Origin of the sequence: Gracilibacillus marinus (assembly GCF_042651725.1) — a bacterium.
GTDB classification, from domain to species: Bacteria; Bacillota; Bacilli; order Bacillales; family Amphibacillaceae; genus Gracilibacillus; species Gracilibacillus marinus.
The window spans coordinates 115,344-173,014 of sequence record NZ_JBHSDV010000004.1; the positions used below are offsets into that span (position 1 = coordinate 115,344).

Annotated in this window: 49 protein-coding genes (2 of these 49 cut by a window edge); 38 read left to right on the top strand and 11 right to left on the bottom strand. The window is 33.8% G+C overall.

What is annotated here, in order from left to right:
• The 7 genes from ACFOZ1_RS13020 to ACFOZ1_RS13050 all read left to right on the top strand — a co-directional run.
• A protein-coding gene (locus tag ACFOZ1_RS13020) for a sugar phosphate isomerase/epimerase family protein (protein ID WP_390199952.1) crosses the window boundary here: on the top strand, positions 1 to 489 show its 3' portion. The gene continues 480 nt to the left of window position 1, outside the view; 489 of the gene's 969 nt are visible here — the last part of the coding sequence; its start codon lies beyond the left edge, outside the window; it ends in the stop codon at positions 487 to 489.
• Positions 490 to 504: 15 nt separating this feature from the next.
• Positions 505 to 1,548, top strand: coding sequence for a Gfo/Idh/MocA family protein (locus ACFOZ1_RS13025; RefSeq protein WP_390199954.1), 1,044 nt, complete (start codon positions 505 to 507; stop codon positions 1,546 to 1,548).
• A 26-nt stretch (positions 1,549 to 1,574) separates the two neighbouring features.
• On the top strand, positions 1,575 to 2,336 hold the full coding sequence (locus ACFOZ1_RS13030) for a sugar phosphate isomerase/epimerase family protein (RefSeq protein WP_390199956.1): 762 nt from the start codon (positions 1,575 to 1,577) through the stop codon (positions 2,334 to 2,336).
• Between the two features lie 241 nt (positions 2,337 to 2,577).
• Positions 2,578 to 4,233 (top strand): PTS transporter subunit IIBC, encoded by a 1,656-nt coding sequence (locus tag ACFOZ1_RS13035; RefSeq protein ID WP_390199958.1) that lies wholly within the window; start codon positions 2,578 to 2,580, stop codon positions 4,231 to 4,233.
• Position 4,234: 1 nt separating this feature from the next.
• A complete protein-coding gene (locus tag ACFOZ1_RS13040) occupies positions 4,235 to 5,020 on the top strand; it encodes an endonuclease/exonuclease/phosphatase family protein (RefSeq protein ID WP_390199960.1) in 786 nt (261 codons plus the stop codon).
• A gap of 22 nt (positions 5,021 to 5,042) precedes the next feature.
• Positions 5,043 to 5,534, top strand: coding sequence for a PTS sugar transporter subunit IIA (locus tag ACFOZ1_RS13045; RefSeq protein ID WP_390199962.1), 492 nt, complete (start codon positions 5,043 to 5,045; stop codon positions 5,532 to 5,534).
• 145 nt (positions 5,535 to 5,679) lie between these two features.
• Entirely contained in the window at positions 5,680 to 6,198 is a 519-nt protein-coding gene (locus tag ACFOZ1_RS13050; protein ID WP_390199964.1) for an acyl-CoA thioesterase, read from the top strand.
• Between the two features lie 629 nt (positions 6,199 to 6,827).
• Here the strand turns inward: ACFOZ1_RS13050 and ACFOZ1_RS13055 are convergent.
• The gene (locus ACFOZ1_RS13055) at positions 6,828 to 9,056 is read right to left on the bottom strand and encodes an alpha-galactosidase (protein WP_390199965.1); all 2,229 of its coding nucleotides are present in this window, start codon (positions 9,054 to 9,056) and stop codon (positions 6,828 to 6,830) included.
• 231 nt (positions 9,057 to 9,287) lie between these two features.
• Between ACFOZ1_RS13055 and ACFOZ1_RS13060 the strand changes: the two genes are divergently transcribed.
• The 13 genes from ACFOZ1_RS13060 (at position 9,288) to ACFOZ1_RS13120 (ending at position 25,654) form a co-directional block, all read left to right on the top strand.
• Entirely contained in the window at positions 9,288 to 11,078 is a 1,791-nt protein-coding gene (locus ACFOZ1_RS13060; protein WP_390199967.1) for a methyl-accepting chemotaxis protein, read from the top strand.
• Positions 11,079 to 11,248: 170 nt separating this feature from the next.
• Positions 11,249 to 12,424 carry an AGE family epimerase/isomerase gene (locus ACFOZ1_RS13065; RefSeq protein WP_390199969.1) on the top strand — a complete coding sequence of 392 codons (1,176 nt, stop codon included), beginning with the start codon at positions 11,249 to 11,251 and terminating at the stop codon, positions 12,422 to 12,424.
• Complete coding sequence (locus tag ACFOZ1_RS13070; RefSeq protein WP_390199971.1) at positions 12,421 to 13,596, top strand: glycoside hydrolase family 130 protein; 1,176 nt, start codon at positions 12,421 to 12,423, stop codon at positions 13,594 to 13,596. Before ACFOZ1_RS13065 ends, ACFOZ1_RS13070 begins: the two co-directional genes overlap by 4 nt.
• 184 nt (positions 13,597 to 13,780) lie before the next feature.
• Positions 13,781 to 14,791 (top strand): LacI family DNA-binding transcriptional regulator, encoded by a 1,011-nt coding sequence (locus ACFOZ1_RS13075; protein WP_390199972.1) that lies wholly within the window; start codon positions 13,781 to 13,783, stop codon positions 14,789 to 14,791.
• A gap of 47 nt (positions 14,792 to 14,838) precedes the next feature.
• Positions 14,839 to 15,468 carry a YesL family protein gene (locus ACFOZ1_RS13080; protein ID WP_390199973.1) on the top strand — a complete coding sequence of 210 codons (630 nt, stop codon included), beginning with the start codon at positions 14,839 to 14,841 and terminating at the stop codon, positions 15,466 to 15,468.
• Between the two features lie 218 nt (positions 15,469 to 15,686).
• Complete coding sequence (locus tag ACFOZ1_RS13085; RefSeq protein WP_390200123.1) at positions 15,687 to 17,060, top strand: ABC transporter substrate-binding protein; 1,374 nt, start codon at positions 15,687 to 15,689, stop codon at positions 17,058 to 17,060.
• A 147-nt stretch (positions 17,061 to 17,207) separates the two neighbouring features.
• Positions 17,208 to 18,080, top strand: a complete 873-nt coding sequence (locus tag ACFOZ1_RS13090) for a carbohydrate ABC transporter permease (protein WP_390199975.1) — start codon at positions 17,208 to 17,210, stop codon at positions 18,078 to 18,080.
• A gap of 1 nt (position 18,081) precedes the next feature.
• Entirely contained in the window at positions 18,082 to 18,912 is an 831-nt protein-coding gene (locus tag ACFOZ1_RS13095) for a carbohydrate ABC transporter permease (RefSeq protein ID WP_390199976.1), read from the top strand.
• Between the two features lie 11 nt (positions 18,913 to 18,923).
• Positions 18,924 to 19,853, top strand: a complete 930-nt coding sequence (locus ACFOZ1_RS13100) for a glycoside hydrolase family 113 (protein WP_390199978.1) — start codon at positions 18,924 to 18,926, stop codon at positions 19,851 to 19,853.
• A 75-nt stretch (positions 19,854 to 19,928) separates the two neighbouring features.
• Positions 19,929 to 22,364 (top strand): beta-mannosidase, encoded by a 2,436-nt coding sequence (locus ACFOZ1_RS13105; RefSeq protein WP_390199979.1) that lies wholly within the window; start codon positions 19,929 to 19,931, stop codon positions 22,362 to 22,364.
• A 5-nt stretch (positions 22,365 to 22,369) separates the two neighbouring features.
• Positions 22,370 to 23,335, top strand: a complete 966-nt coding sequence (locus tag ACFOZ1_RS13110) for a glycoside hydrolase family 113 (RefSeq protein WP_390199980.1) — start codon at positions 22,370 to 22,372, stop codon at positions 23,333 to 23,335.
• 79 nt (positions 23,336 to 23,414) lie between these two features.
• Positions 23,415 to 24,023, top strand: a complete 609-nt coding sequence (locus tag ACFOZ1_RS13115) for an SGNH/GDSL hydrolase family protein (protein ID WP_390199981.1) — start codon at positions 23,415 to 23,417, stop codon at positions 24,021 to 24,023.
• A gap of 284 nt (positions 24,024 to 24,307) precedes the next feature.
• Complete coding sequence (locus tag ACFOZ1_RS13120) at positions 24,308 to 25,654, top strand: GH1 family beta-glucosidase (RefSeq protein ID WP_390199983.1); 1,347 nt, start codon at positions 24,308 to 24,310, stop codon at positions 25,652 to 25,654.
• Between the two features lie 101 nt (positions 25,655 to 25,755).
• On the opposite strand, the gene ACFOZ1_RS13125 is transcribed toward ACFOZ1_RS13120, so the two are convergent.
• From ACFOZ1_RS13125 to ACFOZ1_RS13140, 4 genes are all read right to left on the bottom strand, one after another.
• On the bottom strand, positions 25,756 to 26,280 hold the full coding sequence (locus ACFOZ1_RS13125) for a nitroreductase family protein (RefSeq protein WP_390199985.1): 525 nt from the start codon (positions 26,278 to 26,280) through the stop codon (positions 25,756 to 25,758).
• Between the two features lie 198 nt (positions 26,281 to 26,478).
• A complete protein-coding gene (locus tag ACFOZ1_RS13130) occupies positions 26,479 to 27,540 on the bottom strand; it encodes an ABC transporter substrate-binding protein (protein WP_390199986.1) in 1,062 nt (353 codons plus the stop codon).
• A gap of 2 nt (positions 27,541 to 27,542) precedes the next feature.
• Positions 27,543 to 28,322 carry an ABC transporter ATP-binding protein gene (locus ACFOZ1_RS13135; protein ID WP_390199988.1) on the bottom strand — a complete coding sequence of 260 codons (780 nt, stop codon included), beginning with the start codon at positions 28,320 to 28,322 and terminating at the stop codon, positions 27,543 to 27,545.
• 20 nt (positions 28,323 to 28,342) lie between these two features.
• On the bottom strand, positions 28,343 to 29,113 hold the full coding sequence (locus ACFOZ1_RS13140; RefSeq protein ID WP_390199990.1) for an ABC transporter permease: 771 nt from the start codon (positions 29,111 to 29,113) through the stop codon (positions 28,343 to 28,345).
• A 272-nt stretch (positions 29,114 to 29,385) separates the two neighbouring features.
• On the opposite strand from ACFOZ1_RS13140, the gene ACFOZ1_RS13145 reads away from it, so the two are divergent.
• A complete protein-coding gene (locus ACFOZ1_RS13145) occupies positions 29,386 to 30,795 on the top strand; it encodes a family 43 glycosylhydrolase (protein ID WP_390199992.1) in 1,410 nt (469 codons plus the stop codon).
• A gap of 86 nt (positions 30,796 to 30,881) precedes the next feature.
• Here ACFOZ1_RS13145 and ACFOZ1_RS13150 read toward each other — a convergent pair whose 3' ends face one another.
• The 3 genes from ACFOZ1_RS13150 to ppc all read right to left on the bottom strand — a co-directional run bounded on the left by ACFOZ1_RS13150 (position 30,882) and on the right by ppc (position 35,469).
• Positions 30,882 to 31,829 (bottom strand): ribose-phosphate diphosphokinase, encoded by a 948-nt coding sequence (locus tag ACFOZ1_RS13150; RefSeq protein ID WP_390199993.1) that lies wholly within the window; start codon positions 31,827 to 31,829, stop codon positions 30,882 to 30,884.
• A 298-nt stretch (positions 31,830 to 32,127) separates the two neighbouring features.
• A complete protein-coding gene (locus ACFOZ1_RS13155) occupies positions 32,128 to 32,415 on the bottom strand; it encodes a spore morphogenesis/germination protein YwcE (protein ID WP_390199994.1) in 288 nt (95 codons plus the stop codon).
• 297 nt (positions 32,416 to 32,712) lie between these two features.
• Positions 32,713 to 35,469, bottom strand: a complete 2,757-nt coding sequence (gene ppc / locus ACFOZ1_RS13160; protein ID WP_390199996.1) for a phosphoenolpyruvate carboxylase — start codon at positions 35,467 to 35,469, stop codon at positions 32,713 to 32,715.
• Between the two features lie 369 nt (positions 35,470 to 35,838).
• On the opposite strand from ppc, the gene ACFOZ1_RS13165 reads away from it, so the two are divergent.
• The 7 genes from ACFOZ1_RS13165 to dhaM all read left to right on the top strand — a co-directional run bounded on the left by ACFOZ1_RS13165 (position 35,839) and on the right by dhaM (position 42,998).
• The gene (locus ACFOZ1_RS13165) at positions 35,839 to 36,381 is read left to right on the top strand and encodes a glycerol-3-phosphate responsive antiterminator (RefSeq protein WP_390199997.1); all 543 of its coding nucleotides are present in this window, start codon (positions 35,839 to 35,841) and stop codon (positions 36,379 to 36,381) included.
• A gap of 263 nt (positions 36,382 to 36,644) precedes the next feature.
• Positions 36,645 to 37,439 (top strand): MIP/aquaporin family protein, encoded by a 795-nt coding sequence (locus ACFOZ1_RS13170; protein ID WP_390199998.1) that lies wholly within the window; start codon positions 36,645 to 36,647, stop codon positions 37,437 to 37,439.
• A 163-nt stretch (positions 37,440 to 37,602) separates the two neighbouring features.
• A complete protein-coding gene (glpK, locus tag ACFOZ1_RS13175; protein WP_390200000.1) occupies positions 37,603 to 39,093 on the top strand; it encodes a glycerol kinase GlpK in 1,491 nt (496 codons plus the stop codon).
• 51 nt (positions 39,094 to 39,144) lie between these two features.
• Entirely contained in the window at positions 39,145 to 40,794 is a 1,650-nt protein-coding gene (locus ACFOZ1_RS13180; protein WP_390200002.1) for a glycerol-3-phosphate dehydrogenase/oxidase, read from the top strand.
• Positions 40,795 to 40,981: 187 nt separating this feature from the next.
• On the top strand, positions 40,982 to 41,974 hold the full coding sequence (dhaK, locus tag ACFOZ1_RS13185) for a dihydroxyacetone kinase subunit DhaK (RefSeq protein WP_390200003.1): 993 nt from the start codon (positions 40,982 to 40,984) through the stop codon (positions 41,972 to 41,974).
• A gap of 11 nt (positions 41,975 to 41,985) precedes the next feature.
• A complete protein-coding gene (gene dhaL, locus ACFOZ1_RS13190) occupies positions 41,986 to 42,606 on the top strand; it encodes a dihydroxyacetone kinase subunit DhaL (protein ID WP_390200005.1) in 621 nt (206 codons plus the stop codon).
• A gap of 2 nt (positions 42,607 to 42,608) precedes the next feature.
• Positions 42,609 to 42,998, top strand: a complete 390-nt coding sequence (dhaM, locus tag ACFOZ1_RS13195) for a dihydroxyacetone kinase phosphoryl donor subunit DhaM (RefSeq protein WP_390200006.1) — start codon at positions 42,609 to 42,611, stop codon at positions 42,996 to 42,998.
• Positions 42,999 to 43,082: 84 nt separating this feature from the next.
• Here dhaM and ACFOZ1_RS13200 read toward each other — a convergent pair whose 3' ends face one another.
• The gene (locus tag ACFOZ1_RS13200; RefSeq protein ID WP_390200008.1) at positions 43,083 to 44,261 is read right to left on the bottom strand and encodes a Gfo/Idh/MocA family protein; all 1,179 of its coding nucleotides are present in this window, start codon (positions 44,259 to 44,261) and stop codon (positions 43,083 to 43,085) included.
• A gap of 114 nt (positions 44,262 to 44,375) precedes the next feature.
• On the bottom strand, positions 44,376 to 45,302 hold the full coding sequence (locus ACFOZ1_RS13205; protein ID WP_390200010.1) for an aldo/keto reductase: 927 nt from the start codon (positions 45,300 to 45,302) through the stop codon (positions 44,376 to 44,378).
• A 264-nt stretch (positions 45,303 to 45,566) separates the two neighbouring features.
• On the opposite strand from ACFOZ1_RS13205, the gene ACFOZ1_RS13210 reads away from it, so the two are divergent.
• The 7 genes from ACFOZ1_RS13210 (at position 45,567) to ACFOZ1_RS13240 (ending at position 52,358) form a co-directional block, all read left to right on the top strand.
• A complete protein-coding gene (locus ACFOZ1_RS13210) occupies positions 45,567 to 46,079 on the top strand; it encodes a DoxX family protein (RefSeq protein WP_390200012.1) in 513 nt (170 codons plus the stop codon).
• 21 nt (positions 46,080 to 46,100) lie between these two features.
• On the top strand, positions 46,101 to 46,613 hold the full coding sequence (locus ACFOZ1_RS13215; RefSeq protein WP_390200014.1) for a DoxX family protein: 513 nt from the start codon (positions 46,101 to 46,103) through the stop codon (positions 46,611 to 46,613).
• A 493-nt stretch (positions 46,614 to 47,106) separates the two neighbouring features.
• Positions 47,107 to 47,598: a hypothetical protein gene (locus ACFOZ1_RS13220; protein WP_390200016.1), complete on the top strand. Its 492-nt coding sequence runs from the start codon at positions 47,107 to 47,109 to the stop codon at positions 47,596 to 47,598.
• Between the two features lie 82 nt (positions 47,599 to 47,680).
• Positions 47,681 to 48,358: a GntR family transcriptional regulator gene (locus ACFOZ1_RS13225; protein WP_390200018.1), complete on the top strand. Its 678-nt coding sequence runs from the start codon at positions 47,681 to 47,683 to the stop codon at positions 48,356 to 48,358.
• An 18-nt stretch (positions 48,359 to 48,376) separates the two neighbouring features.
• Positions 48,377 to 50,413, top strand: a complete 2,037-nt coding sequence (locus tag ACFOZ1_RS13230; RefSeq protein ID WP_390200020.1) for an alpha-glucuronidase family glycosyl hydrolase — start codon at positions 48,377 to 48,379, stop codon at positions 50,411 to 50,413.
• A gap of 24 nt (positions 50,414 to 50,437) precedes the next feature.
• Positions 50,438 to 51,529: a mannonate dehydratase gene (gene uxuA / locus ACFOZ1_RS13235; RefSeq protein ID WP_390200022.1), complete on the top strand. Its 1,092-nt coding sequence runs from the start codon at positions 50,438 to 50,440 to the stop codon at positions 51,527 to 51,529.
• Entirely contained in the window at positions 51,513 to 52,358 is an 846-nt protein-coding gene (locus ACFOZ1_RS13240) for an SDR family oxidoreductase (RefSeq protein WP_390200023.1), read from the top strand. Before uxuA ends, ACFOZ1_RS13240 begins: the two co-directional genes overlap by 17 nt.
• Positions 52,359 to 52,480: 122 nt before the next feature.
• Here the strand turns inward: ACFOZ1_RS13240 and ACFOZ1_RS13245 are convergent, their stop codons facing one another.
• Positions 52,481 to 53,662, bottom strand: coding sequence for an ROK family transcriptional regulator (locus ACFOZ1_RS13245; RefSeq protein WP_390200025.1), 1,182 nt, complete (start codon positions 53,660 to 53,662; stop codon positions 52,481 to 52,483).
• A 162-nt stretch (positions 53,663 to 53,824) separates the two neighbouring features.
• Here ACFOZ1_RS13245 and xylA point away from each other — a divergent pair, with 162 nt between their 5' ends.
• The 3 genes from xylA to ACFOZ1_RS13260 form a co-directional block, all read left to right on the top strand.
• A complete protein-coding gene (xylA, locus tag ACFOZ1_RS13250) occupies positions 53,825 to 55,153 on the top strand; it encodes a xylose isomerase (protein WP_390200026.1) in 1,329 nt (442 codons plus the stop codon).
• 68 nt (positions 55,154 to 55,221) lie between these two features.
• Positions 55,222 to 56,721, top strand: a complete 1,500-nt coding sequence (gene xylB, locus ACFOZ1_RS13255; RefSeq protein WP_390200028.1) for a xylulokinase — start codon at positions 55,222 to 55,224, stop codon at positions 56,719 to 56,721.
• Between the two features lie 299 nt (positions 56,722 to 57,020).
• Positions 57,021 to 57,671, top strand: partial view of a YesL family protein gene (locus tag ACFOZ1_RS13260; RefSeq protein WP_390200030.1) — the 5' portion only. Its footprint extends 21 nt past the window's final position; only the first 651 of its 672 coding nucleotides appear in the window; the start codon lies at positions 57,021 to 57,023; its stop codon lies beyond the right edge, outside the window.

Here is a 57,671-nt window from a genome sequence, read left to right on the forward strand (position 1 = left end):
CATAATGTAAAGATTGGATTAGAATTGCATGCTGGCTTTTTAGTACACACACCATATACGATGTTGAAATTACGTGAACATACAAGTCCCGCGATTGGCGCAAATTTAGATCCAAGTCATTTATGGTGGCAAGGAATTGATCCGGTGGCGGCAATCAAAATTTTGGGTAAAGAGAATGCGATACATCATTTCCATGCAAAAGATACGTATATTGATCAAGATAATGTTAATATGTATGGGCTTACAGACATGCAACCATATGGAAATATTCAAACAAGAGCATGGAATTTCAGATCTGTAGGTTGCGGACATAGTCTTGAAGAGTGGTCCAATATGATTAGTGCACTTAGAACATTCGGATATGATTATGTCATTAGTATCGAGCATGAAGATCCAATTATGTCTGTAGAAGAAGGATTTCAACGTGCAGTAGATAATTTACAATCCGTAATTATAAAACAAAGTCCAACTGACATGTGGTGGGCATAGAAGGAGAGATATGTTTTGTCTAAATTAAAAATTGCATTAATTGGAGCAGGAGGAATTGCTACGTCTGTCCATTTACCAGCATATCAAAAAGCACATGAGCATGTAGAGATTGTTGCAGTTGCAGATGTGTTTGAAGAGAGAGCAAAGAAGGTGGCAGCTGAAGCGAATATACCTCATTATTTTAAAGATTATGAAGAAATGTTAGACAAAGTAGCGATTGATGCTGTGAGTGTATGTGTACCAAATAAATTTCATCGTGAAGCAACAATAAAAGCGTTAGAGGCAGGTTGCCATGTGCTTTGTGAAAAACCGCCAAGTATGAATCAAGTAGAAGCAAAAGAAATGGAAGATGCAGCAGTAAATGCAGGGAAATTATTAATGTATGGTTTCCATTATCGTTTTCAATCAGAAACACAAACAGCTAAACGATTTATTGATGCAGGTGAATTCGGAGAAATATATTCTGGTAGAGTCCATGCGATAAGACGACGCGGAATCCCTGGTTGGGGAGTATTTACGAATAAAGAATTACAAGGTGGAGGTCCTTTAATTGATATCGGCGTCCATATGTTAGATACCGCACTGTATCTAATGGGCTATCCAGATCCTGATGTTGTATTAGGTAAGACACACCAACAAATTGGAAAACAAAAAGGTGTAGGGCTACTTGGTGAATGGGATTATAAGAACTTTACTGTAGAAGATATGGCGATTGGTATGATTACATTCAAAAATGGCGCATCGCTCATATTAGAATCCGCTTTTGCTGCAAATGTGGAAAAAAATGATTTGATGCAAGTGTCATTAATGGGAAATAAAGGTGGCGCGGATATTTTTCCACTAAAGATGTATCAAGAAAAACACGAGACACTGATTGACATTACACCAGCATATGTTCCGCAGATTCATGCACATGAAAAAGAAATATTAACATTTGTGGACCATTGTGTTACTGGCAATATAACTAGTGAATTTGCGAAACAAGGCACAAGTATTCAAAAAATCATTGATGCTTTATATGAATCAGCAGAAACTGGTCTAGCTGTTCATATTAAGTGAGATAGCAATAACAGGAGGAAAAACAAATGGGGAAAATAGCCATTCAATTATATTCAGTTAGAGAACATACACAAAAAGATTTTTTTGGTACGTTGAGAAAGTTAGGAGATATGGGGTATGAAGCAGTGCAATTTGCAGGGTTTTTTGATGCGGATAGCCAAGAACTAAAAGGTGTCTTAGAAGAATCAGGTTTAGTTGCTGCAGGAAGTCATATGCCATTTGAATCACTATTAGGAGATCAATTGGAAGAATCATTAGCATATAATAAAGTGATTGGAAATGACCTCATTATTTGTCCAATCTTACCAGAAGCGTATCGTACTAGTGAAGAGGCATATTATAAAGCTGCGGAAGAATTAAATGAAATTGGACGCAAGTGTCATGACGCTGGTTTTACATTTGCTTATCACAATCATGATATGGAATTTTTTGATTTAGGTAATGGGAAATGTGGATTTGATATTTTATTTGAAGAAACAGATAAAACATATGTGAAGATGGAGTTAGATTGCTACTGGGCGACACATGCAGGAATAGATCCATTGCAGACGATTCAATCACATGAAGATATCATTGTTTCGTTACACATGAAGGATATGACAGTAGAAAACGGTCAGAAAAGAAGTATTGAAATAGGTAAAGGTACGTTAGATATTCACAGTTTGTGGAACCAAGGCGAAAAAAGCGGTGTGAAATGGTATGTAATCGAACAAGAACAATTTGATGGAGATCCATTAGTTAGTGCAAAAGAAAATGTAGTGAAATTAAAACAACTAATTCATAATTAAATAATAGATGACAAAAATATGATTAGAGGCATTTGCTTCTGATCATTTTTTTGTATAATAGTTTAGTGTAGGATAGAAAAGAAGAAAAAAATCAAGGGAAATACCATTATAACAATGCAAACGATTGCCCAAAGACAAATATGTTAAATTTTATAGTTGATTAATATTTTTAAATGTTCTAAAATTGAATTTGCGCAAACGATTGTATAAATAAATGTTAATTATAAAGTGAGGGGTAAATATGAAGAAATTTATGTCTTTTGACTTCTGGCAGAAGTTAGGGAAAGCGCTCTTAGTAGTTGTAGCGGTTATGCCTGCTGCGGGTATTATGATTTCATTAGGTAAACTTGTAGCAATGTCAGGTGATGATATCACTTTATTACTTAGTATCGGTAGAGTGATGGAAGAGCTTGGATGGGCAATTATCGGGAATCTCCATGTATTATTTGCTGTAGCGATAGGTGGTTCTTGGGCAAAAGAACGTGCTGGCGGTGCATTCGCTGCATTGTTAGCGTTTATTTTAATTAACCGTGTCACTGGAGCTATTTTTGGTGTCACTGGAGATATGGTCAGTGATGCAAGTGCAACAACACAATCTTTATTAGGTAGTGAATTAATTGTTGCAGATTATTTTACAATGATATTAGGTGCACCTGCACTTAATATGGGTGTGTTTGTTGGAATCATCTCTGGTTTCGTTGGAGCAAATGTATTTAATAAATATTATAATTATTCAAAGTTACCACAAGCACTCGCATTCTTTAATGGGAAGCGCTTTGTTCCATTTGTTGTTATTCTGTGGTCTGTTATTATTGCTTTGGTGCTATCATTTGTATGGCCTTTCATTCAAGGATTATTAAATGATTTTGGTAAATGGATTGCTACTTCTAAGGATTCTGCGCCATTTATTGCACCATTTGTATTTGGTACTTTAGAACGTTTAATGTTACCTTTCGGATTGCATCATATGTTAACAGTGCCGATTAACTATACAGAATTAGGTGGCACCTATCAAATTTTAACTGGAAGTAATGCTGGTGATATTGTTGCAGGACAAGATCCATTATGGTTAGCGTGGATATCAGATTTAAATAATTTATTAGCTGCAGGAGACATGAATGCGTATAATCAATTATTAAGCGATGTGACACCTGCACGTTTCAAAATGGGACAGATGATTTTAGGGTCAGCAGGTTTAATTGGTGCTGCATTAGCAATGTATCGTAATGTAGACAAAGACAAAAAGACAAAGTATAAATCGATGTTCTTATCTGCAGGATTAGCTGTCTTTTTAACAGGGGTAACAGAACCGATTGAATTTATGTTTATGTTTGCTGCACCATTATTGTATGTTGTTTATGCTATTTTGGCAGGTCTAAGCTTTGCTGTAGCAGATTTAGTCCATTTACGTATTCACTCATTTGGTAACATTGAATTTTTGACTAGATTACCGATGACGATTAATGCAGGGTTGTTACAAGATGTGATTAATTATGTGATTGTCTGTGTCATTTTCTTTGGCTTGAATTATGTTGTCTTTAACTTTATGATAAAGAAAATGAACTTACCAACACCAGGTCGTAAAGGTAATTATACAGATGACGAATCAGTTCATGACGATACTGTGAATGAGGGAACAAAAGAAGCGAAAGATACAAATAGTATAGCTGCAAAAATTGTTGATTTATTAGGTGGAAAAGAAAATATAGAAGATGTTGATGCATGTATGACAAGGTTGCGTGTAACTGTAAATAATATAGAAAAAGTGAAAAGCGAAGCGGAATGGAAGAAAACAGGTGCGCTTGGATTAGTTTTAAAAGATCGAGGTGTACAAGCAATATACGGACCGAAAGCAGATGTCATGAAATCAGAAGTACAAGATTATTTGGAGGATTAATATGCGTCTACTTACGCTTAATTGTCATTCTTGGCAAGAAGAGAATCAGTTAGAAAAAATCGAGTATTTAGCAAAAGTAATTGCAGATCATCAATATGATGTCATTGCATTGCAAGAGGTAAGTCAAACGGAAATGTCACCTATTGTGTATGATAATGTGAAACAAGATAATTATGGACACGTGTTAGTGGAGAGAGTAAATCATTTAAGTAAGGAAAAGTATGTGTTGAAATGGACGCCATCTCATCGTGCATATGATGTGTATGAAGAAGGTGTGGCTATTTTAACAAAGCATCAGATTGAAGATGTAGAGACAACGATTCTGTCTAAATCAGATAACTTTGACTTTTGGAAGACAAGAGCATCTTTAGTTGTTGATATTCTGATAGATAATGAGAGAATAACATTTGTCTCCTGTCATATTGGTTGGTGGAAAGATGAGGAAGAACCGAGTCAATTCCAAATAGATAATCTCTTGCCAATTACCTCAAGAAAGCATCCAGTGTTTTTAATGGGAGATTTCAATAGTGAAGCAAGCGTACGTGAAGAAGGGTATGACTATTTGTTAGCTAATGATATTTATGATACATTTGAGTTAGCTGTGGAAAAAGATAGTGGAATTACTGTGCCAGGAAGTATCGCGGGTTGGGAAGCAAGTAAAAAATCAAAACGAATTGATTATATTTTTACCAATCAACCAATAAAAGTTCAGTCATCTAAAGTTATTTTTAATGAAGAGAACCATATGGTTATATCAGATCATTATGGGGTAGAGATAACTATATGATGAAGTAGAAAGGGGTTATCACATGTTAAAGAATATTTTTAAGAAAAAAGAGATAAATAATGCATTTGTTTCACCAATGTCTGGAAGTGTGGTTCCGTTAGAAGAAGTGCCAGATCAAGTCTTTTCACAGAAGATGATGGGTGATGGTATTGCGATAGAACCAACAGATGAGACTGTCCTATCTCCAATTGATGGAGAAGTAGTAGATGTATTTAAAACAAAGCATGCGATTAATATGCGTGCAGATAATGGAGCAGAGATCCTTATTCATATGGGACTTGAAACGGTTCAATTACAAGGAGAAGGTTTCGATATTCTTGTGTCGAATGGCCAAAAAGTAAAAGCTGGTGAGCCGTTAGCAAAAATGAATATCCACACGATTATTGAAAAAGGATGTCAAACAGTAACCCCAATTATCTTGTTAAATGGTGACGAGTATAAAATAAGTAATCGAACAACTGAAAAACATGTAACGGCAGGAAATGACCAATTGTTTCAAATTAACAAGAAATAACATTCGTTTTATATCAAAAAACTATTCGAGTAACAATCGAATAGTTTTTTTGATTAACGTAATACGAACACTTTGTTTAATTTGTTAGACTAAAAGGTATAATAGAGTGTAGGTACTATTGCATAAATTAGGAGATGTAAAAAAAGTGGAAACAAAACGTATGAAAGAGACACGTGTCGTACAGACAGATTTGGTATTAATTAATGATTTAAATAATTATCATTCTTTATTTGGTGGTGTATTGATGAAGAAGATGGATGCATGTGCAGCTCTAGCGGCAAGAAGACATGCAAGAGTTAGAGAATGTGTGACTGCATCTATTGATTCCGTTCATTTTATTGCACCAATTTTACAAACAGATTCTGTATGCCTAGAAGCATTTGTTACATATACCGGCAAGAGTTCGATGGAGATTTTTTGTAAAGTCATTGCGGAAGATTTAGATACTGGTGAGAGACGGTTTGCGGCAACTGCATTTCTTACATTTGTTGCACTAGGAGATGATAAGAAGCCTGTTCGTGTGCCGAAAGTAATACCAGAAACAGAAGAAGAGAAGTTTTTGTATGAAACTGCTAGTGAGAGAGTGGAAATGCGGAATGCAAAACGAAAGCAAAACAAACATTTAATTCAGAATCTATCGATATCCAAACCATGGGATGAGTGATAAAGGGAATTCCTTATGAAGATGAATAAAAGAGGTTAAGGCATAAATATTTTCTTCACATATGAAATTAGCGATGGAAGTTATTAAGTTTTTCAAAATCTGTTTTTTAGGGACTTAGAGGAAAAACCTACGGAAAGAGAAACGGACATGCCAGAGCGGTTGCCGAGCGCATATCAAATCTCAAGATTACCAAATAGAGTGATATCTCACTTTCCTTATAATACACATAAAACCCAAACGACTCGTTAAATAGCTTGCGAATCGTTTGGATTTTTGTATTAACAGAATTCTCTTGCCGCTACGTTTCTAACCGGGTGTATCCGCTTTTGTTTATCCAGCGATAGCACCCAGAAACTATGCGACTTCGCAAACCACCCTACGATAAGTCATCATCGGTTCGTACCTCGCCGTGATTCCTTTATCTCAGTTGGTTTACTCCAGTCGCTACGTTTCTAACCGGGTGTATCTGCTTTTGTTTATCCAGCGATAGCACCCAGAAACTATTAGACTTCGTAAACCACCCTACGATAAGTCATCATCGGTTCGTACCTCGCCGTGATTCCTTTATCTCAGTTGGTTTACTCCAGTCGCTACGTTTCTAACCGGGTGTATCCGCTTTTGTTTATCAATTATCCTATTGCTTTGATATAGAATAATTTCGCTTGATAATCACCAGGATGTTCTCTACCCCAATATTCATTTGCTCTATCAATATAATTACCTGCAAGGATGATTCCGATATTCATTAACTCACTACCATAATACGTTGTTTGATTATTAATGCTATATAGTTTGTTTGAATCAAGCCCTACTAATTTAATACGCTCGTATGCTTCATTTGGTTTGGCTAACACTTTGTAATATCCAACAAGTGCTTCCTCTTTCTCTTGATCCACAACCATCCATGTTGTTTCATTTTGTTCAAATGGACTAGTTAAGCGGAAAAATGCACCACTTCTTATTAAATGACGATGTTGTTTAAAAAATGCCACTTGTTCTTTTACTTTTTCTTTTTCTTCATCAGATAGTTTTGTAATATCTAATTCATATCCGAATGTGCCGAAGTAAGCGACAGCAGCTCTTGTATCAATTGGCGTCTTTCTACCTACTTGATGATTAGGAATGTCAGAAACATGGCTACCAATAGCGCTTAATGGATATACCATGGAAGTACCATATTGAATCTTCAATCGCTCAACAGCATCTGTATCGTCACTTGTCCAAGTTTGTGGTGCGTAGTATAACATACCAGGATCAAATCTAGCACCGCCTCCAGCGCATGATTCAAATAAAATATTAGGATATTTCTCAATTAAACGTTCATATAATTTATATACTCCTAAAATATATCGGTGGTATACTTCACCTTGTTGATCGCTTGCTAATTTGTTCGAATATGCTTCTGTAATATGACGATTCATATCCCACTTAATATAAGAAATTTTAGACTTAGCAATAATCTTATCCATTAAGTCAAAAATATAATCGACTACATCATCTCTTGAGAAGTCTAAGACAAATTGATTTCTACCATGTGATGCGCTGTAATTTGGTGTAGAAATAATCCAATCAGGATGTTCTTCAAACAATTTTGTATCTTTACAGACCATTTCTGGTTCAAACCATAGACCAAAGCGCATACCTAGTTCTTCAATTTTCTCGCTTAAACCATTGATTCCGTTTGGTAACTTCTCTTCATATTCGAACCAATCACCCAATGAACTTGTGTCATCATCTCTTTTACCGAACCAACCGTCATCGAGTACAAATAATTCAATACCCAATTGTTGAGCGGTTTGAGCGATTTCTACAACCTTTTCTTCATTGAAATCAAAGTATGTTGCTTCCCAATTGTTAATTAAAATAGGTCGAACAGTATCACGCCATACTCCTCGTGCTAAACGATCACGATATAGTGTATGGAATGCTTGACTCATGCCATTAAGGCCTCTATCTGAATAAACCATCACACATTCTGGTGTTTGGAAACTAGAACCTGCTGACAATTTCCATTTAAATTGTAATGGATTTATACCAAGTGAGACACGACTTACATTATATGTGTCCACTTCTACTTGAGCTAAGAAATTTCCGCTATATACAAGGCTAAAACCGTACACGTCACCACTATTTTCATTTGTATCAAAACGTTTCAAAGCAATAAAAGGATTAAACACATGACTACTTGCGCCGCGGTTTGAATAAATAGATTGAATCCCTTTTGACAATCTTTTAGTCTCAACATGTCCTTCTCTAGCCCATGCACCATGTAAGTGAACCATGTCATATTGATCATCTGGAAAATCGATATTCATGCTCATTGCTTTGTCTAAATAATAGGTTTCTGTCCCTGTATTGATGAATGTTGCATGACGAGTTATTACTTTACGGTTATCGAAAATCGTATAGGATAAAATTAGTTTGCATTGTAATACTTCATCAAATAGTTCTACTTCTAATGTTTCTGCTTCTTCCTCTTTTTCTACATAAGTGGCCGGTAAACCATCTAGCGTTCTCTTCCCTTTAAAAATGCGATAATCAGAAAAGACGAAGTTCGTAATATGTGCACCGTTTTCTCGCGTAATTGAGTGTGCAGGATAACGAAAATCAGTTGACCCAAAACTAGGATATTCCTGTTTTATATGTTCAAGAGAAGATGTATGGTCACCCTCAAATAGATTAGTAGATGGTCTAATCTCGCGTTCAATTAAGTGAGCAAACGAATTACGCTGATGTATTCGTTTACCAAAATATAAATGTTCTAGTTGCTTACTTTTCTCTAAGACTCGAAAAACATAACTAATGTGGTCATTGTGTAGATGGAAAGATAACTCCTTTTTATTTACTGTAATTGGCATTTTGTAGCCTCCTTTTGTATGTGTTTAACGATAACTTAAAACTACTATATTGAAAAATATAATATATGTCAAAGGAATATTAAATTATTTAAAAAAAGACTAGACAAATATGTGACAAAAGTATTATTATATTACTTAATCGATTAGGTAAATAGAATGGGTTTTAGTGAAATTTCATGATTAAATTGGAAATTTATTTTTTTAGTTAGTAATGAAAGGGGATTCAAAATGATGAAGAAATGGAAAAAGGGAAAGAGAAAAAAATTAAAGTTGAAGATAACGTGGCGCACATCTTCAATGACTATAGCAAAAAAATACGCATTTTTATTTAGTGTAGTACTTGTAATTTTTGTTTGTTCTACTGTGATGACAATTGTATCTATTCAAAATTTGTTACATGAGTCAAACAATGTAGATAAAAAAAGTGATGCATCTATAGTCATTTCAGAAATGGGTTCTGTTTTTAAGCAAAAATCGATTATTATTTCTGATATTTTGACAGAACAATATCCAACCGCAACGATTGAGGATTATGATTTGGAAAGTGATACTTTTGTATCATACATCAAGCAATTGGAAGATGTATTGCATACAGAAGAGACAAAGAAATTACATGAAAAAATTATTACATACAATGAACAGATGGATGATTTATTCTATGATGAGATTATTCCAGATACAGAGGCGTTTAGAGAAAATGGTGAACGTGTCGATATATATGTCCAAACAGACTTATATAAAAAAGTAACGACAATTAGAAACTATACGATAAATGAATTAAAGAATTTAAATGAGATGATGATGGAAGAAAGGACACTTTTGCAGAAAGAAATAGCGAATCAATCTCGCAGCACGATATTGACGATTATAATAATAAATATTGTCTCGATTATTTTATCATCTGTCGTACTATTTATTGTTAATAAAAGATTATCTAAAAAGTTCAAAAAACTAGTTGATTTCTCTATTAAATTAGGAAGTGGAGATTTAACAGTAAGGCGAGAAGTTTCAAACGGATCTGATGAAATTGCTATTATTCAACAAGCGATGAATCAAATGGCAGATCAACTACAAGACTCAATGAAACAATTGCAAGAAATGACAGAGACTGTTACAAATATGTCTATTACATTAAGGGAAAATGCAGAAGAAACGACAGAAGTAAATGAAGACGTATCAACAACAATGAAGAAAATAGCTGATGGAAGTGAGCAACAAGTTGAATCTGTACAAAGTGCGAATAACGTGATTGTGGAGATGAAACAATCATGGAATGGGGTGCAAGATAACCTGGAAAATATTACAACATTAAGTAATGATGTCAATCAATTAGTAGAAACAGGTTCTGTACGTGTCAATGAAACGATGGAACAAATGCATACTGTAAAAGAAACGGTTCAACAAACATCTTCTGTTGTTCTAAAATTAAGTGAGCATTCTGTAGCAATTAAAAAAATTGTAGAAATGATTCATGATATTTCTTCAAAAACGAATCTGTTAGCATTAAATGCAACAATCGAGGCTGCAAGAGCAGGTGAGCACGGGCTTGGATTTGCTGTTGTTGCAGATGAAGTAAGAAAATTAGCAGAACAAACAGCCGGAGCTACGAAAAATATTCAAGCATTAATATCTACGTCGATTGAAGATACCGAAAAAGCAGTAACTGAAATGGGAATAAGTGCAGATGCTGTACACCTCGCTGCAAATAAAGTGGGGAATGTAGAACAATCATTTCAAACTATCTTTCAATCATTTCAAGCATTAAAAAATTATAATGAGAACATTCGTAAAACGATAAGTAAAACGGATCAGAAAATGAATGCTGTCATCCAAGCGACAGATAATATAGAATCTATTTCGACAATGTCCTCACAGAGTGTAGTGGATGTTGTGACAATGGTCGAAAAACAAAATGCAGCAATGCAACAACTACTTGCAACTTCTGAAGAATTAACATCAATGGCAACAATATTAGACCAAAATTTTGAGAAATTTAAAGTAGTAGAAAATAGTAAAAATTAATTAATCAAAAGGGTTATCGTCTTGTGATGAAAACGATGACCTTTTTTCTAAGGTGAAAAAATACTTTTTGCCAATAAGTAAAAATCCTTTAAATAGATTGACAAATGGAATTAGGTTAATTATTATTTAATTATTAAGTTATCGATAAACATAAAGGGAGCTATATTTTAATGGACAAATTATTCTTAGAAATAAAGCAACATCTAGCGAATAAAATATTGCCATTTTGGATGAAGTTAAAGGATGAAGAAAATGGTGGATTTTATGGTGAAGTGGGCTATGATTTAGAAGTGAATAAAGTTGCTGATAAAGGTGGCATCGCAACTGCTAGATTTCTTTGGACATTCTCATCCGCATATCGTGTGACGAAAGATAAGAAATATTTAGAATGTGCAGAACACTTATATGTATTTATGCGAGATTATTTAATAGATCCAGATTACAAAGGAATGTATTGGTTAGTTGATTACAAAGGACAGCCGAAAGATACGAGAAAACACATTTATGCACAATCATTTGCATTGTATGCATTAAGTGAGTACTACAGAATTACTAAGAATGAAGAGGCATTAACATTAGCATTTGATATTTTTCAATTAATTGAAGAAAAAGGGTATGACGCATCTAATGGTGCATATCGCGAAGAATTTGATCGTAATTGGAATGAACAGTCGAATGAGATGTTAAGTGAAAACGGTGTAATTGCTGAAATTACAATGAATACACATATTCATATCCTTGAAGCATATACCAATTTCTACAAAGCATATCCAACAGATGTACTTAAACAACGCTTAACAGATTTGATTGAGATTCATTACACCAAAATTTATAACGAAGAAACAAAATTTTTAGGCGTATTTTTTGATAAGAATTGGAATGAACTAGTTAATATGAAGTCATTTGGTCATGATATTGAAGCGAGTTGGTTGTTGGATGAAGCAATAAAGACAATCGGTTTGAAAAATGAGAAATACGATGAAATGGTACTTGATATTGCTTACAATATTGCGGATTATGCAATGCAAGAAGATGGTTCTTTAATTAATGAACAAGTTGAAGATGCATATGATTACACAAGAATTTGGTGGGTTCAGGCAGAAGCAATGGTAGGTTACTTGAATGCATGGGAGCATACAAAAGACCCGAAATTTGAAGTGATTATAGAGAAACTTTGGGACTATATTAAAGAAAATATAGTGGATGAACGAGCTAATGGAGAATGGTATTGGTCCATTGAGAAAGACGGCAAACCAACGGAAAAATCAGTTGGTGAACCATGGAAAACTTCTTACCATAATGGAAGATTTTGTTTAGAATTTATCGAGAGGATGACTAGAATATGATACATGAAAAATATTATGAGTTATTAAAAAAACAAGAGGAATTACTTAATATAAAGAATGAAATAGACACGAGTTTTTATAATGGTGTGTATACAAAATATAAGTATCCTGCATTAACAAGACACCATGTACCATTGCATTGGCGTTTTGATTTAGATAAAGAATCGAATCCATTCTTTATGGAGCGTCTTGGAGTGAATGCGACGTTTAATGCCGGAGCAATCTACCACGAAGGAAAATATTATATGGTAGTAAGACTTGAAGGTGTGGATCGTAAATCTATTTTCGCATTAGCGGTTAGTGATAACGGTGTAGATCAATTCCAATTTATAGATACACCATTAGTTTGGGAAGATATAGATAATGATGAGACCAATATTTATGATATGCGTTTAGTAAAGCATGAAGATGGTTGGATTTATGGTATCTATTGTTCTGAAAGTAAAGATCCAGATGCGCCTGAATTTGACACATCTAGTGCAGTAGCGCAAGCAGGACTTGTACGAACAAAAGATTTAAAAGAATGGGAAAGACTACCTAATATTAAGACACCATCACCACAACAAAGAAATGTGGTATTACATCCTGAGTTTGTTGATGGAAAGTATGCATTCTATACAAGACCTCAAGATGGATTTATTTCGACTGGATCTGGTGGAGGAATCGCATTTGGTTTAACTGAAGATATTTTAAATCCAGTAATTACAGAAGAAAAAGTAATTCATGGTAAGAAATATCATACTGTTTATGAGGTGAAAAATGGTCAAGGACCTGCACCAATTAAAACAGACAAAGGTTGGATTCATATTGCGCATGGTGTTAGAAATACAGCTGCTGGCTTACGCTATGTGCTATATACATTTGCGACAAGTTTAGAAGACCCAACTAAGTTAATCGCATTACCAGGAGGACATTTCATAGCGCCATACGAAAATGAGCGAGTGGGAGATGTGTCTAATGTTATCTTCTGTAATGGAGCGATTGTAAATGAAAATAATGAAGTATTTATTTACTATGCATCAAGTGATACAAGAATGCACGTAGCGACAACAACCATTGATCAATTAATTGATTATACATTCCGTACGCCAGAAGATCCTTATCGTTCATTGGATAGTGCAAAGCAACGTAAAGAGCTAGTCGAGAAAAATAATCAGTTATTAAACAAATAAAAATAATTTAGTTCATCCATTTTCGACCTATTGTAAATACATACAATAGGTCGAAAAACTATCTATGTATAGGAGTGAAACAAAATTAGTTTGAAATCAATAAAAATAAAGTAAAAAGTTAAGTAATTTACTCTTTTTAATGGTATAGTAAAGTAGTTGAGGTCTATAGTGTGGGGTGAACTGGATGAAATCGAATGTAACAATGAAAGATATAGCGGAGAAATTAAACGTAAGTAGTGTCACAGTATCTAAAGCGCTTAATGACAAAGAAGGCGTCAGTGACGAGTTAAAAGAGAAGATAAAAGCATTAGCAGATAAGATGGGATATCGATATAATACAATGGCAAAATCGATGAAGGATGGGAAGTCATATAATGTTTGTGTAATTATTCCTGAACGCTTCACTGGAGCGGTTCAATCATTTTATTTAAAAATGTATCAATCGATTGTCAAGATATTAGAGGAACGTGGCTATTACGGCATTATTCATATTTTATCTGTGGAAGATGAAGAAGGGTTAAAATTACCTAGAATTTATCATGAACGAAGAGTAGATGGTTTTATCTTGTTAGGGCAATTATCCAAAGAATATATAGCTGAAATGAAAAAGATTGAAATGCCTATTGTGTTTTTGGACTTTTATGATGAAAATGATGACATTGATGCAGTGATTACAGATAACTTCTATGGTGCATATGACATTACCAATTACTTAATTAGCGTAGGTCATAGAGACATTGCTTATGTAGGGAATTTGTTTGCTACTAGCAGTATACAAGACCGTTTCCTCGGATATTATAAATCATTACTTGAACATAAAATTGAATTAAAGAATGATTATGTGATTAAAGATCGTGATGAATTAGGCACATTTATCACATTTGACTTACCAGAACAAATGCCAACAGCGTTTGTTTGTAATTGTGACCAAGTTGCTAATTTATTAATTGAACACCTACAAAAAAATGGATTTCGTATTCCAGAAGATTGCTCTGTAGTTGGATTTGATAACGATATTTACGCAACTTTAACTACACCTAATCTAACAACAGTTGAAGTAGATGTGGAAGAAATGGCTAGAAATGCAGTGAAATTCATTTGTGACAAAATGGAAGATGATAGCACAAGAAATGGAAGAGTATCTGTAAAGGGAAGTATTATTTATCGAGAATCTGTTGCAAAATTGCCTAAATGAGTGAAGGTGACGAACTTTTCTATAGAGATTTAAAGGAAGGTTCGTTTTTGCTTGCGAAAAAATGTAATGCACCACAATTAAATGAAAGGGGGGCGGTCATTACGTTACAAAAAATATTAACAACTGTATATAATCTAATTATCATTAGTTTTTACTTTTGGCTATATATAATTAGGGGGATGTTTATTTATAGTTTCATACCTGCAATTGTGACGTTGATGGAAGTGTCTCGTTTGATATATCATTTGAAAAGTGATGAAGAAATTAGGCGATTGTATCAAAGTAAGTTCCAATTGTATAAGCAACATAAAGGAAGTTCATTTGTGGTTTCTTTTCTACTTATAATATTGGCGACTTCCCTATACTTTGTAAATGGGATGGTTGGATCACTTCAACTTATTTTATATATTGTTTTGCTGTATATGGTTATTTTGTTATTGTTAGTCACAAGTAATGCATCTCACCAAAGACGATTGGTGTATAGTGATATGAAGCATGCTTTTATAGTTGGTTTTTTAGATATTATTAAAAAACCGCAGCAAACACTGTATTTACTGGCTGTCTTTACAATATGTATAGGGATTGGCATCTGGAATTTAGTTGCTTTTTTAGCATTTGTCCCAGCGTTATATGGTATAAGTTCCATTTATATCTATAATAATACCGTGAGAGAGTAGCAATGCTTATATGCTACTCTTTTTTTTGCGATTGTTCATAAACTTATAACTAAAAAACAAGTATAAAATACTTAATGATGAATATATACAAGTAAAGACAACGATAAAGTAAATTTGAGTAATTTTTTTAAAAAAGCACTTGACTAGAAAACGGTTACAGGTTATTATTTATTTATAAGTTACTTTAACGTTAACTTAACGAAAAAGAGAGGGGTAAAATTATGAACAAGAGACTTATGCTGTTACTTGTAAGTATGTTGTTATTAGTTGGAATTATTGTAGGTTGTTCATCTGATGGTGAGGATACTTCATCAGATAGTAACGGAAATGGTGGGGAAACAACAGGAGATGACAAACCACTGTATGAAGCATGGAAAGATAAAGACCCGTCAGAAATTGAAGGAGATATTACTGTCATCACACACAGAACAGATATCGTGGATACAGTGTATCAAGAGTATAAAGACAAATTCAATGAGAAATATCCGAATGTAAATGTAAGTTTTGAAGCGTTGACAGATTACGGTGGAGAAATTATGCCACGTATGAACACAGAAGATTATGGAGATGTGCAATATCTTCCTGTACAGGTTCCGATCGAAGATATTCCGAATTTCTTTGAGCCATTAGGTACATTGGATGAGATGGAAGAGAAATACTTAGGTGTGGAAGAGCGTGAAGTGGATGGTACAGTGTACGGTATTCCTATTGCTGTAACATATACAGGAATCATCTACAACAAAGCAGTATTTGAAGAAGCGGGTGTAACAGAATTACCGAAAACACAAGCTGAATTTATTGATGCATTACAAAAAGTGAAAGATAACACAGATGCAATTCCATTGTATACAAACTACGCTGCAGGTTGGCCATTAACACAATGGGAAGGTGCTATTTCAACAACGGCAGGAAATGTAGATTATTATAATGTAGATATGTTGGAAGACCCTACACCATTTGATGAAGGTGATCCACATTATGAACATTATAAACTAATGTATGATGTAGCAGAGAAAGGATTAATTGAAGCAGATCCACTTACAACAGATTGGGAAGCTTCTAAAGTACGTATGAACAATGGTGAAATCGCTACAATGGTATTAGGTTCATGGGCGCTTGAGCAAGTTCAGGGTGCTGGTGAGAATGGTGATGATATTGCAATTATGGCATTCCCTACTGACGCAGAGGATACAATTTTCTCATTAGGTGCGGACTTAAATATCTCTATTAACAAAAATAGTGATCAAAAAGAAGCAGCATTTGCTTGGGTAGACTGGTTTATTCACGAATCAGGATATTCAGTTGAACAAGCTGGTGGAATTAGTGCTTCTAAAGATGTACCATTACCTGAAGCGTTAGCTGAAGCAGAAGCTGCAGGTGCACAATTCTCTATGTTAACTCCTGCTCCTGAAGGAAAAGAAGGAAAATTAGACGAAATTGATAAAGAATCTGAAGTAGGTCTATGGTTAGAACCTAATAAGAAGATATTAATTGAAGCAGCTATTGGTAATCGCGATATGTCATTTGATGATGTAATGAACAGTTGGAATGAAGATTGGAAAGCTGCATACGAAAAAGTAATGGGTGAATAATTAATATTGACACTATTCACTAGAAATGGTGAATAGTGTCCTTTATTAAGTTAAAAACAGAGAAAAGTGAAAATTAAATGAAATGTTAGAAGTGTTTGTAACATTTTAAATTTCATTTAGTTTTTACCAGGAGGTGCGACAACTATTATGTTTTCGAAGTTATCATATAAACAACAACGAATCATTATTATTGTAGGGTTTTTAATTGTACCGTTAGGATTGCTTGCGACATTCTCATTTTTGCCTGTAGCAAATATGTTTTGGTACAGTTTTACAGATTGGAATGGATTTAGTGAAAAAGAAATTGTAGGTTTCGAAAATTACGTAACTGTCTTTACAGATCCAGAGTATTTTAGAGTTTTTGCAGTCAGTTTGTACTATTTCTTTGCTACATTTGCACAAATGGGGATTGCGTTATATTTTGCAACAATCCTAAGTTTCAAAGTTCGAATGAAGAATTTCTTTAAAGGAGTTATCTTCTTCCCATACTTATTAAATGGTGTGGCAATTGGTTTTATGTTCTTGTTATTCTTCCAACCAGACGGTGGATTGGATACAGTACTTAAAGCAATTGGATTAGATGCCATTATTACACATTGGTTAGGTAATCCAGATATGATTAATATCTCGCTTGCAGGAACTTCAGTATGGAGATATATGGGCTTTAACTTCATTATTTTCCTTGGTGCTATTTCATCTATACCTAATGATATTTATGAAGCATCAGAGATTGATGGAGCAAATAAGTGGCATCAATTTATCTATATCATCTTACCAAGTATTAAAATTATTGTGTCTCTTAACTTGATTTTGGCAATAAGTGGTGCATTAAGTGCATTTGAAATTCCATATATTATGACTGGTGGTTCAAATGGTAGTGCAACATTCGTTATTCAAACAGTAGACACAGCATTTAAATACGGAAAAATCGGATTAGCTTCTGCAATGGCAGTTATCTTACTATTTATTGTAATCATTGTTACAGCAATTCAGCGAAAATTCTTCGGGGAGGAGAATTAAGATGAAAGCAAAATATCTTACAGGTAGTGTATTAAAATATGCATCATTAATTCTAGGGGCGATTGCTGCAATTTTACCAATCTTAATTGTATTTTTTGCAGCATTCAAAACAGGCACGGAGTATACAACAACAGGACCGTTAACTCCTCCATCCGATTGGACAAATTTTGAAAACTTCAAACGAGCGTTTGTGGAAGGAAATATGTTAACGGGTTTTAAAAATACGATTATCATTTTGTTAATTTCTATTTTTGGAACGACAATTATTGGATCAATGGTAGCATTTGTCTTGAATCGATTTAACTTCAAAGGAAGTAAGATTATTCTTGGTGCTTTTCTATTAGCTACATTAATTCCTGGTGTAACCACACAGGTAGCAACATTTCAAATTGTGAATGGATTAGGTTTATTTAATACAATGTGGGCAGCAATTGTGTTGTATCTTGGTACAGATATCATTGCGATCTATATTTTCTTACAATTTATGAATTCAATCTCGGTATCCCTTGATGAATCAGCAATGCTTGATGGTGCGTCATATTTTACGATTTATCGTAAAATCATACTACCTTTATTAAAGCCAGCAATTGTTACAGTCATAATTGTAAAAGGTATTAACGTATATAACGATTTCTATACACCATTCCTTTATATGCCAAAAAGTGATTTACACGTAATTTCTACTGCACTATTTAAATTTAAAGGGCCATATGGATCAGAATGGGAAGTCATTTGTGCTGGAATTATGTTAGCGATTATTCCAACATTAATTGCTTTTATCGCATTACAAAAATATATATATAATGGCCTTACATCAGGATCAGTCAAATAAGGAGTATATTTATGGAATTTATTAAAGGTTTTACGTATGGTTGGGGAGCAAAAAAAGGTGATTTTCTCAAACCAGAAGCAAAAGAATCATTAAAATTGATGAAAGAAAGAACAGCAAGTGAGTATGTAATATTTGCATTAGCAGCATCACAAGAGACAGCTTTCTCTACAGAAGTTGACTATACAGGTACACATATGGTATCAGACGATGAGTTACTAGAAATGATTGAGTATGCGCGTTCTCTACATTTAAAGGTAATGATTAAACCAACAGTGAATCCTGCAGATGGAATTTGGCGAGCGCATATTAATTTCTTTGATATAGATGTGCCGTGTGAACCGAAATGGAAAGATTGGTTTAAGAGTTATACAGATTACCAACTTCACTATGCCAAAATCGCTGAACAAACAAATGCAGAAATGTTGATTGTTGGGTGTGAAATGGTTCAAACAGAACGCAAAGAAAAAGAATGGCGTCAATTAATCAGAGACGTGCGTAATGAGTATAGTGGACTAATTACGTATAACACGGATAAATATCAAGAAGGAAATGTATCTTGGTGGGATGAGGTCGATGTCATATCATCAAGTGGCTATTATCCAATGGGTGATTGGGAAAACCAATTAAATCGTATTGAAAAAATTATCAAACCATTCAATAAACCATTCTTCTTTGCAGAAGCTGGGTGTCCTAGTCGAACAGGTTCTTCTCAAGTACCGAATGATTGGAATTTAGAAGGTGAATGTAATCAAGAGGAACAAAGAGAGTTTTATAAAGAAATGTTTGAAGTAACAAGTAAGCGTGATTGGGTGAAAGGGTTTGGATTATGGGATTGGAAAGCAATCCTATATCCTGAATCAAAAGCAACAAACGATATGGATTATGCAGTGTTCGGTAAAGAGGCAGAAAAAGTAATTAAAGAATATTATCAAACAAAATAATGACTAGAGATAAGTCGTGTTATCTAAATCAGATAATACGACTTACTTTCTAACTAATAGTTATGAGGTGAAATGATGGAAAAAATACTACTTAATAATGACTGGACCTTAATTGATCCATCTACAAAGAAACAATATCCAACAAATGTACCAAGTTCTGTCTTGCATACATTACTTCTAGCAAACGAAATTGAAGATCCGTTTTATCGTCTGAATGAACCGATTGGTGTTGAACTCGCAAAAAAAGAGTATCTATACAAAAAACAATTTGATTTAACTCAAGCGCAATTGGATGCAGAGCATGTGTATATTAAATTTCATGGGTTAGATACAATCACAACAATCGTACTTAATGGTAATGTAATTGGACATACAAATAATATGCATCGAATATATGAATTTGATGTAAAACAATTTGTTCAAAAAGAAAGTAATCAACTGGAAGTGACTATTCACTCTCCGATAAACGATATACAAGAAAAGCAAATAAATGATCCATTAATTGGAGTAGAACATGCAGTAGAAGGTTATCCACACATAAGAAAGTCACATAGTATGTTTGGATGGGATTGGGGCCCACGCCTACCTGATCAAGGCATTTGGAGAGATGTAGAACTAGTATGTTGGAATACAACAAGGATAGCAGATGTTTATATGGAACAATATCATCAAGAAGATAGTGTGGATCTGAAGGTGCAAGTTAATTATGCTTCTCAACCTCATGTAGAAGGAAAAGTAATTATTACAAGTCCTAATGGGGAAAAGTTAGTTCAATCATTAGACAATCATCAAACAGTGAATTTTACAATTACTAATCCAATATTATGGTGGCCAAATGGATATGGTGAGCAAGCTTTATATAAAGTAGAAGTAGTGTTAACAGAAGATGGCAATACGCTTGATCGGATAGTAAAACAAATTGGGTTACGCACAATTGAAGTAAAGCACGAACGAGATGAATGGGGGAAATCATTCACATTTGTTGTCAATGGTTATCCGATTTTCATGAAAGGTGCAAACTACATTCCAGAAGATAATCTTTTACCAAGAACAACAAAAGATAAAACAGAGAGATTAATTATCGATTCTGTTAAAGCTAATTTCAACATGATTCGTGTATGGGGTGGTGGGCATTACCCTGAAGATTATTTCTATGACTTGTGTGATCAATATGGAATTATCGTGTGGCAAGATTTTATGTATGCATGTAGTGTGTATCGCTTAACAAAAGAATTTGAAGACAATGCAATAAAAGAAGCAATAGACCAAATTACAAGATTAAGACACCATGCATGTATCGGTATGTGGTGTGGAAATAATGAAGTAGAAGAAGCAATGGAATATTGGGGTTGGCCTAAAAAGGCAGATTGGCGTCGTGATTATATCAAGTTATTCGAAATCATTTTGCCAGATTTAGTTGCTAAATATAGTCCACAAACATTCTATTGGTCTAGTTCACCGTCATCAGGTGGTGGCTTTGACCAACCGCGTGATCCTGATGTAGGTGATGTGCATTACTGGGAAGTGTGGCATGGTGAAAAACCATTTACAGAATATCGCAATTATCATTTTCGTTTTTGTTCGGAATTCGGATTTCAATCGTTTCCATCAATGAAAACAATTGATAGTTTTACTTTAGAAGAGGATAAAAATATCTTTTCAAGAGTCATGGAAAATCATCAAAAAAATGATGCGGCAAATGGAAAAATATTATATTACTTATCAGAAAATTTCCTTTATCCTAAAGATTTTGACGCATTAATTTATACATCTCAATTACTTCAAGCTGAAGCAATTAAATATGGTGTAGAACATTGGCGTCGTAATTTAGGTAGATGTATGGGTTCATTATACTGGCAATTAAATGATTGTTGGCCTGTTGCCTCTTGGTCAAGTGTCGATTATTACGGCCGTTGGAAAGCTCTTCACTATTTTGCGAAGAAATTCTATGAGCCAATATTGTTATCTATTGAAGAGAGCGAAACAAATGCATCTATCTATGTAACAAACGATACGTTATCAGAAGTGAGAGGGAAAATTGTTTGGCGTCTGAAAAACAATGACAACACAGTCTTAAAAGAAGGTACAACAGATGTCGTGCTATCTGCATTAACAGCTAAATCTTTTGAAACAATAGACGTAATAGAAGAATTACAAGGAGATAATAAATATCACACATATTTGGAAGCAGAATTATATCTAAATGACCAATTACACAGTGAGACGTCTGTCATTTTTGTAAAGGCTAAACACTTTCAATTCAATAATCCATTTATTCAAACAGAAATAGAGGAATTAGAGGATTCATTTGTTATTCATGTAAAAACGGAAGCATTCACAAAATATATCGAACTTGATTTAGATACGGATGCTGTTTTCAGTGATAATTATTTTGACTTATCAAAAGGAAAAACAAAAGAAATTACTGTTGAGAAAAGTAGTCTGACAAAACAACAATTAGAGGAACAATTAAAGGTACGTAGTATATATCACATTACAAATGAAGGGTGATCTAAATGGATACAGTATTTGTAAAAGGGATGACTTATGGATGGAATACTGTTAGAGGAGTATATCGAACGAATGAAGCAGTAGAATCATTGAAAAAGTTAAGAGAAACAGGAAGTGAATGGATTGCATTATCTTTCTTTGCATTACAAGATACGTATTCAGATACCGACATTCACTTTGACTATGGTCATACAATGACTGACAGAGATATTATATTTGCAGTACATGAAGCGAAAAAGTTAGGGTTAAAGGTATGCTTAAAACCTGTAGTAAATTGTCGTGATGGTATTTGGCGTGCAAGGATTGGCTTTCCCGAAGAAGCAACAGAAAAATGGGATAAATGGTTCCAATCATATAATCATTTTTTACTTCATTATGCAGAGTTAGCGGAGGAATTGGAATGTGAAATGTTCTGTATTGGTTGTGAAATGATTAATACAGAGTCTCAAATAACTAAATGGCGCGAAGTAATTGCAAATGTTAGAAATATTTATAATGGACCGATTATTTATAATGCTAATCACGGTAAAGAAGAAGGGGTAGAGTGGTTTGATGCAGTAGATTATATTGGTACTAGCGCCTATTATCCAGTTGCAAAACAACCAGGTGATTCCGTAGAAAATATGAAGAAAGAATGGGTAAAAGTCAGCGAAAAATTAGAGAAGTTAGCAAATAAGTACAATAAACAAATTATCTTTATGGAAATCGGTTGCCGCAGTGCGAGAGGATGTGCAACAATGCCGTGGGATTTCCTTCATACAGAACTACCATTTGATGAAGAAGAACAAGCAAATTTCTATCAATCTGTTTTTGAAGTGTTCTGGAATAAAGAATGGTTTAGTGGGTTCTTTTGGTGGGACTGGAAGGCAACTCTTTATCCATTAGAAGAAGCAAAACAAGACTTAGACTTTGATATTTATGGTAAAAAGGCTGAACAAATTGTTCGAGAATGGTATGCTAAAGATAAATAATTCTATATGTGAAAAAAGTAAACTAGTGGAACAGATTCACTAGTTTACTATCCATACTTAAAAAATGAAGGTGAAAAAATTGTTTAAAGACAAAAATAAACTTCTATTTATTGGTGACAGCATTACAGAGTGGGGTCGTCATGAAGATCAGGAAGATATCGGTACAGGTTATGTTAGAATTGTACATGATTATTTGAAAGTATCCTATCCAAATAAAGAATGGGATATATATAATCGTGGAGTTGGTGGAGATCGTATTATTGATTTGAAGAAGCGCTGGAATGAAGATGTAGTGGAATTAGATCCAGATATCATATCTGTTTCTATTGGTATTAATGATGTGTGGAGACAACTTGATCATCCTGAATTAGAGCAAGTAGATCCGCAATTGTTTGAACAAATCTATCGTGAACTTCTGGAAACAATAAAAGATAAGCAAATTGTTCTAATGGAACCTACAATCATTGAAGAAGACATGCAAGCAGAAGGTAATGTAAAGTTAAAGAAATATGTAGCTGTCATCCACAAATTAGCTGAAGAATTTGAAGCAACGGTCGTACATACACATGAACAATTTATCGCATATTTACAAAGTACGCATAAACAACCTGTTACAATTGATGGTGTACATATGAATAGTATTGGCAATATGTTAATGGCAAAGACATGGATTACAGCAGTACTATAAAAATTATTGCGAATAATCGTTTGTGAATAGGAAAATAGTGAACAATTTATTTGTAAAAACGTTTGCAATATGCGTGAATATATATGATAATAGTAATGAGAGTAATATTAATAAAAGGTTTTTATGTGATTGGAAAAGTTTGATATACAATAGCAAAACGTTCGTATCTATTTTTAAAATGTCTATGTTCGTTTTGCTTTTACTTCATACTTTTTTTATTTCACATAAAGGAAACCGATTTCCTTGAATTTGGCAAATAAAATAATAATGATGGAGGAAAGCAAATGACAATTATTGAATTTCCAAAAGATATGAAATGGGGAGCGGCTACTGCTTCTTATCAAATTGAAGGTGCAGTAAATGAAGGGGGAAGAGGTGTATCAATATGGGATACATTCTCAAAAACTCCTGGTAATGTAGTAAATGGTGATAATGGAGATGTGGCATGTGACAGCTACCACCGTTATAAGGAAGATGTGCAAATAATGAAAGAATTAGGAATTAAGGTATACCGTTTCTCTGTTGCGTGGCCAAGAATTTTTCCTAATGGCACTGGTGAAGTGAATAAAGAAGGCTTGGAATATTATCACAATCTAATTGATGAATTACTTGCAAATGATATTGAACCGATGTGTACTTTATATCATTGGGATTTACCTCAAATACTACAAGACAAAGGTGGTTGGGGAAACCGAGAGACAATTGATGCTTTTGTTGCCTATGCAGAGGTTATGTTTAAAGAATTTTCAGGAAAAATTAAACAATGGATTACATTAAATGAGCCATGGTGTATCTCATTTTTATCTAATTATATCGGAGTGCATGCACCAGGAAATAAAGATTTACAATTAGCTACTCAGATTTCTCACCATTTACTTGTCGCACATGGTAAAACAGTGCAAAAGTTTCGCGATTTGAATGTAGATGGTGAAATAGGAATTGCACCGAATACAACATGGTTAGAACCATATAGCAATCGTCAACAAGATATTGATGCATGTAATCGTGAAATTGCTTGGTACTTAGAATGGTTTATGGATCCTGTATTTAAAGGTTCTTATCCACAATTTATGCTAGATTGGTTTGCCAATAAAGGTGTACATTTAGAGATTGAAGATGGTGACATGGAAGTTATCCACCAACCAATCGATTTCATAGGAATTAATTATTATACAGGTCATGTAGCGAGATATAAGGAAAATGAAAGTTTACTAGACTGGGAATTAGTTGAATTGAATTATGAACGAACAGATATAGGTTGGCCAATTTTCCCTGAAGGTTTTTATAAAGTGTTATGTAGAATCAAAGATAACTATGGTGATGTTCCTATATATATTACGGAAAATGGATCTTGTTACAACAATGAAGTAGAGAATGGTAGGGTGAAAGATGTTGGTCGCATTAGTTATTTAGAACAACATTTAACTGCATTACATCGTGCAATTTCATCTGGAGTGAATATTAAAGGATATCTAACATGGTCATTAATGGATAACTTTGAATGGGCCGAAGGATATACGATGCGTTTTGGTATCGTACATGTCAATTATCGAACATTAGAAAGAACGAAAAAAGATAGTTATTATTGGTTTAAACAAACAATAGCTAATAATTGGTTTGAAAACAAATAACGGTAATTACTAATTGATTTAGATAAACGAATGGTTGAATGAAGAAAAGAAGACGAGCGATATAACTTGCTCGTCTTCTTTTGTATAATAAAATCTATATGTTATTGAAATTTCTCGTAATGCACCATTTCATCTTTCGGCAATAACTTTTTAGGTGGTTTGACTTCTGCAGGATATCCCATACCAATAATTGCGACAATTCGTCTGTTCTCTGGAATATTTAATGTCTTTCTAACATGCGATTCTCTTTTCTCGGATTCTTGTTGATCTTCTGCATGGTAAACCGCTCCAAATGCTGCACCTAGACCTTGCTCAACTGCTTCTAACCAACAATAACCAGCAGCTATGGAAGCATCTTGTAACCAATATTTACTTATATCTGGTCTACCTGTAATGACAATGGCAGCTTTTGCTTCCTTCATCCATTTCATAAATGGTGTGGTAGCTTCTAAAGTAACAAGTGTTTCCTTCGTTGTAACAGCAATAATATCTTTAGATGGTAAGTTATTTCCTGTAGGAGCATAGTAAGTTGCATCAATCACTTTTTTGAGTACTTCTGTTTCAATCGCTTTGTCTTCGAATTTTGAAATTTCACGTCTTTGTTTAATTGCATCTAATACATTCATTTCTCCTTTAACCCCTTTCCATATATATTCTGGTATGTGTTTTGCCACAATAAAGCATACGTTTTCTAAACAAGTGAGTGACGATACCATTTATATGAAAACAAATGCTTATCTGTATAAGATTAGTATACCAAATATAGGGATTAAATCCAACTGTATTAGTAGGGATATGAATAATTTTTACTTTTTTTATTCATGCTATTCTTCATATGTTCCAATAATTTCAATAGCTTCTTCTACTAAGGACATGTCAATAATTTGATCAAAATCTAATTCTCCTACAATTGCACCGTTGTCTTTATAGAATTGATATTGCTTTTCGACATCCTCTTCAAAAATATGACCATTAGGATTAAGTCCTGTTACTCCAACTTCTTTCCATAGTTCGGTATCTTTTAATGCGGTATGATTTGCCATTATTGAAATCACTTCTCCATCATCATCGATTCCTTTAATAAATACATCATGATAGTCTCGTACACCTTGTAAATAAGCAGCCATAAAGCGTAATGCGACATCTCGTCTCTCTGTTAAAAATTTAGGTGAACCGAGTACCATTGCTATTTGTGCTTCTGGTGCATAATCTGTTGCATCTAAAAAACGTTGATGAATCGATTGATTTTCACCTTGTGTAATTAATGGTTCAATTTGTAATGCAAGATCAATTTGTTTATTGCCCATTGCTGCCATCATATTACCAAAATCACTCATCAATACAAATTCTACCTCATCTGTAGAAATACCGGCATGTTTTAACATTTCATTATAAATATAATGATCAACAGCATTTTCAGTTGAAACTGCAATTTTTTTACCTTTAATATCTTCATAATTAACAATCGTATCTTGTAAATCTTCTCTCACCACAAATGTGAAATAGGAGCTACCAACATTGTTATGGCCTTTATCTGCAATAAATCGCACATCAATTCCTTGTGCAATCGAGTTAAAAAAAGATGCAGAAGAGATTCCACCAGCCACATCTACTTCTCCTGAAGCTACTGCTGGAAGCATTTCATCGCTATTTCCAAAAGTTGCAAATTCCACTTCGATATTATATTTTTCAAAATAACCTTTATCTTTAGCGATATAAAAACCAGCACCTGATGCAGAACCATCTTCTGCAATGACTACTTTGGCTTTTTCGGGTAAAGGAGCAAGTGGGTCTTCACTATTTGTCTCCGTATTTGTAGATTTGTTACAGGCAACTAACAATAGAATGAAACCAATACTTAAGAACAGGATAATTCTTTTTTTCATCATTAATCCTCCAATAATTTCGAATGATTTACTTCACTTTGTAAATGTTCCCATACATCTAAAAATGTTCTTGTCATATTTGGATCTGATCTTACTTTTTCAATAGTTCGAGGCCTAGTTATTTCTATTGGTATATCTTTTGCAATCGTTCCTGGTTGTGAGCTCATTAGAAGAATGCGATCGCTTAGTAATAATGCTTCATCAATACTATGTGTAATAAATAGTACTGTTTTATTTGTTTCTTGCCAGATTTGGAGTAATTCTTCTTGTAAGATAAACTTATTTTGTTCATCTAATGCAGCAAATGGTTCATCCATTAATAATATCTCTGGATCATTGGCAAAAGCGCGTGCAATACTTACACGTTGTTTCATTCCACCAGATAATTCCTTAGGATATAAATACTTAAACTTAGTTAACCCAACTTTATCTAAATAATAAGCTGTTCGTTCTTTTACAATTGCAGATTGAATATTTCTCATTTTTAATCCAAAAGCTACATTTTCTTCCACTGTAAGCCATGGAAAAATACCGTTCTCTTGAAATACCATAGATTGTATCGGCTTGTCACCATTTGTATTTGGTAGGGAAACATGGCCTGATGAAGGTGTGTCTAGATCGGCTAAAATACGTAACAATGTAGTTTTTCCACAACCACTAGGACCTAATAAACAAACAAATTCTCCTTTTTGAATAGTTAAATTGATATCCTTTAATGCTTCAATCGACTTATTTCGCTTTGAAAATTGTTTTGATAGATTTTCTATAACAATTGTTGACAATGTAATCCCTCATTTCTACATTATTTCCAGGGTAATAATTTCTTTTCTAATGAACGCAGTAATAGCGAAAAGAAGTAACCAAAGAACGAAATAAGTATTAATCCAACATACATTTGTGGTAATAAAAATGCTTTATAATTCATCCAAATTAGGTAACCAATTCCTGAAGTAGCACCAATCATTTCTGCTGCAACAATGGTTAATAAAGCAATCGCTTGCCCCATTTGTATCCCTTCTAGCATGACAGGTAGAGCACCAGGTAAGGCGATTTTCATAAAGAAATCTTTGGCGTTTGCTTGATAATTCTTAGCAACATCAATATAAATCTTGTCAATATTAGCAACACCTGCGGCAGTATTAATCACAACAGGAAAAAAGACACTAATTGCAATTGTAACCATTTTAGAGAATTCACCAATGCCGAATAGAATTAAAATAATTGGAAGCATTGCTAATGTAGGAATGGGCATAAAAATCATAATGATTGGCGAGAAAAATTGCCTGAATTGTTTATACATCCCCATGATAAGACCGATACATATTGCAGGAATTACCCCTAGTAAAAACCCAAATAAAATACGCAATAGACTTATGAACACATGTGAGAACAATTCTCCTGTTTCCCCAAGATGGAACATTGTTTGAATAATGAGTGTAGGTGGTGGAAAAAATCTGCTATCAAGAATGCCTGATTGAGAACAAAATTCCCATATTATTAGCAATAATAAAGGAGAAGATATTGTGATGAGATTAGGGAATTTTACCTTTTTAAATAAACTTATTTTATGCATAGTTCTTCTTCCTTTCTTCCATAACATTTTATGATTTCGCCCAAAGATGTGTGCGTTAGAACTTTGATCGATTGGATGAATCAATAGCTTGTAACATATCTTGATTTTTTTAAAGATAAACTTAGAAGATATTATCTTTTTTTGTTCTAAAAAGTATGGTAAATTCTTTAGAAATCTTAGCTAATGTGAAAAATTATTGCGATTATTTAACGATATATTAAAATGTAAGAAATCGCTTACATTATTTTAGTTAGAGAGGAGAAGATTTTTGAATGAGAAATCAAGCGTATAACCCTTATTTACCATCATGGGAATACATTCCTGATGGTGAACCATATGTATTCGGAGATAGAGTCTATGTGTATGGTTCACATGATCGATTTAATGGACATGGGTATTGTTTAAATGATTATGTGTGTTGGTCAGCAAACATTAATGATTTAAGCGAATGGCGATATGAAGGAGTCATTTATAAAAAAGCAGATGATCCCATCAATCCAGATGAAGCGATGTGTTTATATGCTCCAGATGTCACGATTGGTCCTGATGGTAGATATTATTTATATTATGTATTGGATAAAGTACCAATCGTTTCCGTAGCAGTATGTGATACACCTGCAGGGAGATATGAATTTTACGGATATGTAAAAGATATGCATGGAAATCGATTAGGGGAAAGAAAAGGTGATGAGCCTCAATTTGATCCAGGTGTCTTAACAGAAGGAGAGAAAACATACTTATATACAGGATTTTGTGCGAGAGGAGATAAGACAAGAAGTGGTGCGATGGTAACAGTCCTTGGTTCTGATATGTTAACAATTATAGAGGATACAGTCACTGTTTTACCGAGTGAGCCTTATAGTGAAGGTACAGGGTTTGAAGGACATGAATTTTTTGAAGCACCATCCATTAGAAAAGTAGGAGACATGTACTATTTAATCTATTCGTCTATTGTGATGCATGAATTATGTTATGCTACGAGTAAATATCCAACAAAAGGTTTTGAGTATCAAGGTGTGATTGTGAGCAATAATGACTTGCATGTGGATACATACAAACCGAAAAATAAACCGATGTATTATGGTGGAAACAATCATGGAAGCATCGTACAAATCAATCATAAGTATTATATATTCTATCATCGTCATACAAATGGTTCGAATTTTAGTAGACAAGGATGTATAGAGAAAATAAACATAGAGGAGAATGGATTTATTCCACAAGTTGAGATTACATCCTCTGGTGCAAATAATGGACCATTAATTGGTTATGGAGAGTACCCTACATATATTGCATGTCATTTATTTCATCAAGATGAAGCGATGTATACAGGAGATTTATGGATGGATAGTCAATTTCCTAAAATTACGCAAGATGGAAAAGATGGTGATCATGAAGAAGGCTATATCATGAATATGACTAATAGTGCAACTGTTGGATTTAAATACTTTACTTTTAAAGATATTCACCATATATCAATCAAAGTAAGGGGGTATTGTAAAGGCGCTTTTCAAGTAAAGACGAGTTGGGATGGAGAGATACTTGGTGAAATACCTGTCGACTTTTCTACAGTTTGGACAGAATATAGCGAGAACATTATATTGCCAAATGGGGTTCATGCACTTTACTTCACATATGTAGGGAGTGGGAGAGCAAGTTTTCAATCATTTAGCTTAGAATAATAAAGTAGAAGTTTTACTTTATGTGTATAAAAGAAAGACTCGTTCCTAAGAAAATTATTAGGAATAGTCTTTCTTTTTCTGTCAATTTAATATAAAGAGCTGATCGATTGTTGCTCATATAAGCGTACAATGGCATCTGCGACAACTGGTGCAACAGTTAATTGAGTAATGATATCTAGTTGTTTGTTTTCAGATAATGGAATCGTATTTGTCACAATTAATTCTTTTAAGTTTGACTCTTGTATTTTTTCTATCGCATTTCCTGAAAGTACAGGGTGTGTAGTACAAGCATAAATTTCTTTCGCACCATGTAATAATAACACTTCTGCACTTGTAGTGATTCTTCTACCTGTATCAATAATGTCATCAATAATGATAGCTGTTTTGTCATTTACATCACCAACAATATTAATTTGGGAGGCATTATCACGAGGACCTCTTCGATCAATAATAGCGATAGGTGCTTTTAATTGATCTGCAAGTTGTCGTGCTCTAGATACACTACTATGATCAGGTGCAACGACTACAATATTTTCAAATTGTTTATCAAGTAAATAATTTCCGATTAATGGTACTGCGGTAATTGGATCTACTGGAATGTCAAAAAAGCCTTGTGCCTGTGGTGCATGAAGATCGATAGAAATCACACGATCTGCACCAGCTTTTTCTAGTAAATCTGCAATTAACTTCGCAGTGATTGGTTCACGAGCTCTTGATTTACGATCTTGTCTAGCATAGCCATAATACGGAATGACTAAGTTAACAGATTGAGCAGAAGCTCTTTTTAAAGCATCTGTCATAATGAGTAATTCCATTAAATTGTCTTCCACAGAATCACATGTTGATTGGATCACATACACGTCGCAACCTCGAATACTTTCTTCAATATTTATTTGAATCTCACCATCACTAAACCTTCTGACAGTAGTTCTCCCTAATTCAATACCAATATGTTGAACAATTTCCTCAGCTAATGGCAGATTAGAGCTAAGAGAAAAAACCTTAAGTTTCGTATTTTGATATGTATCACTCAAGCAGAAGCCCTCCTAAATTTTTAATGTGTAAATATAGATTTGTACAAATTTTACTCATAAAAAAATAATTTTAAATGTTACCGTAATCCATTTTCTCCTCTATATTATCGCAAAAATAATAGGAGGAGACAAGCTTTGACAAAATATTATGTGCGGTTTTGCTTTGTAGAGAATTTTGTACAAATTTGTAGAGAATTTTGTACAAATAGAAAACGAACTATTTCCATGTAACAGAGAAATAGTTCGTTATATTATAGTGATTTCGTTTTCTAACATTAGCTTTAGAGAAAATTGATGTTTAAGCTTCTGAAAGTGTACGTACATATCCTTGATTATATTTAACAGATTTTCTTAATTCCAATAAGATAATTGTAAATGCTATATGCCCATATACTAAATTAGCAATGAATAGTAACCATAAATAATTCTCTGATGGGGAGATACCAACCATCATATGCTTAGTAAATACAAACCATGCGCCAATAACGAAAGGAATTTGAATTAACGCAGTTTTCTTCCATTTATCACCCCAAAGAATGAATGGAGTAAAACTAAATATAAGTAAAAAGATCAATAAAATACTCATTAAAATCACCTCATAAGTTTGGTTGTTTGTAAGTGGTTACATTTAGTATAACATATTGTTCATAAATTTGTAACAATTTGTTCAAAAAAAAGACACAAAAAAATGAAGCGAGATTGAGATTGTTTTGCGTTTGTAAGGAAACAGACAAAAGTGCATAGTAAAAACCCATTACAATTGATGTAATGGGTTTTTGTAGTATAAATGAATAAAACTTAGTACGTTAAAATCATCTATCAACATAGAAGACTTGCCTCATTAAGGTAAGTCAATTTTACTTGTTCACTTTTGATTATGAAATCAACCTGTATTACGTAGTCCTGCAGCAACACCATTAATCGTAAGCAATGCTTCCATTAATAATTCCTCGTGTTTTGGACTTCCTTCTTCTTCATTACGTAACTGAGAAATTAATAATACTTGCAAGTGATTTAATGGGTCTACTAATGGATTACGTAAACGAACAGATTCTTTAATATTTGGTTTATGATCTAATAATTCTTCTTGACCTGTAATGTTAAGCACAATTTCTTTTGTTAAATGATATTCTTCTTCCATTTGTTTAAAGATACGCTCTGCAACTTCTTTATCTTCAGCCATATTCGCATACTCTCTAGCAGTTTTTAAATCTGCTTTTGTTAATGCCATTTGCAGATTGTTAATTGTTGCTTCAAAGAATGGCCAGTGTTTGTACATGTTTTGGAATACTTCTAAATTACCAGTTTCATCGATATATTGTTTGAAACCTGTTCCAGCAGCAAACCAAGCAGGTAATAATTGACGTGATTGTGTCCATGCAAATACCCATGGGATAGCACGTAAGTCTTCAAATCGGTTACTTCCTTTACGCTTCATTGGACGTGAACCGATATTTAAGTCACCTAATTCATGTAATGGTGTAGCTTCATTAAAGTACTTAATAAAACCAGGATCTTCAAATACTAATGATTGGTATTTCTTCAATGCATATTCAGAAATTACGGACATAATATCTTCTTCTTCTGTTGTTGGTTCAATTCCTTGACCCTCACGATCATTAATACCAACAATTGCGGTCATTAGCGTAGAAGTTGCTTGTTCTAGACTACGATAAGCAATATCATCAACTAAATAGCGAGAAGATAATACTTCTCCTTGTTCTGTAATTTTTACACCGTCACCTAGTGTGATAGGTGGTTGTGACAATAAGCTTGAATAAAGCGGGCCACCACCACGGCCTAATGAACCACCACGACCATGGAAATATTTTAATTTCACACTGTAACTTGACGCGATATCATGAATTTTTTGTTGAGCTTTGTATAACTCCCAGTTTGCAGTAATATTACCGCCGTCTTTACTACTATCAGAGTAACCAAGCATGACTTCCTGTAAATCGCCACGAGCTTCTAAATGTTTACGATATAAAGGAATATCAAATAATTGTTTAATCATTTCTGGGCCATTTTTTAGATCGTCAATTGTTTCTAATAAAGGTGCCACATGGATACGGCTTACTACTTTACCATCAGGATATACACGATAAAGTCCAGCTTCTTTTGCAAGAACTAATACTTCTAATAAATCACTTACAGCATTAGTCATACTAATTAAGTACACTTCAATTGCTCTTAATCCGAATGTATCTTGCGCACGTTTAATCATTCGGAATGTATCAATGATTTCAAGTGTTTCAGGTGTAAATTCATCATAAATAGAAATCATTGGACGTGGATTTTCTAGTATTTGAATTAACGTTTTCACTTTTTCTTCTTCTGATAAAGATGCATAATCGTCATTTATATTTACTTTTTTCAGTACTTCAGTTAATGCAGATTCATGCTCACCACTATGATTTCTTACATCAAGTGAAGCTAAATGGAATCCAAATAAGTCTACTTGTCTAATTACTTTACGTAGTAATTTAACTGGATTACTATGTGGATGATGTTCTTGCATGCTTTCACGAATGATATTCAAATCTTCAAGTAATTCTTCTGATTTACTGTATCCTCTTTCATCATCTTGTGCAGTTAATTCTAATTTCTTTAACATTAAGGAAAGTTTTACTCTATACACTTCATCTTCTTTATGCCAACCATTTTCGTTTAATTGCTTACGGTCTTTTTCAATAGACTGACGTAATTGCTCACTTACATTTACAATTTTATCAGAATGGCTAAGTCTATCTTTTAATGTATCTAATGATTCATTGTATTTTTTCAATACAAGTTCACGGTGACGTTGTAATGTTTCAAATGTAGTTGTTGCTTTTACATTTGGATTTCCATCACGGTCTCCACCAATCCATGATCCAAATCTCAAGAATGAAGGAATATTCCATCTTTGGTTATATTTTTCGTATAATAAGTCTTCTAAATCATCATGAATTCGTGGCAATACATCAAATAGTACACGATCAAAATAATAAAGACCATTTGAAACTTCTTTCATTACAGAAGGTTTATTTTGTCTAATTTCTTGTGTTTGCCATAATATTGTAATTTCATTTGCGATTCGCTCTTTAATCATTTTTTTAGAATAACGTGTCACAGCGTAATCCCATGATGTTAATAAATTTGCAATACGTTTATGTATTTGCAAGATAGTACGTCTTGTCGCTTCGGTTGGGTGTGCTGTCATAATTAATTCTAAAGACAGTTTTCCAAGTAATTCTGTGATTTGCTCTGGTGATACATTATTATCTACTAGTTTTTTCACACCATCTTCAAGTGAACCTGGTTGGATAATATCTGCACCTTGTGCTTGGTATTCACGGCGTCTTCTTGTACGATAATTTTGCTCTGCAATATTTAGTAAATGTAAATGAATTGAAAATGCACGAATCACATTTTGGCGAATACTTGGCTCTAATTTATTAATAAGTTCTTTAATTTGCTTTTGTGTCTCATCATTTTCTTTTTCTCTCACATCTTTTGTTAATTCACGGATTTCTTTCACGATACTTAACAAAGGTTCTCCACCTTCATGAAGTAATACGTCATCTAATATTTTTGTAAGATAATTCACGTCTTGCAATAAGGAAACTTTTGATTTTTCGTCAGAAATTGCTCCCATTCATTCCACTTCCTTTCGAAAATAATTTTTTTGATTGTTATGGATGAATCCATATAAAAAATAAAATAAGGTCTAGCATAAAATCAAAGAAGTTATGCACATAATGGTTGGAGTTGGAAAGAGGATTATGCCTCACTCAAAAAATGAGAAGAAGTTAGTAAAAAAAGGACACATACACTATATTAACACGTTTTTGTCGAAATGAATAATATTTTAACTTATTTTTTCGGAATTGTCTGAATTCCACATTTTTTTGAAACACTAGTTAATTGGTATATAATAATATATTAAACTGACTTTTTTATTTGTTTTTTGTATAAAATAAAAGCAATATAAACCTAATTACAATTTAAGTAAAGGGGATAAAAAATGGAGCTTAAAGGTGTTTTACCAGCAATAAGGAAAATGAAAGACTTCGAAAAAGTATTAGAAAGTGATTTGAAACATGTGATTTTTCTAGATACGAGAATTTCACAACTTTATCGCTTAGTTAGATTAGCTAAACAAGCGAATAAGCAAATTTTAATACATGCAGATCTAATTAGTGGATTAAAAGTAGATCAATATGGAATGGAATATTTAATAAGAGAAGTGAAAGTAGATGGCGTCATTTCTACAAGGAATAGTGTTGTTTCTTTAGCGAAAAAAAATAACATTATTGCTATCCAACGATTATTTGCACTAGATAGTTTAGCATTACAAAATAACATAAAACTTGTGAAACAATCTAAGCCAGATTATATTGAAGTATTGCCAGGAATCATTCCGTCTGTAATTAATGAAGTAGCTGTTGCAACAGAAGTACCAATTATTGCTGGAGGGTTAATAAGAAATAGAGATCAAATAGATGAAGCACTAGCGAGTGGGGCGGTAGCGATTACGACATCTAATAATGAACTTTGGCAAGTGTGATATGTTTCATAAAGAATAAATAGAACAAAAATTGAAATACTTTTTGTATAAAATATTTATTTAGTAATTGACAGCGCTTTACATTTGCGATATGTTAAATGTAACAAGTTAACTAATGTGTCGGAGCCAAGGAGTCCACACTGCAATTTTCGTACTTTCCTAGGAAAAAGTATGTCTATTGTCAGTGTGGACTTTTTTGTTTTGACATTGCACGTGCATCTCTTGTTACTGTTAGGTCAATACTAATTAAGGGGTGGATGAATGTGTCAGAGTTTATTGCTGAACTTATAGGTACAATGATTCTTATTATTTTTGGTGGTGGCGTCGTTGGTGGTGTTGTATTAAAAAAGACAAAATCTGAAGGCGCTGGATGGGTTGTTATTACAATTGGATGGGGACTAGCGGTAACGATGGGGATTTATGCGGTTGGAAGTATTTCAGGTGCGCATATTAATCCCGCAGTTACTCTTTCTTTTGCTATGATCGGTGAATTCTCATGGAGTAAAGTACCGATGTACATTAGTGCACAAATGTTAGGTGCTTTCATTGGAGCTGTGATTGTATTTTTGCAATATTTACCTCATTGGAGAGAAACAGAAGATAAAGGCGCTAAATTAGCTGTTTTTTCAACAGATCCAGCAATAAAAAGTCCGTTTTCTAACTTATTAAGTGAAATGATTGGTACATTTGTTTTAATAATGGGCTTGTTATTTATTGGTGCAAATGACTTCACGGATGGATTAAATCCAGCCATTGTAGGTTTATTAATCGTTGCGATAGGTATGTCGCTAGGTGGTACAACGGGATACGCGATTAACCCTGCACGTGATTTAGGTCCAAGAATTGCACATGCAATATTACCTATAATTGGAAAGGGGGAGTCTAATTGGGGATATGCAATTATTCCTGTGTTAGGCCCAATTATTGGGGGGATATACGGTGCTGTCTTTTACGATGCTATTTTTACTTCAAATATATCTATCGCTTTTTGGGTGATGAGTGCAATCGTATTACTGATTATCATCATGGCAACAAGTAAAGAATTAAAGAAACATTAATGTTAAAAATATATAACAAAGTGGTATATATAAGAAAAGGTTATTGATTCTTGGTTTTCAAAAGGAAATTAGCCTGTAATCAAACTATTAACTAGAAACGTTTAATATGGGATTAAATCATAAGTCAACAATATCTATTTTATATTATGGGAGGAATAAGTTTATGGAAAAATACATTTTATCAATTGATCAGGGGACAACAAGTTCAAGAGCAATTATTTTTAATCATAAAGGAGATATTGTCAATGTTGCACAAAAAGAATTTGAACAATTCTTTCCGAAATCAGGATGGGTGGAACATGACGCGAATGAAATTTGGACATCTGTTTTAGCATGTATTTCTGAAGTGTTTCGTAAAGCGGATATTTCTCCAAAACAAATTGCAGGTATCGGTATAACGAATCAACGCGAAACGGCAGTGGTCTGGGATAAAAATACCCAAAAGCCGATTTATAAAGCAATTGTATGGCAATCACGACAAACAGAAGGAATTTGTCGCGAGCTTAGAGAACAAGGATATACAGATACATTCCGAAACAAAACAGGATTATTAATTGATGCTTACTTCTCTGGAACGAAAGTAAAGTGGATTCTTGATAATGTAGAGGGCGCAAGAGAGAAAGCTAATAATGATGAACTATTATTTGGAACAATAGATACATGGTTAATTTATAAGCTTTCTGGTGGGAAAGTACATGTGACAGATTATTCTAATGCTTCACGTACTTTAATGTATAACATTTACGATTTACATTGGGATGAGGAGTTATTAGAAATATTAGATGTACCGAAAAGTATGTTACCTGAAGTAAAGTCCTCTTCAGAAATTTATGGTGAAACAGTCGATTATCATTTCTTTGGTCAACGTGTACCAATTGCCGGTGCAGCAGGAGATCAACAAGCAGCATTGTTCGGGCAAGCGTGTTTCGAAAAAGGTATGGTGAAGAATACGTATGGAACTGGTTGCTTTATGTTAATGCATACAGGTGAAGAACCGGTAAAATCAGATCATGGATTATTAACTACTTTAGCGTGTGGTGTGGACGGTAAAGTAGAATATGCGCTTGAAGGAAGCATTTTTGTAGCAGGTTCTGCTGTACAGTGGTTAAGAGATGGATTAAGAATGTTTAGAAATGCAAATGAAACGGAAAGATATGCTGATAGAGTCGAATCTGCTGATGGTGTTTACCTTGTTCCAGCATTTGTTGGATTAGGTACACCATACTGGGACAGTGATGCAAGAGGTGCGATGTTTGGCTTAACACGTGCTACAACAAAAGAACACTTTATTCGTGCAACACTAGAATCTATTGCATATCAAACAAAAGATGTACTTGGTGCAATGGTAGAAGATTCAAATATCGATGTGAAGTCATTGCGTGTAGATGGTGGAGCTGTGGCGAATAACTTCTTAATGCAATTTCAGAGTGATATTTTAGATGTACCAGTAGAGAGACCTGAAGTGATTGAAACAACAGCATTAGGTGCAGCATATTTAGCAGGGTTGGCTGTAGGATATTGGGAAAGTAGAGATGAAATTACTAACAGATGGAAAGTAGATAAACAATTCACTAGTGAAATGAACGAAGAGACGAGAACTATATTATATAAAGGCTGGAAAAAAGCTGTAGAAGCTACACGTGTATTTAAATAAGTAAATAGAGAAAACAACATATTGTAACCAACAAAAGAAAGGACGAAATCTATGACATTCTCAAGTTTAACTAGACAAGAAACATACCAACAAATGAAGCAAGCACCACTTGATTTAATTATTATTGGTGGAGGTATTACAGGAGCAGGAATCGCACTAGATGCTGTTTTAAGAGGATTGAATGTTGCTCTTGTGGAAATGCAAGATTTCGCTGCAGGGACATCTAGTCGATCAACGAAGCTCGTGCATGGTGGATTACGTTATTTAAAACAATTCGAAGTGAAAATGGTAGCTGAAGTTGGAAAAGAACGAGAAATTGTATATGAAAATGGTCCACACGTGACAACACCTGAATGGATGATGTTACCTTTCTATAAAGGAGGAACATTTGGTCCATTCTCCACAAATATTGGTTTACGTGTATATGATTTTCTTGCAGGTGTGAAAAAATCTGAAAGAAGAAAAATGTTTAATAATGAAGAAGCAGTTAGAAGAGAACCACTTCTCAAAAGTGACGGATTAAAAGGTGCAGGATATTATGTAGAATACAAAACAGATGATGCGCGCCTGACGATGGAAGTAATGAAGAAGGCAATTGAAAAAGGTGCTTTAGCATTAAACTATGCGAAGGTTACTGATTTAGTTTATGACAATAATCATGTTGTCGGTGTAAAAGTAGAAGATCAAATAACAAATGAGGAGCACGTCCTCAAAGCAAAACATATTATAAATGCCAGTGGTCCATGGGTAGATACATTGCGTGAAAAAGACAATTCAAAAAAAGGTAAAACATTACAACTGACAAAAGGAATTCATTTAGTATTTGATCAGTCAACATTTCCATTACAACAAGCAATATACTTTGATACACCAGACGGACGTATGGTCTTTGCTATTCCTCGAGAAGGTAAGACATATGTAGGTACAACAGATACAGTATATAAAGGGGATATTGCTCACCCGACAATGACAGTACAAGATCGCGATTATGTGCTTAAAGCAATTGATTTCATGTTTCCAAACCTAAATATTACCATTGATGATATTGAATCAAGTTGGGCTGGTTTAAGACCATTAATTCATGAAGAAGGTAAAGACCCTTCAGAAATATCAAGAAAAGATGAAATTTTTGAATCGGATTCCGGACTTATTTCTATTGCTGGTGGTAAATTAACAGGTTACCGTAAGATGGCAGAAGATGTGGTGAATTATGTTGCTGATAAAATGATTAAAGAAGAACAAAAAGTATTTTATCCTAGTGATACGAAACATTTACCGGTTTCCGGTGGAGATGTCGGTGGCTCCAAAGGATTTGCAGTGTTTAAACAAGAGCAAATAGAAAAAGGTGTGGCTTTAGGTCTTACTGAAAAAGAAGCGAGTGGACTTGTTCAACGATATGGTTCAAACGTTAAGAAAGTGTATGAAATTTATGAAGAATTAGATATGCAATCAAGTGAACTTTCTAAGTTAACAGAAGCTATACTTTTATACAGTATTAAATATGAGGCAACAGTGAAACCAGTGGATTTCTTTGTAAGAAGAACTGGTGCGTTATTCTTCAATATTAACTGGGTAAAGGAAGAAAAAGAGCATGTGATAGCGAGAATGCAAGAAATATTCTCATGGTCTAATGAACAGAAAGAAAGCTATACCAAAGAATTAGATCAATTGTTATATGAAGCGGTACATCCAGTAGAGTGAAGTAGATATGTATGTAAAGAGATCGTAGAGTAGAAATGCTTTGCGATTTCTTTATATTGATTCCATAGCCATCAAGCTAAACGTATGAGTAAAACTATTGATAATCGTCCACATCTAGCTTTTCTTCTGGTAAATTATACATGTATCGTTTACTATAAAATATATAAGAATAGGTGAGGTGATCTCATTGAAAAAGATAATAAATGATGTAGATGCAATTGTAGATGAAATGATTGAGGGGATTGTGAAGTCACATCCAACTATTTTGAAAAGGCTACCAAACACAACTGTTATTACAAGAGTGGATGCCCCTGTTCAAGGAAAAGTTGGATTAGTTAGTGGTGGTGGAAGTGGACATGAACCTGCACATGCTGGATATGTCGGAAAAGGCATGTTAGATGCAGCTGTCATTGGAGAAGTATTTACATCTCCAACACCTGATCAAATATTAGAAGCAATTAAAGCAGCAAATGGTGGAGCAGGTGTACTTTTAATTATTAAAAACTACACTGGTGATGTGCTAAATTTTGAGATGGCAAAAGAATTAGCAGAATTAGAAGGAATAGAAGTGGCAGAAGTAATTGTAAATGATGATGTAGCAGTAGAAGATAGTACATTTACAACTGGTCGTCGAGGTATTGCCGGTACAGTGTTTGTGCATAAAATTGCCGGAGCTTTAGCTGAAAATGGTGTCAGTCTTACAGAAATAAAAGAAACATGTGACAACGTTATTGCAAATATTCGTTCAATGGGTGTTGCATTGTCATCATGCACTGTTCCTGCAGCTAAAAAGCCTAGTTTTCAATTAGAAGAAAGTGAAATAGAGATAGGGATAGGGATACATGGGGAACCAGGGATTGAACGTGTGGCTATTCAACAAGCAGATGATATTGTGACAACATTAATATCGAAAATCCAAGAAGACTTAGATTTTACGAATAGTGAGATTGCTGTCATGATCAACGGCCTTGGTGCCACACCTGAAATGGAATTGTATATAGTCAGCAAAAAAGTACATGAATGGGCAAAATCTCACAATATCCATATTATTCAAAGTTGGGTTGGAGAATATATGACATCACTAGAAATGGCAGGATTCTCAATTACATTTTTCAAATTAAATAATGAGTGGAAAGATTTGTTGAAACAAGATGTAGCTACACTAAAATTTCATGTATAAAGGAGATAGAAATGATTATTTTGACTGTGGAACAAGCGGTAGAATGGATGAAAGTAACGCAGCAAAAAGTTTCAGCTAATAAAGATTTACTAACAGAATTAGATCAAGCAATTGGTGATGGGGATCATGGAATCAATTTGGATAGAGGGTTTCGTGAAGTTGTTGCAAAAATTGATGATGTGACTTACGATTCTGTTGCAGATGTACTCAAAAGTGTTGCGATGACACTAATGGCAAAAGTCGGAGGCGCATCTGGCCCATTATATGGTACAGCATTTCTGAAAATGGCAACAACTATGCAAGGAAAAGAAGTGGATGAAGTTGTATTTAAAGAAGCAGTAAATAAAGCAGTAGAAGGCATTAAGCAAAGAGGAAAAGCCGCATTTGGAGAAAAAACACTAGTAGATGTATGGGAACAAGTCGCAAACTTTCTTAAAGAAGAACCTGTTGAAGATTGGGGTGCATTACCAGAAGTGTGTCAAGCTACAATGGAAGATACTAGAGAAATGATGGCAACTAAGGGAAGAGCATCTTATTTAAAAGAAAGATCTAAAGGGCATGTAGATCCAGGTTCTATGTCATCCTATTATATTTTTGAGGCATTGGCTGAAGTAAGAAAAAGTGAGGGATAATTATGTCAAATAAAGTCGCAATCATTATCGTATCACATAGTGTTGAAATTGGTATAGGTGTAAAAAGGCTAATCAGTCAAGTGATTTCAGATGTACCTGTATTGTTAGCGTGTGGTACAGATGACAATGACGTAGGTACATCTATCGAAAAGATTAATCAACAATTAGCCAACGTATCAAAGGATAGCGGTGGTATTTTGTTTTATGATTTAGGTAGTGCAAAAATGAATGCGGAGATGGCTATCGAACTTACTGGTATGGATAATATTATGGTAGCGGATAGTATTCCATTAGTGGAAGGTAGTTATATTGCAGCAGTTGAGTCAAATATGGGAGGCACGAAAGAAGATATTCTCCATAGTTTACAAAAGTTAAAAATGGAAGGTATGTAAGAATAGAGCATCACTTAATATATCCTGAGCAAAATGAAATCATCATTCAATTTTGCTCAGGATAAGTTGTTTAACTGACAAAAATTATAGTTGAATCATTTTTCCTTGTTCACTCCATGCAGTGCCAATATCGTTAGGTAAGCAAAATTGTGTATAACATTGTTGAAATACTTCTTGTAGTCCTTGTACAATTGTTAATTTACGTGATGAATCTATTGCAAGCCAATGTTTTGGAAACTGTGGTATTTGTTCGACAGATTGATGCATTGCTTGAATTGCAACAACTTGTGAACTAGCAGCTTCTGGTCCACATACTACATCGGTATAGTTCTGTTGAATAGCTTCAATCATATGATAGAACTTGGCTAAGTGTTCTTTCTCTGGATCCTCATATTCTACAATACTACCATCAACAAAAGTTGCTGTAATGTTTCCACCATTCTTATTAGGATGATAATCAATTGTTGCATTCTCAAATTCTAACTTATATTTTGGACCATGATCTTTCTCTACAGCGTGTGATGCGAGAAATAGTATTTCTACATTAGTCGATGTAAGTATATGTACTGCACATGTGTCGAATGTTTCGATAGGATTTGCTTTGTATAATTCCGCGCATACTTGGTGGATGGATGCACTTGTACTTATTGTTTCACCAGCCAAATAAAATAGATGATGTAAGAAATGTGATGCAGCATTATTTGCTACACTATCTAATACTAATTCTCCATTCATATGATATTTTTTACCTGCCCAATCAGATCGATGAAAGTAATCTGCATTTCTCGGCCATAGCACAAGACTTCGCATTCTAAGTAGACGACCAAATTTATTTGATAGGATATCTTGCTTTAATTGTTGGACAGACTCTGCAAATGACCAATTATATCCGATTGCTAATAATCTGTTTGTGCTATTGCGTATTAATATCATTTTGTCTAAATCTATTGGTGAAGAAGCAGCAGGTTTTTCGCATAATACATGACTTCCATTTTCCATTGCTATACATGCTTGTTGTGCATGTATATGAATTGGAGTAGAAATAATGGCTAAATCAGCCTTGTCTTTATTATAAAATTCTTCTAAATTAGTATAAATGGGAATGTGATTCGCAATTATTTGAGAATAGAAAATAGATTTAGTCGGTGAAATATCTACTACACCTTTAAGGTATGCGCTTTCATTATTGCTTAATATTTCACGCAAATACACACTGCCATATCCAGAAATGCCTACTAACACAACTGAAACTTTATCAGACATACTTTTCCCCTCACTTTATTAAATATATGATGATAGTTTTAAAAAAGCTTCCATTTGATGATAAAACAAGTGGAAGCTTTCTTAGTAATTAAGCGTATCACATTCATATTACAATTATTTATGAACATGTAATCGATGTGTATCTGAAACGATTTCTAACTCACAAGCTTTTGCATTTCGTATCACTTGTTCTTTTGATTTACAGCCTGGTATTACTGTCGTTACAGCATCATGTTTCAAACACCATGCAAGTGCCCATGATGCCATATCTGTATCATTTGGTACCTCGTGATAAGCAATTTCTTCTACCAATGCTAATAAACGATTGGTTTCCTCTTTGTCATGTCTGGATCTTACATCATTTTGGTCAAAAATTACCCCTGGTTTGTATTTACCAGTCAAATACCCACTTGCTAATGGAACTCGAGCGAGCACTCCTAAGTTCTGGTTTATTACACTAGGGAAAATATCCTTCTCGGGATTACGATCAAGTCTATTATACACAACTTGGATTGCTTCTACTCCGATTTGTGAAGCTTTATTTGTTTGGTACGGATCGTCATTTCCTGCTAATGAAACAGCTAGATGACGAATTTTTCCCGCTTGTTTTTGTTTATCAAGCATTGTCCAAAGTTCATCATTATCAAACTCTTCATTTGTACATGAATGTGCTTGATAAATATCAATATATTCTGTTTTTAAAGCTTTCAATGATCGATCTAATTGTTTTAATACATCTTGTGCATCCCAATGTCTAGATCTGTCAAAATTATCATGAAAGTGATGTCCAAATTTCGTTGCAACGATCCAATCTTCTCTTCTATCGTGATGTAAGTATTCCCCAATCAATTTTTCTGATAAATGGTCACCATAGCATTCCGCAGTGTCAATTAAATTAATACCTTCTTCTTTTGCTTGGTGCAATATAGTGTCAACTTCTAGTTGTGTAAATTCTTTACCCCATTCACCACCATATTGCCATGTGCCAATCCCTACAACAGATACATCTAAATTTGTACTTCCAAGTTTTCGATACTTCATGAATTACACCTCATTTTCTTTAGTATATATTATAAGAAAGACTTCATCTAATTACTCATTGTTTTGTTACTTAGTAGACCTTCCCCTCTAGAATAAACGATATGATCTGTGATGTCACAAATTAGACAAAAAAGTTTGAATAAAATGTGAAATACTGAACAAACTATACAATTAAGTATTTTAACATGATATTATGTAAATGTGAAAGAGATACAAAAACACAAACTCATATGTGAAATATTGAACAAGAAGGAGATGGGAAAAATGTTAGTAGAATTTTTTAGAAATAATAAGGTTGTAGCTGGTGTTCTTGCAATTATACGTGTTTACTTAGGTTATCAATGGCTAACAGCTGGATGGGGTAAGATTACAGGTGGATTTGACGCTAGTGGATATTTACATGGAGCGGTCGCAAATGCGACAGGTGATCATCCGGCAGTTCAAGGATGGTGGGCAACATTCTTAGAAAATGTAGCTATACCTGGAGCAGATATCTTCTCAATTTTAGTGATGTGGGGAGAGTTCCTAGTAGGTATCGCATTGATACTTGGGTTATTTACAAATTTTGCAGCATTAATGGGTATTACAATGAATTTCGCGTTTGTCTTTAGTGGAACAGTAAGTACAAATGGTCAAATGATTTTACTTACAGCATTTTTACTTGTAGCTGGTTATAATGCAGGAAGATTTGGTCTTGATCGATATGTTTTACCGTATATCAAACAAATGTTCAATGAAAAAGTACAAAATGAGAATAAAATGGCACAAGCACATTAATTAAAAAAGGGGAGATTTCAAATGTTTATTCAATTATTACGTGAAAATAAAGGTGTTGCAATATTTTTAGCAGTCATACGAGTATATTTAGGTTATCAATGGATGACAGCAGGTTGGGGCAAAATTACAGGTGGATTTGATGCAGGTGGATTTATTCAAGGGGCAATTGGTAAAGCGACAGGCGATCATCCAGCAGTACAAGGATGGTGGGCAACATTCTTAGAAGCTGTTGCGTTACCTGGAGCAGATTTATTTACCTACTTAGTAATGTGGGGCGAGTTGTTAGTTGGAATTGCGTTAATCTTAGGTGTATTCACTAATTTTGCTGCATTGATGGGAATAATTATGAACTTTGCCTTTCTATTTAGTGGTACTGTCAGCACAAATGGTCAAATGATTCTATTAACATTATTTATCTTAGTTGCAGGTTACAATGCAGGAAGATTTGGTTTAGATCGATATGTCATTCCATTCATGAGAAAAAAAATATACAAAGAAAAAGAATTTACGCCAACACCATTGCATGCTAATTAATCAAATCAAACGAAAGAATTCTTTAATCTGATAAAATCCAAATGATTCGAAAGCTATTTACCGAATCGTTTGGATTTTTTGTGTATTAAAAGATAATTTCAATTGATAATTTTGAAATTCTATATTTGCTTTGTAACTGCTTCGGCTTGTCTACGTTTTTTTCGTGGGCGTTTTCGCAATGTATAAAAAAAGGCATCCTTATCTTCATAAGGATGCAAAGGGGGACAATCTATTTTGAATCAAAATACTGTACATGTATCCACTCAACTCAACTGAAGAATGAACAGTATATGTACACAACAACTATTATTGTAACCGTTTACAGTATATAAAATTTAGAAAGTGTTTTCAATAGGTAATTAGACTCATTTTTTGTAGTGTATAAAATAACAATTATATATTAAAACATAAACGTATTTTTCTAATCTATTGCAATAATTGCTTTAAGAGTGAATATCTTTAATATAAAAGACAACTTATGGAGTGAAAACAAATGAGAAAAAACAAAATGAGAAGACAATACAGAAGTCGTTCAAATGTTACTAAAATTATCTATGTCTTATTATCGTTTATTCTATTAGTTGTATTATATAAATGCACAACATATCTCTTTCATCCAGAACGAAAAGTGGAAGATGTGATTAATCAATTTTACACACTTGAGCAAACACAGGATTTTTCTAGTTCATGGGAGTTATTTCATTCTAGTATGAAAGAGAAATTTGATAAGTCTACATATATTCAAGACAGATCACATGTTTTTTTTAATCATTTTGGTGTGGATACATTTTCTTTTACTTACACGAAATTAAATGAATTAGCATCATGGAAAATGGATGATTCTAGAGAAACTTTAACAGGTGTCTATGAGTATTTAGTTATAACAACATACAAAAGTAAATACGGGAATATAGAAATGAGACAAAACGTGTATCTAACATTAGAAAATGAAAAATGGGTTATTCTGTGGGATTACAACTTCTGATTAAGCAAGTATATGATTGATTTATGTAGTATAAACTTGTATACTTGTATCTACCATACTAGTATATAATGGAGTGTTGATCATGATTACTCAAAATAATCGCACTAAAGAATCCTCAAGAGAGAAAGTGTACAAGATTATCAAAAATAATATTATGAATGGAGATATTCCTCCTGGTACGAAATTATCGGAAAAAGAAATGTCTGAACAGTTAGATGTTAGTCGTACACCTGTTAGAGAAGCATTTTTACAATTGAACCAAGAAGGTCTATTAGGAGTTTTTCCGCAAGTAGGAACGATTGTTACTAAGATTGATTTGAAGGTTGTGGAGGAAGGAAGATTTGTAAGAGAGAATATCGAAAGAGCAATTGTTCGTGAGGCTGCAATGAAGTTAGATGCAGAGTCATTGTTACAGCTTGAGACAAATGTAACATTGCAAGAATTTTCTTTAGGAAAAGGGTCGTTTCAAAAATTGTATGAGTTGGATGATGAATTTCATCGGATTATGTATCATGGATGTGATAAGTATCGTACATGGGAATTGGTAAAGCAAATGAATGTGCAGTTTGATCGATTAAGAATCTTCAGACTTGCAGTGAACCATCAATGGGACATTATTGTCGCTCAACATAAAGAAATATTTCATGCAATTACAAATAATGATCCAGATTTAGCTGAAAAATTAATCGAGGAACATCTACGATTAGTGAATATTGAGAAAAAAGCATTACTAAATGATAATCCATCATATTTCGCATAACAGAAAGGTAGGAGTTTTATGAATACACAATCAAATATGTATAAAATGTGGTTACAATATCGTGAAATGCCTAACAAAATAAACAAAGAAACGTACGGAGAAATTGCGGTTATAGGTAATTCTCCGATTCAAGAATCAATAAAAGAAGAATTGACTAGAGCATTTGAACAAATGTATCAATGGACACCAGTATTTACCGAAAATCTTAATGCACAAATTGTAATCGCTATCAATGATAAATTGAATGACCTATTGTCGAAAAATCACAAAGATCAAGTAGAACATTTATTAGACGAAGGATATATAATTGCTTCTGAAAATAATCAAGTAATCATTACGGGAAAATCATCTGTGGCATTATTATATGGCGTATTTCATTTTTTGAAAGATTTACAAATAGGGAAGGATATACATACACTAAATATTACGAATCAACCAAAAAATAGCCTTCGAATGATCAATCAGTGGGATAACCTTGATGGAACAATAGAGCGAGGATATTCAGGTAATTCTATATTTTACGAAAATGGAAAAATTGTTAAAGATAAGTCGCGAATAAAAGACTATGCAAGATATCTAGCATCTGTTGGTATCAATGCTATTGCAATTAATAATGTGAATGTATGGGAAGAAGAAACATTTTTTATTACAAAGAAATATTTACCTGAAATAAAAGAAATTGCACAAATTTTTACTTCATATGGGTTGAAAACATATATAAGTATAAATTTTGCTAGTCCAATAGCAATTGGCGGATTACATACAGCAGACCCAATGGATGAACAAGTAAAAGAATGGTGGAAAAAATGTGTTAAAGAAATTTATGATTATATACCTAATTTTGGTGGCTTTTTGGTGAAAGCGGATTCGGAACATAGACCGGGACCATTTACATATAATCGTGATCATAAAGATGGTGCAAATATGTTGGCTGAAGCGTTAGCGCCATTTGGTGGAAAAGTTATTTGGAGATGCTTTGTATATAATTGTGTGCAAGATTGGCGTGATCGTTCTACAGATAGAGCGCGAGCAGCATATGATCACTTTAAACCATTGGACGGGCTATTTCATGAAAATGTTATATTACAAATTAAAAATGGACCTATGGATTTTCAAGTAAGAGAACCAGTCTCACCATTACTTGGTGCAATGCATCAAACAAATCAGATGGTTGAGTTTCAAATTGCACAAGAATATACCGGTCAACAAATAGACTTGTGTTACCTTATTCCACAGTGGAAAGACGTATTGTCTTTTGATACTTACGTGAAAGGAGAAGGGAGCACAATTGAAAAAATTGTAGCAGGTCAAATTCACCCATATCGATATAGCGGTATTGCTGCTGTTTCGAATATTGGGAATGATGAGAATTGGACAGGAAATACTTTAGCGCAAGCGAATTTATATGGATATGGAAGATTAATATGGGATCCTTCATTAGAAGCAGAAGAGATTGCATGTGAGTGGATTGCTTTAACATTCGATAGCAGTAAAGAAATAAAGAATACGGTTAGTTCTATGTTGATGGATTCATTGTCAATTTATGAGAATTATACTGCACCACTTGGCGTTGGGTGGATGGTTACTCCACATTATCATTATGGTCCGAATATTGATGGATATGAATATTCACGGTGGGGAACGTATCATTTTGCTGACCGTAATGGAATAGGTGTAGATCGCACGCAAGCAACTGGTACAAGCTATACATCACAATACAATGAACCAAATGCTTCTATATATGAACAATTAGATACATGTCCTGACGAGCTGATTTTATTTTTCCATCATGTTCCATACGACTATGTTCTTCATAGTGGAAAAACAATTATTCAACATATTTATGACACGCACTTTTTAGGATATAAACAAGTAGAACAACTTATAAAAAAATGGGCTATGTTGGAGAATGTTATCGATGTAGATACATTTAGGAATGTGGAAGAAAGATTACAATTACAGCGAGCGAATGCAAAAGAGTGGCGTGATCAAATAAATACCTATTTCTACAGAAAATCAGGTATTCCTGATCAACAAAAGAGAACCATTTATTGATGGAATAGTAGGAGGAATGCCAATATGAAAATGGTATTTAGATGGTTTGGAGAAGGAAATGATAGTGTATCATTACAACATATCAAACAAATACCTGCTGTAGAGGGAATTGTATGGGCACTTCATGATATAAAAGTAGGAGAAGTATGGCCATTAGAAAGAATACAAATGATGAAAGAACAAGCGGATACGTATCACTTACATTTAGATGTAGTAGAAAGTGTCAATATTCATGAATCGATTAAATTAGGATTAGATACTCGAGACATGTATATTGATAACTATATAGAAACATTAAAAAATCTAGCTAAAATAGGTGTCAAAGTAGTCTGCTATAATTTCATGCCAGTATTTGATTGGGTAAGAACAGAATTATTTCGTTCTCATCCAGATCAATCTACAGCGATGTTTTATGAAAAAGCAAAAGTCGATCAAATGAATCCAATTGAATTAGTCAATAGAATTGCTAGTAATAAGACGTTCACGATGCCAGGATGGGAATTAGATCGTTTAGAAACATTGAAGGAATTATTCCTAGCATACAAATATGTCTCAGAAAATGATCTGCGGGATAATCTACATTATTTCTTAGAAAGGGTCATTCCCGTTTGTGAAAGTTTAGATATCAAGTTAGCCATTCATCCAGATGATCCGCCATGGTCTATTTTTGGGTTACCTCGCATTGTTACAACAGGAGAGAATTTAGAGAAGATTACTAAGTTAGTAGATAGTCCTTATAATGGGATTACTTTTTGTAGTGGCGCGTTAGGTGTCAACCCAAAGAATGATTTAATAGATATTATTCATAAGTGTAAAGAACGTATTCATTTTGCACATATACGAAATGTTTTGTTGTTTGAAAATGGTGATTTTATTGAAACTTCTCATCTCACTAGGGATGGGTCCTTACCTATTGATGAAGTAATGAAGGCTCTAAGTGATTGTAATTTTACTGGATATATGAGACCAGACCATGGCAGACATATCTGGGGCGAGGAGTGTCGGCCTGGCTATGGATTATATGATAGAGCACTTGGGATTATGTATTTACATGGACTTTGGGATGGGTATCAATTAAAGAAAAAGGAGGAAGCATCCTATGTTACCAATTCATAAAAATTTAGAAAATAAAGTATGTGTTGTAACAGGTGGAGGTGGAGTGTTATGTGGCAGAATGGCTGAAGAACTAGCACGTCAAGGAATGAAAGTGGCCATTCTTAATCGAACATATGAAAAAGCTGTCGCCATTGTAAAAAAAATTGAAGAAAATGGCGGTCAAGCAATCGCTATAGAATGTAATGTTCTAGACCACGATGCAGTTATAAAAGCAGAAGAAGTCGTATATCAACGGTTTGGATGTTGTGATGTGTTGATTAACGGAGCGGGTGGTAACCATCCTGAAGGAACGACAACAAATGAACAATTTAATCAAGAAGATATGAATAATCCGAGTTTAAGATCCTTTTTTGACATGACGACAGAAGGATTTGGATCTGTATTTAATTTGAATTTTCTAGGTACATTCATTCCAACACAAGTATTTGGCAAACGAATGGTGAATAGAAGAACAAACGTTATTAATATTTCATCTATGAGTGCATATAGTCCAATGACAAAAGTACCTGCCTATAGTGCTGCAAAAGCGGCAGTGAACAATTTTACACAATGGTTAGCAGTGCATATGGCTGAAGCAAATGTTCGTGTAAATGCAATAGCTCCGGGATTTTTCATAACAGAACAAAATCAATCTTTATTACTACAACAAGATGGAAATCCTACTCCAAGAATGCAAAAAATTCTCGACCATACTCCAATGCGACGTTTAGGAAAACCAGATGATTTGTTAGGTACTTTATTGTGGTTAGTAGATGAAGAAGCGAGTGGCTTTGTCACAGGTACATGCATCCATGTAGATGGTGGATTTATGGCATATAGTGGGGTGTGAAGTTTCGATAAGGCATGTGATTTGATAGTTTAAAAAAATAGTGATAAGTGAGCTTCTAATAATATTATATACCGAACCTTTACATAAACATGTGAAGATTCGGTTTTTTATTAAAATTATTACTATTCCGTTGTTGCTATAATAGATTCGCGATTTGTTAAATAGAAATTCTCAATAGTAAAAGCTGCAATACCTAATACGGTAGAATGGTGTTTTAATTTAGCTACATGTATGTGTACATCGTCTTTATTAAAACCAATTGCATTTTGCTCAATACGTTTTTTAATTGCAGGGATGATATATGCATCTGCAATTTGCATTGAATTGCCTATGATGACTTGTTCAGGGTTAAAAATATGAATGATATTCGTAATACCTACACCTAAATAATCCCCAATTTTTTCGAACAATCTGATTGCTTTTTCGTTGCCGTTTTCACATGCTTCTATAAGTGATGTAATTGTAGGGTGTGTAAAACCTAATTCTTTTGCTTGTTCAAGTAATGCTTTTTCAGAGGCATATAGCTCCCAACATCCTTTATTTCCACAGCGGCATACTCTTCCATCTTTTTCAATAGTCATATGTCCAATTTCACCTGAAAAGCCTCTTAAACCTTTATATAAGTTTCCGTCCAATATTAATCCAACACCGATCCCAATACTTACACTTGCGTAAATAAGTTCATTGGAAAGTTGTCCAACGCCGTACATTTTCTCACCATATGCTCCAGCATTTGCTTCATTCTCAATAATGATTGGTAACTTATATCTATCCACGAGCATTTGCTTTAAAGGAACTTTTTTCCAACCTAGATTAGGTGCTAATAGTATTTCACCTTCTGTTGTAATGACACCAGGTACACCAACACCAATTCCTACAATGCCATACTCGGACGTGGGTGCATGTGTTATCATATAATCTATTAGGTTATATAAGTGTGTTTGTACTACATCCAAATTGTCATTTTCGAATTGTTGGACTTTTTCTATTATAATGGTTCCTCGTAAATCTGTCAGTACTGCTAGAATCTGTGTTACACCTAAATCGATAGAAATTGTGTAGCCAGCTTTTTCATTTAATAGAAGCATTACAGGTCTTCTTCCACCGCTAGATTCACCCGTACCTGATTCGTTAATTAATTTCTCATCCAGCAATTCACTTACTAAAGAAGAGACAGTTCCTTTATTTAATCCAGTGATTTGGGCAATTGTAGCTCTAGAAATGGGAGCTCTCTTAATAATAGTATCTAAAACAAGCGCTTTATTTTCCTTTTTCACGACATGTTGATTCCATGTTTGACTCACATTTTTCACTCGCTCTCTTAAGTATTCAATGATTAAGCCAATTTTACCATACTGAAAAAAAATATTCTATCATCTTTGTTTATTCACTAGACAAACTTAGTTTGGGTTGCTATAATAACTTTGGATTAACCAATACAATATAATTTTTGGAGGTATGTAAAAATGACATGGTTTGAAAACGTTAACAAGATTAAGTATGAAGGTCCTCAATCTAAAAATAATCTAGCATTTAAATTTTATAATCCTGAAGAAGTGATTAACGGTAAGACAATGGAAGAGTATTTGCGCTATGGGGTGGCATATTGGCACACATTTACAGCAGATTTATCAGATCCATTTGGTTCAGGTACAGCTATTCGTGGATGGGACAAATTCGATGGTATGGACCGTGCGAAAGCAAGAGTAGAAGCTGCATTTGAGTTTTTTGAAAAAATCGGAGCTAAATACTTCTGTTTTCATGATGTAGATATTGCTCCAGAAGGTGAGACTTTAAGTGAAAGTAATAAAAATCAAGATGTCATTGTTGCAATGATTAAAGAATACATGAAAGATAGTGATGTAAAATTATTATGGAATACTGCAAATAATTTCACGAATCCTCGATTTGTTCATGGTGCAGCATCTTCAAGTAATGCAGATGTATTCGCATATTCTGCTGCGAAAGTAAAGAAACAATTAGAAATCGGGAAAGAATTAGGTGGAGAAAACTACGTATTCTGGGGTGGTCGTGAAGGCTACGAGACACTCCTAAATACGGATTTAGGTTTAGAACAAGATAATTTAGCACGCTTCTTCCAAATGGCTGTGGATTATGCGAAAGAGATTGGCTTTGATGCACAATTCTTAATAGAACCAAAACCAAAAGAGCCATCTACACATCAATATGATTTTGATTCACAATCTACACATGCTTTCTTATTAAAATATGGCTTAGTTGATCATTTTAAATTAAATATTGAAGCGAATCATGCAACACTTGCAGGACATACATTTGAACATGAATTACGCTACGCACGTGTCAATGGATTATTAGGTTCTGTTGATGCAAATCAAGGTGATCCATTATTAGGCTGGGATACAGATGAATTCCCTGCAGATATCTATTCTACTACATTAGCAATGTATGAAATTATTAAAAATGGTGGATTAGGTTCAGGCGGGTTGAACTTTGATGCTAAAGTTCGACGTGGTTCTTTTGACCCTGAAGATTTATTCCATGCACATATTGCAGGTATGGACCATTTCGCAATTGGATATAAAGTAGCTAGTAAACTTGTAGAAGATAATGTTTTTGAAAATATCATTGATGAGCGTTATGCAAGTTACAAAGAAGGTATTGGAAAAGATATCGTTGAAGGAAAAGCAGACTTCAAATCATTAGAAGAATATGCATTAGGCTTAAAAGAAATTAAAAATAAATCTGGTCGTTTAGAAGTGATTAAGGCGACTATTAATCAATATTTATTAACTGCATATGCTGGTGAACTATAAGAAAATGATTAGAAGACTTAGTGAATACTAGGTCTTCTCTCTATATAATTATATCAAGAGGTGAGTCGATGAGCTTTGTTATTGGAGTTGATTTAGGTACAAGTGCAGTAAAGCTATTGTTAGTTAATAAAAAAGGAGAAGTAGTCCATGAAGTATCAAGAGAGTATCCACTTATTCAAGAAAAAACAGGATACTCTGAACAAAATCCAGAAGACTGGGTAACGCAAACCATTGACGGAATTAAAGAATTAACGACAACGTTTCCTGGAGATACATCAGAAATCGAAGGACTTAGTTTCTCAGGGCAGATGCATGGACTTGTGTTATTGGACGACCAAAATAAAGTATTAAGAAACGCAATTTTATGGAATGATACGCGTACAACCGCACAGTGTAAGGAAATCTATCAAAGTGTCGGAAAAGAACGCTTTATTTCGATTACAAAAAATCTAGCATTAGAAGGTTTTACTTTACCAAAGTTGTTATGGGTAAAAGAGCATGAACCAGATATTTATGCAAAAGTTAAGACATTTGTATTACCAAAGGATTATGTGAGATATAGACTAACAGGTCAAATTCATATGGATTATTCAGATGCTGCAGGTACTAGTTTATTAGATGTAGCTGCAAAAGAATGGTCTAAAGAAATTTGTGAACAATTGGAAATTTCTATTTCTATTTGTCCACAGCTAATTGAATCACATCAAAATGTAGGTAAAATTTCTTTAGAAATAGCAAATCAAACCGGCTTATCTGTTGATACAGAAGTATTTGCTGGAGGTGCGGACAATGCATGTGGAGCAATTGGTTCAGGTATTTTATCTGAAGGTAAAACATTTGCAAGTATTGGGACATCTGGTGTAGTGCTTTCTTATGAACCTACAGGTACGAAAGATTATGAAGGTAAAGTTCATTATTTTAATCATGGCGAAGAAGATAGCTATTATGCAATGGGCGTTACTCTCGCTGCAGGACATAGTTTAAATTGGTTTAAGAAAACATTTGCAAATGAATTATCTTTTGAACAATTACTTGACGGTGTCGGGGAAGTGCCGGTAGGATCTAACGGTTTATTGTTCACTCCATACATTGTTGGAGAAAGAACACCACACGCTGATTCACAAATTAGAGGTAGCTTTGTTGGAATGGATAGTTCTCATACATTGAAGGAATTTGCGCGTGCTGTATTAGAAGGAATCACATTTTCATTAAATGAATCTATTGCAATTTTTAGAGAAAATGGAAAACAAATAGATACAGTATATTCGATTGGTGGTGGCGCTAAAAATCATGATTGGTTGCAAATGCAAGCAGATATTTTTAATGCGAAAATCGTAAAACTAAAAAGTGAACAAGGGCCAGGGATGGGTGCTGCAATGTTAGCAGCATATGGATCTGGATGGTTTCATTCATTAAAAGAATGTGCAGAAGTTTTTCTGGAAGATGCAGAAACTTTTGAACCAATTGAGGAAAATGTGAAAGCATATGAACAATTATTTATACTTTATAAGAAAGTGTATGGTGATACAAAAGCATTAAATGATGCATTAATGGCATTTAGGAAATAATGGTTTCTTATTAGTATGATAATAAAAATCCGAATGAATCTGGAATTATTAATATTCGAGAAAATCATTCGGGTTTTTTATACATAGCTTAAATAATAATGCGCTTTCAAAATAGTTATAAGTATAATATAATAAGTATGTATAACCAATAAACAAAGTACTTATAATTTTTAAAACGCTTACAAAAGTAAAATGTGTAAATGTAGGTATACTTACTGTGTTGAAATAGTATTAATTGCATAAAATTCTATTTTTTATACTTAGTAGAACAATTATCGATAAATAGGAGGGAATGGAAAATGAAAAGTTCAAATTCTAATCGATTCTATAAATTTTTAGAATGGATGATGTGGATGATGTATCTGAATCTCCTGTGGATTGCGGGGACATTAATGGGATTAGCGATTGTAGGAATATTCCCAGCTACATTAGCAATAGTTGTTACTGTACGAGAATGGCACATGAAAGATGATCAAATAAAAATGACACAAACCTTTTTCCGAGCTTGGAGAAAACATTTTTTTGCAGCAAATGGGATTGGAATCCTTTATTTGTTGATTGGTTATATTCTATATGTAGATTTCTATTGGATTGTAGATTTACAAAGTGATTTTAGAAATGTATTCGTTGTGTTCTTTTTTGTTTTTACTATTATGTTTCTCATTTCCGCATTATACGTCTTTCCAGCCTATGCACATTTTGATACAAAAATATTGAAAACATTAAAAAATGCAACGATTGTAGGTGTTTTTAGTCCATTTATTACTATATTAATGGGAGTATTGTTACTATTTCTATACTATCTATACAGCTTGATTCCAGGTTTAATACCTGTGATTAGTGTGAGTGTTGTATTGTTCACAGTAACCAAACTTGCTTTATTTGCATTTAGTCATTTTGACAATAAGCAACAATATCTACGGGATAAAAATGAGCAAACACTGAAGAAA

Coding starts and splice junctions, on each gene's coding strand:
- ACFOZ1_RS13145 (WP_390199992.1), top strand. CDS start 29,386: ATGAGAAATCAAGCGTATAACCCTTATTTACCATCATGGGAATACATT.
- ACFOZ1_RS13105 (WP_390199979.1), top strand. CDS start 19,929: ATGGAAAAAATACTACTTAATAATGACTGGACCTTAATTGATCCATCT.
- ACFOZ1_RS13215 (WP_390200014.1), top strand. CDS start 46,101: ATGTTTATTCAATTATTACGTGAAAATAAAGGTGTTGCAATATTTTTA.
- ACFOZ1_RS13210 (WP_390200012.1), top strand. CDS start 45,567: ATGTTAGTAGAATTTTTTAGAAATAATAAGGTTGTAGCTGGTGTTCTT.
- xylB (WP_390200028.1), top strand. CDS start 55,222: ATGAGCTTTGTTATTGGAGTTGATTTAGGTACAAGTGCAGTAAAGCTA.
- ppc (WP_390199996.1), bottom strand. CDS start 35,469: ATGGGAGCAATTTCTGACGAAAAATCAAAAGTTTCCTTATTGCAAGAC.
- ACFOZ1_RS13155 (WP_390199994.1), bottom strand. CDS start 32,415: ATGAGTATTTTATTGATCTTTTTACTTATATTTAGTTTTACTCCATTC.
- ACFOZ1_RS13125 (WP_390199985.1), bottom strand. CDS start 26,280: ATGAATGTATTAGATGCAATTAAACAAAGACGTGAAATTTCAAAATTC.
- ACFOZ1_RS13120 (WP_390199983.1), top strand. CDS start 24,308: ATGACAATTATTGAATTTCCAAAAGATATGAAATGGGGAGCGGCTACT.
- ACFOZ1_RS13040 (WP_390199960.1), top strand. CDS start 4,235: ATGCGTCTACTTACGCTTAATTGTCATTCTTGGCAAGAAGAGAATCAG.
- ACFOZ1_RS13165 (WP_390199997.1), top strand. CDS start 35,839: ATGGAGCTTAAAGGTGTTTTACCAGCAATAAGGAAAATGAAAGACTTC.
- ACFOZ1_RS13200 (WP_390200008.1), bottom strand. CDS start 44,261: ATGTCTGATAAAGTTTCAGTTGTGTTAGTAGGCATTTCTGGATATGGC.
- ACFOZ1_RS13100 (WP_390199978.1), top strand. CDS start 18,924: ATGGAATTTATTAAAGGTTTTACGTATGGTTGGGGAGCAAAAAAAGGT.
- ACFOZ1_RS13070 (WP_390199971.1), top strand. CDS start 12,421: ATGATACATGAAAAATATTATGAGTTATTAAAAAAACAAGAGGAATTA.
- xylA (WP_390200026.1), top strand. CDS start 53,825: ATGACATGGTTTGAAAACGTTAACAAGATTAAGTATGAAGGTCCTCAA.
- ACFOZ1_RS13065 (WP_390199969.1), top strand. CDS start 11,249: ATGGACAAATTATTCTTAGAAATAAAGCAACATCTAGCGAATAAAATA.
- ACFOZ1_RS13110 (WP_390199980.1), top strand. CDS start 22,370: ATGGATACAGTATTTGTAAAAGGGATGACTTATGGATGGAATACTGTT.
- dhaM (WP_390200006.1), top strand. CDS start 42,609: ATGTCAAATAAAGTCGCAATCATTATCGTATCACATAGTGTTGAAATT.
- ACFOZ1_RS13030 (WP_390199956.1), top strand. CDS start 1,575: ATGGGGAAAATAGCCATTCAATTATATTCAGTTAGAGAACATACACAA.
- ACFOZ1_RS13055 (WP_390199965.1), bottom strand. CDS start 9,056: ATGCCAATTACAGTAAATAAAAAGGAGTTATCTTTCCATCTACACAAT.
- ACFOZ1_RS13060 (WP_390199967.1), top strand. CDS start 9,288: ATGAAGAAATGGAAAAAGGGAAAGAGAAAAAAATTAAAGTTGAAGATA.
- ACFOZ1_RS13140 (WP_390199990.1), bottom strand. CDS start 29,113: ATGCATAAAATAAGTTTATTTAAAAAGGTAAAATTCCCTAATCTCATC.
- ACFOZ1_RS13045 (WP_390199962.1), top strand. CDS start 5,043: ATGTTAAAGAATATTTTTAAGAAAAAAGAGATAAATAATGCATTTGTT.
- ACFOZ1_RS13090 (WP_390199975.1), top strand. CDS start 17,208: ATGTTTTCGAAGTTATCATATAAACAACAACGAATCATTATTATTGTA.
- ACFOZ1_RS13205 (WP_390200010.1), bottom strand. CDS start 45,302: ATGAAGTATCGAAAACTTGGAAGTACAAATTTAGATGTATCTGTTGTA.
- ACFOZ1_RS13095 (WP_390199976.1), top strand. CDS start 18,082: ATGAAAGCAAAATATCTTACAGGTAGTGTATTAAAATATGCATCATTA.
- ACFOZ1_RS13035 (WP_390199958.1), top strand. CDS start 2,578: ATGAAGAAATTTATGTCTTTTGACTTCTGGCAGAAGTTAGGGAAAGCG.
- dhaL (WP_390200005.1), top strand. CDS start 41,986: ATGATTATTTTGACTGTGGAACAAGCGGTAGAATGGATGAAAGTAACG.
- ACFOZ1_RS13220 (WP_390200016.1), top strand. CDS start 47,107: ATGAGAAAAAACAAAATGAGAAGACAATACAGAAGTCGTTCAAATGTT.
- ACFOZ1_RS13180 (WP_390200002.1), top strand. CDS start 39,145: ATGACATTCTCAAGTTTAACTAGACAAGAAACATACCAACAAATGAAG.
- glpK (WP_390200000.1), top strand. CDS start 37,603: ATGGAAAAATACATTTTATCAATTGATCAGGGGACAACAAGTTCAAGA.
- uxuA (WP_390200022.1), top strand. CDS start 50,438: ATGAAAATGGTATTTAGATGGTTTGGAGAAGGAAATGATAGTGTATCA.
- ACFOZ1_RS13225 (WP_390200018.1), top strand. CDS start 47,681: ATGATTACTCAAAATAATCGCACTAAAGAATCCTCAAGAGAGAAAGTG.
- ACFOZ1_RS13075 (WP_390199972.1), top strand. CDS start 13,781: ATGAAATCGAATGTAACAATGAAAGATATAGCGGAGAAATTAAACGTA.
- ACFOZ1_RS13240 (WP_390200023.1), top strand. CDS start 51,513: ATGTTACCAATTCATAAAAATTTAGAAAATAAAGTATGTGTTGTAACA.
- ACFOZ1_RS13130 (WP_390199986.1), bottom strand. CDS start 27,540: ATGAAAAAAAGAATTATCCTGTTCTTAAGTATTGGTTTCATTCTATTG.
- ACFOZ1_RS13230 (WP_390200020.1), top strand. CDS start 48,377: ATGAATACACAATCAAATATGTATAAAATGTGGTTACAATATCGTGAA.